The sequence below is a fragment of the uncultured Sphingomonas sp. genome, from assembly GCF_902806265.1.
Lineage (GTDB): Bacteria > Pseudomonadota > Alphaproteobacteria > Sphingomonadales > Sphingomonadaceae > Sphingomicrobium.
In genome coordinates, this window is the sequence record NZ_CADCVZ010000036.1 from 54,165 (window position 1) to 97,426 (window position 43,262).

Genomic DNA, 43,262 nt, shown 5'->3' on the forward strand with positions numbered 1-43,262 from the left:
CCCGCTGCCGTTCGAACGCGCCCTCGGCGACCGTGCAGATCCCCGCGGAGTCATAGCCCCGATACTCCAGCCGCTTCAGCCCGTCGAACAAGCGCTGCGCCACCGCTTGCCTGCCGACGATCGCCACAATCCCGCACATGCTACTTCGCCTTTGCCCCCTGCCGCTCGCGAAACCGCGCGGCCCATCCGCCCAAGCTCTTCTGTTCGGCCCTGGTCACGCCCAGCGCATCGGCCGCGACATCTCGGGTGACCACCGATCCCGCCCCGACGATCGCCCCGTCGCCGATGTTGACCGGGGCCACCAGCGCGCTGTTCGAGCCGATGAATGCCCGCTCGCCTATCCGCGTCCGGTACTTGAAGAAGCCATCATAGTTGCAGGTGATGGTGCCCGCCCCGATGTTGGCCCCTGCTCCGATTTCCGCGTCGCCCAGGTAGCTAAGGTGATTGGCCTTGGCGCCGTCCCCGAGCCGCGCCTTCTTGACCTCCACGAAGTTGCCGACCCGTGTGCCCCGGCCGAGCTCGGCGCCGGGTCGGAGCCGGGCGAACGGCCCGACCTCCGCTTGCGCGCCGACCTTTGCGCCCTCCATGTGGCTGAAGGCGCGGATGGTCGCCCGATAGGCGATCGCCACCCCGGGGCCGAACACCACATGTGGCTCGATCGTCACGTCGCGACCCAGCTCAGTGTCGAACGAGAACCAGACGCTGTCCGGGTCGATCAGGGTCGCGCCCTCTTCCAAAGCGCGCTGGCGGCGGCGCTGCTGCCAGTCATGTTCCAGCGCGGCCAACTCGGCGCGGCTGTTGACGCCGGCGGTCTGCCAGGCGTCGGTCTCGATGGCGACCGCCCCGCGCCCTTCTTCGGTCGCGATCATCACGATGTCCGGGAGGTAATATTCGCCCGCGGCATTGGTGTTGCCGACCTGGCCGAGCCAGCGGAACAGGTCGCCGGCGCGCACCGCCATCATGCCGCTGTTGCACAGCCGTACCGCCCTCTCCGCCGGGTTGGCGTCGCGATACTCCACCATGCGTGCGATGCTGTCCTTTTCGCCGAGGATCACCCGACCGTAAGCGCCGGGATCGGCGGGGCAGCTTGCCAGCACCACCACGCCCGGCTGATCAGGCGCCTCCAACCGCTCGCGCATAGCGTCGAGCGTCTCGGCCGCAACGAACGGCGTGTCGCCGTAAAGGATGATCACCGTTCCGTCGAAGCCGCCGAGCGCGCCTTGCGCCTGCTGCACGGCGTGCCCGGTGCCCTTCTGCTCCTCCTGCACCGCGATCATGGCGTCATGCCCGGTGAGCGCGGCCTCGACCTGCTCCCGGCCCTTGCCGACAACCACGACCCGGCGCTCGGCGCCGAGCCGGTCAACGGTGTCCAGCAGATGTTCCAGCATCGGGCGCCCAGCGATTGGGTGGAGCACCTTGTGCGTGTCCGAGCGCATGCGGGTACCCTGGCCGGCCGCCAAAATGATAACGGAGAACGGATTCATGGCGCGCCCATTGGCATGGCCAACAGGCGGGCGCTAGATGGGACATGCGAGCGCCGGGTGGGCGCCCGCGCCAGCGCTCAACTGCCGGCGCCGCCCGAGTTGTCGCCGCCGGAGTTGTCGCCGCCGCCGCCCGCGTCGTCGCCCTTCTTGGGCGTGCGGCGGGTACGGGTTCCCGCCGCGGATCCCCGGCGGTCGGCAGTGCTTCCGGTCCGCGACTTGCGCGTTGAGGCACGCGACGAGGCCGTGCGCGGCCGCCCGCGGCTGGTAGTGGTGTCGGTGCCCTCGCCGCCGCTAGCTTCCTCGGACGAGCCGGACCCCTTGCGCGAACTGCCGCGGGCCTTGCTTTCGCCCGATGCCGCGCGCTTAGTGGCGGTGCGGCGGGCTGGAGACTTGCCTGCCTCCGCGGCCTCCGTGGTCTTGCGTTTCCGGCCGTTGCCGCTGCCCGAGGTGGCCCGGCTCTGGCCCCCGGCTGCACGGCGCCCGCTTGCCGCACCGCTAGCCGGGCTGCTCTCCTTCGTCTTGTTGTCCTCGCTGCCGGCATCGCCCGACAGCACGCGGTTAGCCGCGTCCGCCACCGCATCCGCGATCAGCGATCCGAGCCGCGCAACGCTGCTGGCGACGGAAGTGGCGGCGTTGCTGGCGGTGTCGGCCGCCTCCATGCCAGCGTCGCGGATCTTGCGGCGGGCGGTTGGGCTGGCGCTGATCGCCGCGGCGGCCGCGGCCAGACCTGCCGCGATCATCTCCTTGCTCATCGCCGCCTTGGCCAGCTTGTCGAGATTTTCCTTGCTGGTCAGCGCGGCAAAGGACGAGCCCTGGCCGGCAGCTCTTTGGTCCTGCTTGCGTTCGGTGCCGCTCTGTGCACCGCCATCCCGCTGGTCGCTGCCGCCGTGAACGGGAAAGTCGCTCAGGGCATCGTTGTTCTGGCTGGTGAAAGAAGCGTTGCCGCCCTGGTTGTTCGACTTGCCCGTCCTGTCCTTCGCCACCTCGGCTTCTCCCTTTGTCCGCGGGAAAGACGGTCCACGAGCGCAACGGTTCCGAGCTCCAAAAGCCGGCAAGTTTAAGGGGACCACCGCCGCGGCGATGATCCCCTCGAACATGGTCAGCGGCCGGAGTGTTCCAGCCCGGGAGACCACGGCAGGCTTTCACTGACACCTCGATTCACCCTCCGGCCACGCCGGAACGATCAAGGTGTTAAGCCCGCATCCCCCGAACGAACCTCACCGACCCCTCTGCTGAACCATGAGACATCGGATCACCTCCTTTCGCTGCGTTGAAGCTTCGGCAAGAATGCGCAGCAAACGCCGCACGTTCAAGTCTTGTAATGCACTCTACTTTCGGCAATCCTCGACAGCTCGCGCCGCTTCCGGCCAGGCCGGAACCACCAGCCGCGGAGCGCCCGCGACCTCCACCGCGAACTTGCCCCGGCTGAAGGCGATGGCATCCAGCAAGGGATCGGTCGCCGGCAGGTTGGCGATCCAAGGCAGCGTGCGATCTCCGCTGCTTGTCCGCACGACTAGGGGAGCGCCGCTGATGGCTCCTGTCCGGGTCAGGCTCACGCGCCGGCTCGCTACCGTGCAGCGGAGTGCGAACTGTGCTCCGCGGACGTCTGTGAACACCGCCTCGCTCCCGCCTGGAACCGCCCGCCAGATCCAGCTACCGCCTGCGACCGGCACTGCCCGCCAGTCCGCGACAGGCGCAACGGCGGGGGTTGCGGCCTGCAGCGCCGCGGCAATCACAATAGTTCCGATCATCACCGCCCCAGCTTGTCGACCTTGGCCCTTAGTGCATCGAGTTCGGCCCGCAGCGCCTCCACTTCGCCGCTGTCCGCCTTGCCCGCGGCCGGCTCCTGCCGCTTGCCGGCTGACGCCTTGGTGAACTCCTCGAACAAGGCCATGTTGCGCTGGGCGATGTCGGCGAACATGTTGGTGCCGAACGCTTCGCGGAATACCGTCTGGTTCTTGGCGAAGCTCGCCATCGCCCCTTCCAGATATTGCGGCACCATGCCCTGCATCGAGTTGCCGTACAGGCCGATCAGCTGCCGGAGGAAGTTCACCGGCAGCATGGTCGTGCCGCGAGCCTCCTCCTCCACGATGATCTGCGTCAGCACCTGGTGGGTGATGTCCTCGCCCGTCTTGGCGTCCACCACCTGGAAGTCGCGGCCGTCGCGGATCATCTGCGCCAGCCGGTCCAGCGTGACGTAGGCCGAACTTTCCGTGTCGTAGAGCCGCCGGTTGGCGTATTTCTTGATCGTCACCTTGGCGGTGCCCTCGGCCATGCTACGCTCCTCTTGCCGTGAGCAGACTAGCACCCCCGCTTGACGCACCGCAACATGAGCCGGCGCCCCGGCCGCTGCCGCTGTTTATGGGGCTGGTGCGGGAAGTCGCGACGCGCGATCCGCAGCTGGCAGCCAAGGCGTTACGCGGCCTGCGGGCCTACCAAGCGGCCCCGCGGTCTCCTCCCGTCGCGGACAGCGCGCAGGCTGCGCGGGGCGAGGCTCATCTGCGCCATTGCGCGGGCACCGGCCGGCCGATCGTCCTTGTCCCTTCCATCATCAATCCGCCGCACGTGCTCGACCTCGACCCTGGCACCTCGCTGGCTGCGGCATTGGGCCAAGCCGGGCGGGTAGCGCTGGTGGACTGGGGGTCGCTGGCCGGGCGAAGGCATCTCGATCTATCGGGACACGTCCGCGATCTGCTGGTCCCGCTGTTGTCGCGGAGCCTTTCCGAACCGCCACTGCTGGTCGGCTACTGCCTTGGCGGAACGCTGGCGCTTGCGGCGGCGGCCCTGACCGAGGTCGCGGGAGTTGCCACCCTTGCCGCCCCCTGGCACTTCTCCGCCTACCCCGCGGACGCACGGTCGGGCCTCGCCAGATTGTGGCAGCAGGCCCGCCCGGTTGCCGAGCAGCTCGGCGCACTGCCGATGGAGGTGCTGCAAGCCGCCTTCTGGTCGCTCGATCCCGAACGGGTGGTAGCCAAATATGCGAGTTTCGCGGACCTGGCGCCGGATAGCGCCGGGGCGCGGCGCTTCGTCCTGCTGGAAGATTGGGCCAACAGCGGCCAGCCGCTGCCGTTGCCTGCCGCACATGAGCTGATCGAGGGATTGTTTGGGCTCGACCTTCCGGGGACCGGCAAGTGGCTGGACGGCCTGCCGAGCTGCAACACCATTCACTTCACCGCTGGCAGCGACCGTATCGTGCCGCCCGCGACCGCCGCGCCGGGCGCCACGATCGCCTGTCCGGCGGGCCATGTCGGCATGGTGGCCGGCCGCAGCGCGCCACTCCATCTGCACCGTCCCTTGCGGCAGTGGCTTGCCGCACAGCCGCGCGGCGGCTAAGCGCGTGCCAACGCACCCATAGCTCAGCTGGATAGAGCGTTGCCCTCCGAAGGCAAAGGCCAGAGGTTCGAATCCTCTTGGGTGCGCCACTGCTGTCGATCCCGAAGGACGGTTGCCGCCCGCGCCAGCTGCGCTACCTGCGTGAGGTCTGCTGCGCCCTTGGGCACGATCCAGGTCCCGCCGACGCAGCGCACGGCCGGGTGAGCCAGCCAGTCGGGCGCGTTTTCCGGGGTGATCCCGCCGGTGGGGCAGAAGCGGACGGATGCGAACGGCTCCGACAGCGACTTGAGGGCCGGCAAGCCGCCCGAAGCGACCGCCGGGAAGAACTTGAAGCGGTCGAGCCCGAGGTCCAGCCCGCGCATGACGTCACCAGCGCTGGATACTCCGGGAAGGTAGGCCAGCCCGGACTCCAGCACCGCCCGGCTGAGCCCTTCAGTCAGCCCCGGAGCGACGATGAAGGTGGCGCCGGCGTCCTGCGCTTGGGCCAGCTGCTCGCGGTTGACCACCGTGCCGGCCCCGACGATTGCGCCCGGCACCCTCGCCATGGCGTGGATTGCGTCCAGTGCATGGGACGTACGGAGGGTCACCTCGATAACCGGCAAGCCATTGCTCACCAGCGTTTCGGCGAGGGCCGCGGGGTCGATGCTGCCGTCGAGGATCAGTACGGGGATTACCGGCGCCGCGCCCATGATCTCGTCAATGGTCGTCATGGATGGGCCCTCGCGAAGGCAGCCGCGGCGCCGAAAAGCCCGGGCTGCGGATGGGTGATGAGCTTGACCGGCATCTCGTCCATGCGCCGCTCGAACCGGCCCTTGGCGATGAACCGGTCGCGAAAGCCCGAGCGCGGCAGGTGGGCGGCCAGGCGCAAGCCGAGGCCGCCGCCGATCACTACCGCCCGTGCCCCCTGCGCGAGTGCAAGATCGCCTGCCACCGCGCCGAGCGTCAGGCACAGCCGGTCGAGGGCGGCCGCGGCCAGGCTGTCGCTGCCGTCCATCGCCGCGGCCCACAGCTGCTTGTCGTCGCGGATGGTCAGCGGCCGGTTCTCGATCGCGCCCAGTGCCTCGTAGATATTGAACAGCCCGCGGCCGGAAATCAGCCGCTCGACCGAAACGCGGCGGAAGCTGCGGCGCAGTTCTTGAAGAATGCGGTCCTCCAGGCTGTCCAGCGGCGCGAAGTCGACGTGGCCGCCCTCGGTCTCGATCACCTGATAGGTCGAGGGATGGCGGACCAGGCTTGCGACCCCCAGGCCGGTACCGGGGCCGACGATGCTGACGATGCCTTCTTCCGGCAACGGCACCTCAGGTCCGCACAGGTGGGTGTAGGCCGAACCGTCGAGCGCGGCCACGGCATGGGCCACCGCGCCAAAGTCGTTGACGATGGCGTATCGCTCCACGCCGAGCTTCTCGCCGATCAGCGCCGGGCGGATCACCCAGGGGTTGTTTGTGAGCTTCAGCAGCTCGCCGCCGACCGGACCGGCGAACGAGATGGCAAGCTCGTGCGGCAAGATGTTGCCCGAACGGCGTCCGAACTCCTCCCAGGCGGTCTGGAAACTGGCATGTTCGGCGGTCTTGAGCGTGACCGGCTCGGACAGGTCGGTCACGCGGCCGCGCTCCACCGTCGCGAGCGCGAAGCGCGCGTGGGTGCCCCCGATGTCCGTAGTGACAATCCGCCGTGTCACGCTTGCTCCTGCTCCATCATCGCCAGCATCGCCGACGCGCCCCGCTCGGCATCGTCGGCTCCAAACCGCATCAACGCGAACAGCTCGCGGCCGGTGCCGGCAGGGGGCGGGGGCGACGGTGCGGGATCGCGCGCGGCCAGGTCCACCCCGACCGCCGCCAAGGTGCCATCCTCGGCCGAAAGCCGCACCACGTCGCCGTCCCGGAGGCGGCTGAGCGGCCCGCCGCCCAGCGCTTCGGGCGACACGTGAATGGCCGCGGGCACCTTGCCGCTCGCCCCCGACATGCGCCCGTCGGTGACCAGCGCCACGCGCTGTCCTCGGTCCTGCAGCACGCCCAAGGTCGGCACCAGCTTGTGCAGTTCGGGCATACCGTTGGCACGCGGACCCTGAAAGCGAACGACCACCACCACATCCCCGTTGAGCTCGCCCGCCGAGAAGGCACGCAGCACGTCGTTCTGGTCGGAGAAGACGCGCGCAGGCGCCTCCACCGTCCAGCGGGTAGGATCGACCGCGCTGGTCTTGAAGGTCGCACGACCGAGATTGCCTTGCACCAGCCGCATGCCCCCGTCGGGCAGGAACGGCTGCTGCACGGGCCGCAGCATGGTGTCGTTCCGGCTCTCGGTCACCTCGGTCCAAACGAGTTCGTCCCCGGCCAGCTCCGGGTTGGCGGTCCACGCCTGGAGGCTGTCCGCCCCGGCAGTTACGACATCCCCGTGGATCAGCCCGGCGCCGAGCAGCTCGCGCGTCACAAAGCCGATCCCGCCGGCATAATGGAAGTCGTTCACGTCGCCCGAACCATTCGGGTAGACCCGCGCGATCATCGGCACCGCGGCGGACAGCGCATCGAAATCCTCCCAGTCGATCAGGATGCCCGCGGCCCGCGCAATCGCGGGCAGGTGGATCGCGTGGTTGGTCGACCCGCCGGTCGCGAGCAGGCCGACGGTCGCGTTGACGATGCTGCGCTCGTCGACGCACTGGCTGAGCGGCCGCTGCTTGGTGGCGGCCAGCTCCGCCAGCCGGTGCACCGCCGCCTGGGTCAGCGCCTGGCGCAGCGGCGTGTTCGGCTGGATGAAGGCCGCATTAGGGATGTGCAGCCCCATCAGCTCCATCATCATCTGGTTGCTGTTGGCGGTGCCGTAGAAGGTGCAGGTGCCCGGCGCATGGTAGCTCGCCGCTTCCGAGGCGAGCAGTTCCTCGCGGCCGACCTTGCCCTCGGCGTAGAGCTGCCGCACCCGAACCTTTTCCTTGTTGCCGATCCCGGTCGGCATCGGCCCGCCCGGCACCAGCAGCACCGGCAGGTGACCGAAGCGCAGGGCCCCGATCAGCAGCCCGGGCACGATCTTGTCGCAGATGCCGAGCAGCGCCGCGCCCTCGAACATGCCGTGGCTCAGCGCCACCGCGGTCGACAGAGCGATGGTGTCGCGGCTGAACAGCGACAGGTCCATCCCGTCCTGCCCCTGGGTTACCCCATCGCACATCGCCGGCACCCCGCCGGCGACCTGCGCGGTCGCCCCGACCTCGCGCGCGAAGATCTTCATCTGCTCGGGGAAGCGCGCATAGGGCTGATGCGCGGACAGCATGTCGTTGTAGGCGGTGACGATGCCGATGTTCGGCCCCGCGATGTTACGGATGCGGTCCTTGTCCCCTTCCGCCGCCGCGAAGCCGTGGGCGAAATTGCCGCAACTCATCCGCGGCCGGCTGATGCCGCGCTCGGCCTGCGCAGCCATGAGGTCGAGGTAGCGCCGCCGGCTCGGCCGGGAACGCTCGACGATGCGCTCGGTGACGGCGGCGATGCGCGGGTCCAGGTTCATGCGGAGCACCAGTGAATGGTCGGAGGCTGCCGCAGGTCGGCCAGGACGCGCCCGATCGGCAGGTCGGAGTCGCTCCCCTCAGTGAGCGCTTGTTCGAGCAACGCGCGCTTCTTCTCGCCGGTTATACTTACGAGCACCGCATCGGCCGAGGCGATCGCGGACCTGGTCAGCGTCACCCGGGCGACCGGCGCTTCGGGCGGGAGCGGATCGGGCCGGACGCCGACCGCCCGACGCACCGCGGGAGCATCGAGCGCCGCCTGAAGGTCGGGACCCGCGAAGATGGAGGCGGTATGGCCGTCCTCGCCCATTCCGAGCCAGACCAGCGCGGGTGGCCAGGGCAGTTCCTGCAAGCGCGCGTCCGCAACATCGCCAGCACGCCCAGGCTCAGGCTCGCCATCCGCGATCGGAACGACCTTCGCGTCCGTGCCCGCGAAGCTCTCCTTAAGTAGCCGCGCGTTGCTCAGTTCCAAGCCGAGTTCGACCAGCCGCTCGTCCGTCGGGATCAGCGTCACTGCTTCCCACGGCAGCGCCGCCGCAGCGAGGTGGCGAAAGATCGGCCGCGGCGTGCTTCCGCCCGGCAGCGCCAGCAAGCTCCTTCCCCGCTCGCCAACCGAACGTCGCACGATCACACTCACGTCCCCGGCGACCGCCTCGGCGAAAGCGCCCGGATCGTCGTGACAGCGCCACTCGGCCCTAGTCATTCCAGCTCACCCCGTCGCGCTCGGCCAGCGCGATCGCCGCGGACGGACCCCAATTGCCCGCCGCGTAAGGCCGCGGCGCCATGCCGGCGGCGGTCCAGGCCGCGCGCACCCCGTCGATCCATTGCCATTGCGCTTCAACCTCGTCGCGACGCACGAACAAGGTGGGGTCCCCCTCCAGCAAGTCCAGCAGCAAGCGCTCATAGGCGATGCGCCGGCGCACGTCGCTGAAGGCATGCGGTTGGTCGATGTCGAGCGCAACCTCGCGCAGCCGGATGCCGCCTCGGTCGAGCCCAGGCAACTTGGCCATCAGCTCCAACGCGATGTTCTCTTCGGGCTGGATCGAGATGATCAGCCGGTTGGGAACGGTCCGCGCGCCGCGGCTGGCGAACATGGAGTGCGGCACCTGCCGGAACTGGATGACGATCTCCGTCCGCCGTTCAGGCATCCGCTTGCCTGTGCGCAGGTAGAAGGGCACGCCCGCCCAGCGCCAGTTGTCGACATGCGCCCGGAGCGCGACAAAGGTTTCCGTGGCCGACTGGCGGCTCAGCTCGTCCGAGTAGCCGGGCACCGGCTGGCTCGCCACCGCGCCCGGAGCATATTGCCCCGTGACCACTTCCCGCTCGATCCGCTCGGGCGTGAGCGGGCGCAGCGAGCGGAGCACCTTGACCTTCTCGTCCCGGATCGCGGTCGCATCGAAGCTCGCGGGCGGCTCCATCGCCACCAGCGCGAGCAGCTGCAGCATGTGGTTCTGGACCATGTCGCGCAGCGCACCCGTGCCATCGTAATAATCGCCGCGTTTCTCCAGGCCGACCGTCTCGGCGATGGTGATCTGCACATGCTCGATGTGCTGCGCGCTCCACAGCGGCTCGAACAGGATGTTGGCGAAGCGCAGCGCCAGCAGGTTCTGGACGGTCTCCTTGCCCAGGTAATGGTCGATGCGGAAGGTCTGCTCCTCGGTGTAGGCTGCCGCGACCGCGTCGTTGATCTCGCGGCTGGAAGCGAGATCGGTGCCGAGCGGTTTTTCCAGGGCCAGCCGCACGTTCGGGCCCGCCAGGCCGGCAGCCTCCAGATTGTCGATGGTCGGCTTGAACAAGCTCGGCGCAGTGGACAGGAAGATCGCAACTTCCCCCGCCTCGTCGCCCAGCGCCTCCGCTAGCCGCTGGAAGCCGTCGCCGTCCTGCGCGTCCAGCGGCACGTAGCGGAACCGCTCGGCGAACCGCTCGGCCGTACGCTCGTCGAACAGGCCGCCCGGCGCATGGTCGCGCAGCGCCGCCACCACATGCTCGCGATAGCCCGCATCATTCTGCTGGGTCCGCGCGGTCGCGACCACCGCCAGCTCCTTGGGCAGCAGCCCGTCTGCGTCCAATCCGTAGAGCGACGGCAGCAGCATGCGCGCGGCCAGATCGCCGGTGGCGCCGAACAGGATCAGCGTGGAAGCGACGGCGCGGCTCATGCGGCCACCCGCTGCTGGAGCGCGGCAAGGGCTGCGCGGTGGGTCGGGAAATTGCGTGCGCAGCCGGCGATGAAGCGTTCCACCTCGGCCATGTCGATGGGCGCGATGTCCGGGCCGGGTGCGCGCAGCCGGCTCTCGTCGGGGAAGTTGCCGTACCCCGCCAGCATGCAGTGCCAGCTGAGCGGCGGGTATATGTCGGCGATGCCCTGGCGATGAATCTCGTCCGTCAAATCCGCACCCGTGAACCAGGCGGTGATGATGCCCTTGAGGCTGTCCGACAGCCGGTCGTGCCCCGTCGCATCGCGCCAATAGTAGGTGTCGCGCCGCTGGGCCGTGCGATAGTGGCCGACGATGTAGTCGCGGATGCCTTCGTAGCGGCGGGCAATGGCGGCGTTGAACTGGTCGCGCTCGGCTTTCTCGTAAGCGTCCAGGAAGCTTTCCACCGTCTCCAGTACGACGTGGAGCGCGGTCGCTTCCAATGGCTCCAGAAAGCCCTGCGCGAGGCCGATCGCCAGGCAGTTCCTCACCCAGCTCCGCTGGACGCGGCCGCAGCGCATGTTGAGGTGCCGCACTTCGGCATCGGCCGGCAGACCGAGGTGGGCGCGCAGCTCGGCCGCGGCGTCTTCCGGGTCGAGGTAGCGCGATGAATAGACGTAGCCGTTGCCCGCCCGCGCGGTCAGTGGAATGTGCCAGATCCATCCGGCCGATGCGGCGGTCGCCGTTGTGCAGGCGAGCGGCCCGCTTGTCGGCAGCGGCGTCGGGGCGACCACCGCCCGGTCGTTGAACAGATTGTCGGCGAAGCTCAGGTGCTTCTCGCCCAGCGCACCCTCGATGATGGCCGCACGAAAGCCGCTGGCGTCCAGGAACAGCTCGGCCTCAAACCGCCGCCCGTCGTCGGCGATCAGCGCGGCGACGTCGTCGGCTTCGTTCAGCTGTACCTCGGCGATCGTGGCGGTCTCATGCCTGACACCGCGCCCTACAGCGAAGTCCCGCAGCGTGGCGCCGACCAGATGGGCGTCGAAGTGGTAGCCGTAGCCGATACGGAACGGGAAGTTGTCGGGAGCAAGCGGCGCCAGCCCGCCGCGGGCGATGCGCGTGCTGAGATAGAATGGGTCTGGATGCACGCGTACGTCACGGCCCGCTCGTCGCGCGCGGGTCGCATAGAAGAACTTGCCTTCGGTGAACCTGTCGACCTCGGTCGGGAACGGATGGAAGTAGCGCTCGAACCCGGGCCGGTCGGACCAGCCCGCAAACTCGATCCCTGCCTTGTAGGTGGCATTGCAGCGCGGCATCCACTCAGCCTCGCCGATCCCGAGCTGGTCGAAGAAGGCCTTGAGCTGGGGGGTCGAGCCCTCGCCCACGCCGATAATGCCGATGTCCTTGGACTCGATCAGGGTGACGTCGCAGCCTGCCCCGCCCCAGCGCTGCTGCAGCAGGTTGGCGGCCATCCATCCGGCGGTTCCGCCACCGAGGATGATCACGCTGCGGGGCGGCGGGCGGGCGGTCACTTCCAATCGCTCAGCAGCCAGCCGAAGATCTCGTCGAGCCGCGCGGCCCAGGCATTCTCGTCATGCTCCGCCCCTTGGTATACGCGGCTCTCGAAATCCCTGCCCTGCCGCCAGCCGAGGCGCTTCGCCTCTGCGTCGATTACCTGCTGATAGGGAGCATAGTGCGCGTCAAGTGTCGCGGTGCCGTGATCCATCCAAAGCTTGCGGCCCCTGGGTGCGCGCAGCTGATTGTACAGGTAGACCCGCCACGCACCCTTGATCGTCTCGCCAAGCCCCGGCGCTTTGGCGAGGTCGTCCGGACCGATCAGCGCGAAGTGGGTGGAGACCGCTGCCGCCTTGCCGAACACGTCCGGGCGCTCGGTCAGCGCGTAGAGGCTGATCAGCCCGCCCATGCTTGAGCCCGCGACCGCCGTGTGTCTTGCCTGCGGACGGGTTCGGTAAATGCGGTCCATCAGCGGCTTCAGCTCGTCGGCCAGGAAGCGGAGGTAGGCGTCGCCTTTCAGCGGCCCCGCGGAGCTCTCGATGCCTGCCCGAAGCAACGGCTCCGCCACCTTGACCGGGAAATATCGCTGGTACCGCTCCTTCCCGGGATGATCGACGCCCACGATAATGAACGGCCGCGTCTTGCGGTCGGCGATCAGCCGGAGTGCGGACCGGTCCGCCGCCCAGATCTTGTTGTAGCCGGACCGCTCCTTGAAGAATAGGTTCTGCCCATCGTGCATGTAGACGACCGGGTACCGCCGCCTGGTCTCGCGGGCGTAGCCGGGCGGCAGCCAGACGGTGACCGTCGCCTGGGGAACGAAGGCGGAGGGCACCTCATGGCTGATGAAGTGGCCTTCGTCCCGCGCGTGCGCCGGAGCCGCCAGCGCCAGCCACAGCAATAGGGCGAGAAGCCAGCCCCTCACCGGCCGAGCGGCACGAACCGCACCGCGATGCCGCCGCCCGCCGCCAGCCGCACGGGCAGGCTGTCGGTACTGCGGACCACGCGCCGCTCGATCACGATGCTGCGCGGATTGGTGCGGAAGTCGGCGTCGTCGCCGTCGCGGTAGATCTCCGCGCGGTAGCGGCGGCCCGTTTGAAGGAAGGACAGCGGCACCGTCATCGTCCGCGCTTCCTCATCGGTGATGCCGCCCAGGAACCAGTTCGCCTTGCCCCGCTCCTTACGCGCGATCACCGCATAGTCGCCGACCGACCCGGCCAGCATGCGCGTGTCGTCCCAATCCACCGCGACGTCCTTGATGAACTGGAAGGGCGCCATGTTCGCTCCGTAGTTCTCGGGCAGGTCGGCGGCCATCTGGATGGGCGAGTAGATCGTCACATAATAGGCCAGCTGCCGCGCCAACGTCGAAGGGATCGGCGTATTGCCGCGCCCGGTGAGGCTGAGGATGCCGGGCGTGAAGTCCATCGGGCCCGACAGCATGCGGGTGAACAGCAGTTCCGTGTCGTACCGCGGCGGGTTCTTGGGCTCGGCCCAGGCGTTGTACTCCATGCCGCGCTGGCCTTCGCGGCTGATCCAATTGGGGTAGGTTCGGCGCAGGCCCGTGTCCTTGATCGGCTCGTGCGGGTTGACCGCGATGCGGCGCTTGGCGGCTTCGGTTACGACCTTGAGGTGGTGGCGGCTCATGGCCTGGCCTTCATGCCACTCGAACACGCGGCGCCCGTCCGGCCCCAACGCCTGCACCCCGCCCGCGTCGGCGACATAGCCGGTCTTGACGCTGTCGACGCCCAGTCGCCGGTAAAGGTCCAGTGCGGCGGGCAGCTGCCGCTCGTAGTTGACGATGTTGGCGCTGGTCTCGTGATGCCCGATCAGGCGAACGCCCTTGCCCCGACCGTAGCGCGTCACCTCCGCGATGTCGAAATCGGGATAGGCTTCGGTGAAGCTGAAGTCGTCCCCGGTGGCGAACCAGTCGCCGTCCCAGCCCTTGTTCCAGCCTTCCACCAGCAGGCCGCTGAAGCCGTGCCGGGCCGCGAAGTCGATCATGCGCTTGGCGTAGGCGGTGGTGGCGCCATGCTTCGGGCCGGAGTTCCAGGTCTGGGTATCGAGGTGCATGCCCCACCAGATGCCCATGTACTTGCGTGGTTTCACCCAGCTGACGTCGCCCAGCTTGTTGGGCTCGTTCAAGTTCAGGAACACGGTGTTGGCATGGTAGAGCGCGGGCGCGTCCGGCGCGATCAGGATGACCCGCCATGGCGTCTCGAACGGCGTGTCGCGCACCACCTTGGGACCGCTCGACGAGGGCGTCAGCGCCGCCTTCAGCAGCCCGCCGCCCCCACTCGCCACGTTCATGCCGGAATAGTCGATCAGCGCGGCCTCATGGATCGACAAGTGCAGCCCGCTGCGGGTGCGCATGGTGAGCGGCGTCTGGCCGATGCCGATCCCGGCGACTGGGGAATGGTTGTAGAGATATTCCTCGCGGTTGCTTTCGAACGCCGGCGCCCACCAGGCCTCCCCCTGCTCGACGATGCGGAACTGCGTCAGCTCCTCGACGATGTTGGCGGTCTTGAGGTTCGGCTGCTCGGGCAGCTCGTAGCGGAAGGCCACCGCGTTATCGAAAATGCGAAAGCGCACCCGCATGGTGCGGCGTAGCTTGTCCTTCTCCGCGAAGGTCGCGACCAGCTCGTTATGGTTGTCGCGAACAGTGCGCCACTCGCCCCAGGGCTGCGTCCAGCTCTCGTCCTTGCTGCTCTTGGTGGCGCTCTGCAGCGCCATGTTGCGCAGCAGCTGGCGGCTGTCGCTGAACAGGAAGCCGAGATGGCTTTCCCCGATCACCGGCTGCCCGGCGCGCGACACGGCATAGCCGACGCGCCCTTCGCCATTGACCGTCAGGTTGAGCGCCAGCTGGCCATCGGGTGATGTGGCCGAGGCGACCGCGTTGATTCCGGCCGCCTGCGCGACGTCGCTCTGCTGCGTAGCGTCGGTGGTCTGCGCCAAGACGGGGCCAGCCGCCAACATGAGCCAAGCCGCGGCAGCCAAGCGAACTAAACGCATCAATGGATCTCCTCGATGAGGGCAGCATAGGGTTCAAGCGCGTCGGCGAGAACCCGGCCTGTTTCGATCAGCGCGCCGTTGTGGCGGCGGAGTGGCGCCTCGACATCGCTGAGGTTGAAGGTGCAGCGGACCGTCCGGCCGGCGTAGCTCCGCTCGAAGACGAGCAGCTGCGCGCTTGCCTCGCGGACCTCCAGCCGGCCCCAGCGCAGCGCGGGCGTGCGTCGGCGAAGCGCCAGCACCTCGCGGGTGAAGCTTAGTTGCGACCGCGGGTCGGCGCTCTGGCGGTCCACCGCAAGGACCGCGTGGTCAAGGCCGAACGGCAGCCACGGCTCACCGCTGGTGAAGCCGTGCCCCGGTGCGTTCCCCAGCCACGGCATCGGCGTGCGCACGCCGTCCCGGCTGAGCGTCTGCGGCCAATTGGCGATCGCTTCGGGATCCTTCAGCTGGTGGAACGGCACGTCCACCTGGGTCAGCCCCAGCTCCTCGCCCTGGAACAGGATGATCGACCCCCGCAGCGAGGCCAGCAACAGCATCTTGGTCCGGGCGAACTGCTCCCGGTGCTCCGGCGCGACCCAGCGCGAGACGGCGCGCGGTGCGTCATGGTTCTCGAACGCCCAGCTCGGCCAGCCAACGTCCGGCGCGTCCGGCCAATGCTCGACCGTGCGCGCGACCAGCTCGGGAGTCAGGGCCTCCGCGTAGAGGTAATCGAAGCCGTAAGCGCTGTGCAGCCGGCTGGGCCCGGCCGTATACTCATGCATCTCGGTCAGCGCCTGCTCGCCGCCGACTTCGGCCAGGGCGAAGCGGTCGCCGTAGCTGTCGATCACTTCGCGCAGCCGCTCCAGGAACAGCGCGATCTCAGGCTGCGACTGGTTGTGGATGTGGTGCTGGAAGTCGAACGGCCGCGTGCGCTTGATGGGGTTCGCGACCGGCGGATTATCCCGCAGCGCCGGGTCGCACATCATGAAATTGATCGCGTCGAAGCGGAAGCCGTCGACCCCACGGTCGAGCCAGAAGCGGGTGATGTCGAGCAGCGCTTCCTGCACTTGGAGGTGGCGGCAATCGAGCTGGGGCTGCTCGCGGAGGAAGTTGTGGTGAAAATATTGCTCGCGCCGCGCATCCCAGGTCCACGACGGACCGCCGAACACCGACTGCCAGTTGTTGGGCGGCGACCCGTCGGCCTTCGGGTCGGCCCAGACGTACCAGTCCGCCTTGCCGTTGCGCTGGTCGGAGCGGCTCTCGACGAACCAGGGATGCTGGTCGCTGGTATGCGAATAAACCTGGTCGATCAGGACCTTGAGGCCGAGCGCGTGGGCCCGCGCGACCACCGCATCGAAGTCGGCCAGGCTGCCGAAGATCGGATCGACCCCGCGGTAGTCGGCCACGTCGTAGCCGAAGTCCTTCATCGGCGATGTATAGAAAGGCGAGATCCAGATGCAGTCGACGCCCAAGCTCGCCACATGGTCGAGGTGCGTGGCGATGCCCCGCAGGTCGCCGACCCCGTCACCGTCCGAGTCCGCGAAGCTGCGCGGGTAGATCTGGTAGATCGCCGCGCCCTTCCACCACGGCTCGACCGCCGCAGCTTGCACGCGCTGCAGCGGCTCGGCGTTAGCGTGCGGCATGGCAGATGGCGTAGCCAAGCGGGGGCAGGCTGATGCGGAGGCTGCCCGGCGCCTGCGCGGCCGTCGGGCACGGACCTGCGAGCGCGCGGAAGGCTGTCGAACCGACATCGACCTGCACATTGCGCGCAATCGGCTGGGTACTGGTATTGACCATCATCACCACCTCCTCGTTGCCGAGCAGGCGCGAAAAGGCGAGCAGCCCGGGCGCGTCCTCCGTCGCCCGGACGAGGGTCGCTCCGCGGCGCAGGGCGGGCTGCGCCTTGCGGACGGCCGCAAGCTCCGCGATCAACCGGTACAGCGGGTGATTGGGGTCGAAGTTCTCCCCGGCCGTCGTGCGCTCGGACCCGAGCAGGTCGTTGTCGTTGTAGCTTGCGACCCGTGACGAGAACAGCGTCTCGCGCGAGTCCTGGTCACCACCGTCGCCAACGAACCCCTGCTCGTCCCCCGAGTAGATGGTGGGAACGCCGCGCGCCGTCATCATCAGCACATGGCCAAGCATCACCCGCTTGAGCAGCTCATCCGCGCTCGCGTTGGGATTGGCCTGCCGGACGTAAAAGGCGAAGCGACCCTGGTCGTGGTTGCCGAGGAAGGTCGGCAGCTGCTTGGCCCGCTCCTCGCCGCCGGCGTACAGCACGTCCTGGCTGAAGAACTCGCGCCAGATCTCGGTCGGCTGGTTGCTGGCGACGCTGCGCAGCACCGCCTGCTTGAAGGCGAAGTCGAGCACGCTCGGCAGCCGGTCGCGGATCGTGTGCTTGGCTAGGACGCCAGGCTGGAAGTCGTCGCTCGCGACCTCGCCGAAGATGTGGAAGTTGGGGATGCCGCGCGCCTTCGCCCGCTCCAGCATCGCCGGCGCGAACGCTTGCCAGAACTCCGGATTGACGTGCCGCGCGGTATCGATGCGGAAGCCGTCGATCCCGAAGCGGTCGATCCACGAGCCGAAGACGTCGATCATGCCGGCGACCACCCGCGGGTTCTCCGTCATCAGGTCATCGAGGCCGACGAAGTCGCCCAGGTCGTTCGACTCCCCGCGGAACACGGTGTCGCCGCGGTTGTGGTAGTAGATCGGGTCATTGAGCCAGGCGGGCACCTTCACGCTGCGCTCAGCCGGCGCGACCTTGACCGTGTAGGCGTAGTTGGGATCGGTCAGCCGCGCGAAGTTCTCCGCGGTGCCGACCTGGTGGCCGAGGAAGCCTCCATTGATCCGGGCGCCCGTCACCCCGCCGCGGGTCTGGTAGGGATAGTCCGCGATGCTGCGGTAAGTGCACTCACCCCGGCCCTCGCATTCGGCAAAGTAGAGGACATCCGCCGTGTGGTTGGCGATGATGTCCATGTAGACCTTCATGCCCCGCGCGTGAGCCGCGTCGACCAGCGCCTTGAAGTCGGCGTTGGTGCCGAGGTGCGGGTCGACCTGGGTGAAGTCGGTTACCCAATAGCCGTGGTAGCCTGAGCTCTCGCGGCCCGGCGGCCCCTGCACCGGCTTGTTCTTGAAGATGGGTGCCACCCACAGGGCGGTCACGCCCATGCCTTGCAGGTAATCGAGCCGCTTCAGCAGCCCGCGGAGATCACCGCCATGATAGAAGCCCTTGTGCGTCGGGTCGAAGCCATGGGCCAACCGCCCACCGCGGATGCCGCCCGTGTCGTTGCGCTTGTCGCCGTTCTCGAAGCGGTCGGGCAGCAGGAAGTAGATGATCTCGTCCTCCGGCAAGCGGGCGCGCACGGCGCCAATGTCCTGCGCCGGGGCGGGAGCCGCCGCGGTGGCTGCGATGCTTGCTGCGAGTGAAAGCAATAAGCGCTTCATTCCTGATCCTTCTTCAACTCGCCACCACCTGTCGTACCGCCTCCGCATGGGTCGGCATCGCCGCGGCCCTGCGCAGGTAAGCGTCGCGCAGCGACTTGAGGTAGCCGGCAAGCTCCTCACCCTCGACCTGGTCGGCCAGCGGATGCCAGTCGGCCGGCAGCACGTCCTGCCCGATCAGCACCTGCGCCCAGCCCTCCTCGGTGAATAGTTCCTCGTGCTCGCGGTGCAGTCGGCCCGACGCGCGCCAAGGCTCCAGCTTCTCCGTCAGGCTGTCGGGCACCGCCATGTTGCGGCACGCATCCCAGAATGGCTCGCCCACCCGGCCGTTGGCCTTGTAGTGGAGCACGATGAAGTCGCGGATGCGCTCCCATTCGAGCGCGGTCAGCCGATTGAACTCGGCTCGGTCGGTGGGCTCAACCCAGCTGCGGGGGAAGTATGTCAGCAGCCGCGCGATGCCCGATTGCACCAGGTGGAGGCTGGTCGACTCGAGCGGCTCCATGAACCCTGCCGCAAGCCCCAGCGCAACGCAGTTCCCCGACCAGAACTCCGCTCGCCGGCCGGTGGTGAAGCGCAGCGGACGCGGCTGGTCGAGCGGCTCCCCGTCGAGATTGGCGAGCAGCACCGCCGCTGCCTCGTCGTCGCTGGTGTAGGCATCGCAGTAGACGTGCCCGTTGCCCGTGCGATGCTGCAGCGGGATGCGCCACTGCCACCCCGCGGGCCGCGCAAGCGACTGGGTATATGGGCGGAACGCCTCGCTGCGGGCGCAGGGCACGGCCAGTGCGCGGTTGCACGGCAGGCTGCTGGACCAGTCGAGGTACTTGCTGCCCAGCGCCTCACCGATCAGCATTCCGCGGAAGCCCGTGCAGTCGATGAACAGGTCGCCCTCGATGCGCCGCTCGCCATCGAACAGCAGCGCCGCGATGTCCCCGGTCTCGCGATCGCGCTCGACCCGTTCGATCGTGCCCTCGACCCGGGTGACGCCGTTGGCCTCGGCGAAGCGTCGCAGAAAGGCGGCGTAGAGCAAGGCGTCGAAGTGAAAGGCATAAACGAGGTCGGGCAACGCTCCAGCACGTCCTCCGCCTGCTGCTCGTCCCAGCCGCCCGGCGCGCGCCGCCGTTTCGTTGAGCGAGTAGGCGCCATAGTCCTCGCCCAGCCCACTCGCCCGCGCCTTGCGCCACAGGTGATGGAACGGCACGAGGCCCAGACCGCGGCCGACCGGCCCGAAGGCGTGCATGTAGCGGTGGCTGCGGCGGGTCCAGCCGTCGAACTCGATCCCCAGCTTGTAGGTCGCCTCCGTGGCCGCGACGAACTGGCGCTCGTCGATCCCGAGGCTGCGGTTGAACAGGTGGATCTGCGGGATCGTCGCTTCGCCGACGCCTACCGTGCCGATGGCTTCCGACTCCACCAGCGTGACCTGGTAGCGGCTGTCGAGGAACCGGCCGAGCGCGGCCGCGGCCATCCACCCGGCGCTGCCGCCGCCCGCGATCACGATCCTGCTGACCGGCCCTGAGCTCATCGCCTCCGCCGCTTACTGGCCCGGGGATCCGCCGGCGTCGCGCGGCGGACCCTCATTTGGCTGACAGATCAGAACTTGTAGGTGAAGCCCGCGAGGAAGCGCCGCCCGTAGCTCTGATAGTCGATGACGGTCAGCGGCCGATCGGGTTCGGCCAAGGAGCCGAAGCGCTCATCCGTCAGGTTCTGCCCCTGAAGGTACAGCGACAGCCCCTGGAACGACGAGCCCTCCCCGAAGTCATAGCCGACCTGCGCATCGACGATCGTCTCCTTGAGCGCGTTGCGGCGCTGCGTCGAGCCGCCGAACGCGACGAAGTCCCCAAGGAAGCCGGTCCGGTGCCGCACGCTGCCGCGGGCATTGAAGCCGTACCGTTCGAAGAACAGCGTGCCGTTGGCCACCCACTTGGAATAGCCGGGGATCTGTTGGACGTCTCCGTCCGGATTGCGCACCCTGGTCTTGGTGTAGCCCACGCCGCCGGTGAAGCCGAAGCCCTCCAGGATCGGCGTGACGAGCCCAAAGGGCAAGGTCCCGGCGAGCTCGGCACCGTACAGCTTGCCTCCGCCCACGTTGGTCGGCGCCGTGAGGAAACCTACGGTATCCGGCGGGATCGGCCCGCTGGACGGCGGCGGGTAGGCCGCATAGTCGAACTCGAACTGACGAGTAAGAATGAAGTCCTTCAGCTTTTTGTGGAACAGCTGCAAGGCGATGTAGCCGGACCCGCCGAAGTATTTTTCGATGTTGAAGTCGACAGCGCGGGCGCGATACGGCTGCAGCGTCGGATTGCCGCCGCTGCCGTCGTAGGTCGGCACACCGTTGATGAAGATGGCGCCATAGCTGATCGCCGAGCGCAGGTCGTCCAACCGCGGCCGCTGCATCTGCTTGGACGCCGCGAACCGGACGACAAAGTCGTTCGGGAAGCGCGCGGACAGGTTCAGCGCGGGCAGCACATCGGTGTACTTGTCGCCGGCACTGACATCGACCTGCGTGCCGCTGAGGAAGGCGATGCCGCTTGACGACTGATCGGTCCGCACGACCTGCACACCAATGTTGCCAGTCAACTGCGCAGCGCCAAGCTCCGCATCGATGTTGGCCTGGACATAGCCGGTGAGCAGCTTCTCCTTGATGTTGTAAGCCTTGGCCGGGATGTCATTGGAAACGTTGGGATCAAGCACCAACACGCCATCGTCGAGCAGCTCCCGCGGGTCGTAGCTGACGATCGGGCCGAGCCCGAGGTACCCGAGGTTGGTCGGTCGCAGCAGATACTGCTCCGGTATGTCCGCGATCGTGGCCCCACCCGGCAGTCCGACAAAGAACTCGTCGGGGGTGAGCCGCTTGTTGCGATCGGTGAGGTTCACACCGATCTTGACGCCGCTCAGGAAACCGATCTCGGGCAGTTCCCGCTCCAGTTCGGCGCGGTACTGCTTGAGGTCGTCCTTGATGATCCGGTTGTTGTAATAGCCTGCCTGCACGCGGCTACCGCCCCAGCCCAGCGGGTCAGTCAGCCGGATGAGGTTAGGGTCGCTATAGTCCAGTGTCGGGTCGAACTCGCAACCTGTCCGCCCGCACTCGAAGCCGAGGGTATCGGTCGGATCGATCTGCGGAGTGCCGGCCGGACCCGATACCCAATTGTAGCCGGTACCCGAATAGCTTTCGATGCTCAGCTCCTCGCGGTCGGTGCGCGACCAGCCGAAGTCGACGAAGCCTTTCCATGCTCCGCCATTGTCGAACGCGGCGTTCAGGCCGAAGGAATAGAGATCGGCCTTGCGGTTGAAGATGTCGTTGCGAACCACGCCTTGAACGTTCTCCAGCGTTCCGCGGACATATTGATCGTCCTCGACCTCGAAGGTCGTGGGATCCCCCGTGGTGCCGAAGAAGCTGACCGGCAGCTCGATGCCACGCTTGAACTGGTCGTCATCGAAGTGGCTGTAGAAGCCGTCGGCCGTCAGCTTGATCGCGTCGGTGGGACGCGCCTGCACCGTCGCATTGACGCCGAAGCGCTTGAGGTCGGTCGAGGTGACGAACGACTTGAAGCCGGACGGCAGCAGGTTGCCCGTGTCATCCGGCGTGAAGAAGCCCCACGCGTTATATTCCTGCGTCTGGTAGGGCTCGTCCAGGTAGGACGCCGCGACCGCCACGCCCAGCCGGTCGTCGGCGAACTGATCGACGTAGGTCGCGTTGACCCGGTAGCCCTTGTCCCTTGAGCCGGCGTTCAGCTTGCCGAGGTCGGTGTAGCTGCCACGCGCGCCGATCGCGACGACGCGCTTGCCGAAGTCGATCGGCCGGATCGTGCGAAGGTCGACCGTGCCGACCAGCCCCTGCCCGACCAGGCTTGCCGCGGGGGTCTTGTAGACCACGACCTGGTTGATGATCTCCGACGGGTATTGGTCGAATTCGACGCCGCGATTGTCGTTGGTCGAAGTCTGCTCACGGCCGTTAAGCAGTGTCTGCGAGAAGTCCGGGCCGAACCCGCGGATGGAGATTACGTTCGCGCGACCCTGGGTACGCTGCGACGCAATGCCGGGCAGGCGTGCGATCGACTCACCGATAGATGCGTCCGGCAGCTTGCCGATGTCTTCAGCGGTCACCGATTCGACGATCTGCTCCTGGCGCTTCTTGGTATTCACCGCGCTCTGCAGAGCGGCGCGGAAGCCGGTAACCACGATCTCCTGGTTCGCTGCTTCTTCCTCACCGGTCGGCGGAGCCGGCGAAGCGGCGTCGTCCCGCGCCTGGTCTTCGGCAACCGTGTCGGCACCCGTGACCGGCGAGGTCTGCGTCTCCTGCGTGGTGGTGACGGAGGTGCCCGCATCCTGCGCCGCCGCGGGGCTTGCGCCAAGCATCAGCGCGCACCCGAGAGCCAAGCTGCTCGCCCCGGCCAGGCGCGCCCGCATAAACGTCGCAGTCATTGTTTGTTCTCCTGTACCTGCGGCGCCGAACGGACCGCAGCCCTCCATCCCGTGGTTGCAACCACGTTACAGCCCAAGACTACCAGCCAATTACGGGAGCGAAATGGGGGGCTTGGCTATACATACGTATTCACCTCTCCTAGGCTTCGCTTGTGCCGAACCGGCGTCCCACTTCCTTCGACATCGCGGCCCTGGCTGGCGTGTCGCAGCCCACTGTGTCGCGGGCATTGTGCGGCAATCCCGCGGTCAGTGCGGAAACGCGGGCGCGTGTTTTCGCCGCCGCCGAGCAGCTTAACTACAAGGTCGACAAGAACGCTTCGGGCCTCCGCCGCCGGCAGGCGCTGACGCTGGCGGCCCTGTTCTTTGAGGATCCCACGCCCGACGATACGCTGATCAACCCCTTCTACCTGTCGATGCTGGGCGCCATGGTCCGCGCCTGCGCGGCGCGGGGCTACGACCTCCTGATCAGCTTCCAGCAGCTCAGCGACGATTGGCACGTCGACTATGAGGACAGCCGCAAGGCCGACGGGATCATTCTGCTCGGCTACGGCGACTATCTGCTGCACCGGCCGCGGCTGGAACAGCTGGTCGCGCATGGCACGCACTTCATCTGCTGGGGCAATCCGCGGGCGGCGGAGTTTGGCGCGGTGGTCGGGTCGGACAACGAAGGGGGTGGTTACGCCGCGACCCGCCACCTGCTTGGGCTCGGGCGGCGGCGGATCGCCTTTCTCGGCACGGCCACCGAAGCATACCCGGAGTTCCTCCATCGCCGGCAGGGCTATTGCCGCGCGCTGGAGGAAGCTGGCTTGCCGGTCGAGGAGAGTCTATCGGTGCCCGCGGGCCCAAGCGAAGCCGAAGGACGTGCGGCCGTTGCGGAGCTGGCCCGCCGCGGCCCGCTGCCCGAGGCCGTTTTCGCCTCATCCGACCTCGCGGCGATCGGGGCAATGCACGCGTTGGCGGAACTTGGGCTTCAGGTTCCCCAAGACGTGTCGGTGATCGGCTTCGACGACCTTGCCGCGGCCGGCTACGCCAACCCCCCGCTGACCACGGTGGCGCAGGACGCCAAGGCGGCGGGCGCCGCGCTGGTCGACGCGCTGATTGAGCGGATCGAGAACGGGCAGACCGCCTGCCGGCTGCTGCCCGTCCAGCTTAAGGTACGCGGCTCGGCCTAGGGTCCAGACCCTAGCTCTGGGCCGGGCGCCGCGCGAAGATGCCGAACCCCGCGATTACCGCATAGCACAGCGCCGGCAGCAGCAAGGCGAAGCCGAGGCTGCCGCTGGCGTCGGCCAGCATGCCCGTCAGCAAGGGCACCACTGCACCACCGAAGATCGCGATGTTGATGATTCCCGACCCGTCCGCCGCGCGCGACCCGAGCCTCTCGCAGGCCAGGCTGAAGATCGTCGGGAACATGATCGAGTTCATCAGCCCGATCGCCAACAGGCTATAGCCGGACAGCGCACCCGTGCTGTTGGTGGAGATCAGGATCAGCGTGATCGCGCCGACCGCGACGCCGGCCAGGATCAGGCCGGGGCTGAGGATGCGCAGGAAGTAGGAGCCGATGAACCGGCCGACCATCGCGCCGCCCCAATAGTAGGCGATCATGTCGCCCGCGTCGCCTTCGCTGAGGCCGAGTACGTTTTGCTGCATCAGGTAGTTCACGATCAGCGAGCCGATCGCGACCTCGGCGCCCACGTAAAGGAAGATGCACAGCGCGCCGAACCCGAAGCGGGGCCGCTTGAGCAGCGGCAGGCCCGCCAGCGCGGAGCCCTTGTCATGCTGCTCCGCAGGAAGCCGGTTGCGGAACAACCAGACGGCCGCTGCGATCACCGCCAGCGCTGCCGCAAGCCCCAGGTATGTATTGACGATCGCCCGGGTCTCAGCCGAGCGATAGGCGTCCAGCGCTGAGCCCGATAGCTGGCTCGCCGAGAGCCCCGCCAAGCCGCCGAGGATCAACGCCGAACCGACGATCGGAAAGACGGTCGTGCCCAGGCTGTTGAACGCCTGCGCGAAGGTCAGGCGGCTGTGGACCGTGCGGGCCGGCCCAAGCAGGCTGATGAGCGGATTCGCGACCACCTGCACGACGACGATCCCGCTGCCGAGCACGAACAAGGCCAGCAGGAACAGGCCGTAGGTCGCGGTGCTTGATGCCGGAATGAATAGCAGGCAGCCGACCATCATGGTCAGCAGGCCGACCACCGCGCCGCGCATGTAGCCGACCTTCTTGACCAGCTGCGCGCCCGGGATGCCGATCACCAGATAGGCGGTAAAGAAGCAGAACTGCACCAGCATCGCCTGGGTGTAGTTGAGCGTGAACAGCTCCTTGAGCTTGGGCAGGATCACATCGTTGAGGCTGGTGATGCCGCCGAAGATGAAGAACAGCGCCATGACGAAGTAGCGCAGTTCCGGCGCATCGACATGGCCGCCCTCCTCGACCTCGGCCGTGGTCACCGTTGCCTCGTCCCGAACCCCGGGTGTCACTGCCACCATGCCCGTTCCCTCCCTGTTGGCCGTCACGCTAGACGCGCGGTAACGGGCCGTCACCCAGTGAATACCTATGCTGCTGCATTGCACAATAGCCGGGGCCGTTGGCAACGTTCGCTGAACCTGCCAGCGTTCGCTCGGCGCTGAGGCGCGATCGGAGGGTGGATGGATCAGGTGACGGGCGTGCGGGACAAGCCTCGCCAAGGCTGGGCGGGACTGTGGAACATCTCCTTCGGCTTTTTCGGCATCCAGATCGGCTTTGCGCTGCAAAACGCCAACATGAGCCGCGTCTTTCAATCGCTCGGTGCCAGCCTCGACGACCTGCCGGCCCTGTGGATCGCGGCGCCGCTCACGGGACTGCTGGTCCAGCCAATCGTCGGCTTCCTCAGCGACCGGACGTGGCTCGTTCGGCTGGGGCGGCGCAGGCCCTACTTCCTGGCCGGCGCGATCCTGGCGGCCTTGTCGCTGTTCATCATGCCGCTGTCCGAAGCGCTGCTGATGGCGGCCGTGCTGCTGTGGCTGCTCGATGCGAGCCTCAACATCTCCATGGAGCCGTTCCGGGCCTTCGTCGGCGACATGCTGCGCAAGGACCAGCACACCGCGGGCTATGCGGTTCAGACCGCCTTTATCGGCGCGGGGGCGGTGGTCGGGTCGATCTTCCCCTGGCTGCTCGAGCAGCTGGGCGTCGCCAACGAGGCCGCTGGCGGCGGCGTTCCGGACACGGTGCGCTGGAGCTTCTGGTTCGGCGGAGCCGCCTTGTTCCTGGCGGTGCTGTGGACGGTGCTGACGACGGAGGAATACGCGCCGGACCAGCTCGCGGCCTATGGCGAGGACGCGAGCCACGCGGGCAGCGAGGACATGGTCCGGGCGCTGGCCTCACGCACCTTCGGCAGCAGCCTCGGGTGGTTTGCCGCAGGCGCGGCCGTGCTGGCCGCGGTCGCCGCACTCGACCTCGAAAAGGAGGTCTACCTGCTCGGCGCGCTGCTGGTCGCCTATGGAGCGCTGAGCGCTCTCGCGATCGCCTCAGCGCGGCGCGGCCACGGCAGCAACATGCTGTCCAGCATCGTCGGCGACTTTGCCGGCATGCCGACCGTCATGAAGCGGCTCGCGCTGGCGCAGTTCTTCAGCTGGTCGGCGCTGTTCATCATGTGGATCAACACCACCCCCGTCGTGGCACAGCGCTTCTTCAACTCGCCTGACCCGGCAAGCGCGGGCTACCAGGACGCAGGCAATTGGGTGGGCGTGCTATTCGCCGTCTATAATGGAGTGGCCGCGGTGGCGGCGCTGGCGCTCCTGCCGGCACTGGCGAGCCGCATCGGCAAGGTCCGGACGCATGTCGTCTGCCTGCTGTGCGGCGCTGCCGGCTATGCCAGCTTCTTCCTGTTCACCGACCCGCAGCAGCTGCTGATCGCGGAGATCGGCGTTGGGATCGCCTGGGCGTCGATCCTGGCGATGCCCTATGCGATCCTCGCCTCCGCCCTGCCCCAGCGCAAGCTCGGCATCTACATGGGGCTGTTCAACATCTTCATTGTCGTGCCGCAGTTGCTGGTCGCGACGGTGATGGGCTCGATCACCAAGGCCTTCTTCCCCGATCAGCCGATCTACACCATGGCGTTCGCCGCGGGCACCATGGTGCTGGCGGCGCTGGCGACCTTGCGGGTGCGCGAACAAACTGACGGCGGGCGGGCGGAGCGGCTATAAGGCAGCTCAGTCCAGCAGCTTGCCCGGGTTGAGGATGCCGGCCGGATCGAGCGCTGCCTTGATCGCCTTCATGGCGGCCAGCCGTGCGGGCGGGAGCAGCCGGGCTAGTTCGTCGCGCTTCATCTGGCCGATGCCATGTTCGGCCGAAATCGAGCCGCCCGCCGCGGTCACCAGGTCGTGCACCATGCGCGTGGCAGCAGGCGCCTCATGCTCGAGCCACTCGCTTGCCGCACCGGCCGGCGCGCGGACATGGAAGTGGACGTTGCCGTCACCCAGGTGCCCGAAGCCCGACGCCTGCGTTCCGGGGAAGGCCCGCTCGACCTCCGCGGCGGCCTCCACCATGAAGCGCGGCATGGCGTCGACCGGAACCGAGATGTCGTGCTGCGCCGCCGGCCCGCTGCCCCGCTCCGCCTCCGAGATGCTTTCGCGAATGCGCCAGAAGGCCTCGGCCTGCGCATCGCTGCCGGAGATGGTGGCGTCCTCGATCAGCCCGGCCGCGAGCGCCTCACCGAGCAGCCGTTCGAGCTGCGCGGCTGGCGGCTCCGCGCGCGCGTCGCTGGCGGTCAGCTCGACCAGCGCATGCCAGCGATGGCTGCCGGCGAGCGGTCGGCGCGTGCCAGGGATGTGCTCCAGCACCCGACCGAGACTGTCCTCAGGCAGCACTTCAAAGGCTTCAACCCGGTCGGTCGCGGACTGCAGCGAGCGCAGCAGGTCTAGGCCCGCCTGCGGATCGGCTAGCCCAGCCCATGCCACGGCTCGCGCAGCGACCGCAGGGACCAGCTGCAGGTTCAGCGCGGTGATGATCCCCAACGTACCTTCCGATCCGATCAGCAGTTGGCCAAGGTCGTAGCCGCGATTGTCCTTGCGCAACCCCGACAAGCCGTCGACCACCGACCCATTGGCAAGCACCGCTTCCACCCCCAGAATCAGCCGGCGCATGGTCCCGAACCGCAGCACCTGCGTGCCGCCAGCGTTGGTCGCCGCCAGTCCGCCGAGGGTGGCACTGCCTCGCGAGCCCAGCGTCAGCGGGAAGCGCGCCCCTCGTTCAGCAGCCGCAGCATGCAGCGTTTGCAGGATCACGCCCGCTTCCGCCACGGCATGATCGGCGGCCAGCGCGCGGATACGATTGAGCCGCCGCAGCGAGAACAGCATGGCATTGCCATCATCGTGCGGTGTCGCTCCCCCAACCATCGAAGTGTTGCCGCCTTGCGGGACCAGCGGCACTGCGTACCGGCCCGCGAGCCGGACGACCGTCGCCACCTCCTCCGCCGAGGCGGGCTGCAGCAGGGCAGGCGACCGCCCCTGCCAGCGGCCGCGCCAATCCGTCAGCCAGGGCTCGATGTCGCGCGGGTCGGTCACCACCGCCCGCTCGCCGAGCTCCGCCCGCACCGCCGCGATCATTTCCGCCTGTCCGCCCATGCCCCGTCACATAGGGTCTTGTCCGCATCCGCGCGACCCGCGACAGGGACGGCATGACCGAGCAACCATCCCAGCGGCGAGCGCTCGTGACCCTGGTCGTGGCGCGCGCCCGCAACGGGGTGATCGGGCGCAATGGCACGCTCCCCTGGCACCTGCCGGCCGACCTCAAGCGCTTCAAGGCGCTGACCATGGGCACGGTCATGATCATGGGCCGCAGGACGTTCGACAGTCTTCCAGGGCTGCTACCCGGACGGCGTCACCTGGTGCTGACCCGCGATCCTACCTGGACCGCGCCGGGGGCGGAAGTCGTGCACACGCCTGAGCAGGCGCTTGCTGCCGCGGGGAACAGCGCCGTGAGCGTAATCGGCGGCGCCGAGATCCTCGACCTGTTCCTGCCGCTTGCCGACCGGATCGAGCTAACCGAGATCGAAGCCGACGTGCCCGGCGACACGTTAATGCCGGACCCCCGCGCATCGGGCGAATGGATCGAGGAGGCACGCGAGTCCCATGACGCGGAGTCCGGTCGGCCGCCGTTCGCCTTCGTTACCCTGCAGCGAACGGATCGGGGCTGACGTCGGCCAACCTCAGCGGCTCAGGCTGCCCGGGTCATCGAGGATCCCGTCGATCGTCGCCGCGACTTCCTCCACGCTGGCCATGCCGTCCACCCGTCGGACCAGCCCCCGCTCCTCATAATAGGGCAGGATAGGCGCGGTCTTGGCGCGATACTCGGCCATGCGGGTGCGCACCGTCTGCTCGTTGTCGTCGGGCCGCCGCTTGAACTCGTGCGCGCCGCATACGTCGCAGGTCCCTTCCTGCTGCGGCAGCTTAAAGCGGTCATGGTAGCTGGCACCGCAGTTCGCACAGGCGAACCGCCCGGTGATCCGCTCGACCAGCGCCTCCTCGTCGACCTCCAGCTCGATCACCCGATCGAGCTTGCGACCACGCTCGCCCAGCAGGATTTCCAACGCTTGTGCCTGGTGACCGGTGCGCGGGAAGCCGTCGAAGATCGCGCCGGTGCCATCGGCCTGGTCCAGCCGCTCGCCGATCAACGCCGAGACGATCGAGTCGCTGACCAGCTCGCCCGCTTCCATCACCGCCTTGGCCTTGAGGCCCACCGGGGTGCCCACCTTGACAGCCTGGCGCAGCATGTCGCCGGTGGACATCTGGACCATGCCGCGGGTTCGCTCCAGGCGCTGCGCCTGGGTGCCCTTGCCCGCGCCCGGCGGCCCTAGAAGGATGATGTCCACGCGATTTCCTGTTCAACCCAAAGCCACGACGCTTAACGCCGCCGCGCGCCCTTCAGCTTCGCCTTCTTGATGAGGTCGCCATATTGGTGCGCGATCAGGTGGCTCTGAATCTGGCTGACCGTGTCCATGGTCACGTTGACGACGATGAGCAGGCTGGTTCCGCCCAGGTAGAAGGGGATGCCCGCCTGGCTGAACAGGATCTCCGGCGCCAGGCAGATCAGCGTGAGATAGGCCGCGCCCAGCACGGTGATCCGGTTCAGCAGATAGTCGAAGTAGGTCTCGGTCGCCTTGCCTGGCCGGACCCCGGGAATGAAGCCCCCGTGCCGCTTCAGGTTCTCGGCGGTCTCCTCCGAATTGAACTGCACGGCCGTATAGAAGAAGCAGAAGAAGATGATGCCCAGGCCGTAGAGCGTCATGAACACGGGCGATCCGTGCTGCAGATAGGTGCTGAGCGTGATCAGCCAGTCGCTGCCCCCTTCGGATTGCGGCTGCGCGCCAGCCATCTGGATCACCGTCAACGGCATCAGCAGCAGGGACGAGGCGAAGATCGGCGGGATCACGCCCGCGGTGTTGATCTTGATCGGCAGGTGGCTGCGCTCTTGCTGCATCATTCCGCGCGCGGTCTGGCGCTTAGGATACTGGATCAGCACTCGCCGCTGTGCCCGCTCCATGAAGCAGATGAACAGGATCAGGCCGACCACCAGCGCGATGATGAAGACGATCAGTAGCGGGTTCATGGTGCCGCTGCGGCTACCCTCGAACAGCTGCGCCAGCCCTTGCGGCAGGCTGGCGACGATGCCCGCCATGATGATCAGCGACACGCCGTTGCCGATCCCGCGGCTGGTGATCTGCTCGCCGATCCACATCAGGAACAGGGTGCCGCCGACCAGGCTGACCGTTGCCGCAACGCGGAACGGAAGCCCGGGCTCGACGACCGCGCTGATGCCCTGGGTCGCGCCGAGCCCCTCCAGGCCGACCGCAATGAAATAGCCCTGCACCGCGGTCAGCAGCACAGTGAGATAGCGGGTGTACTGGTTGAGCTTCTTGCGCCCCGCCTCACCCTCTTTCTTGAGCGCCTGCCACGGCCCATACATGGTCGCGCCGAGCTGCACCACGATGGACGCGGTGATGTAGGGCATTACGCCCAATGCGATGATGCTCATCCGCTCCAGGCTGCCGCCCGAGAAGGTATTGAAGAAGTCGAGCACGCCGCCGCGCTGCGTGTCGAACAGCGCCGCCATAGCCCGCGGGTCGATGCCAGGCATCGGCACATGGCTGAGCAGCCGGAAGACGATCAGCGCACCCAAGGTGAACCAGATGCGCTTCTTGAGCTCCGTCGCCTTGCCGAAATTGGCAAGGCTGATGTTGGCGGCCATCTGTTCGGCTGCGGATGCCATGGAACGTCCTTAAAGAAACAAAGGCGGCGAAAGGCATGTTGCCCCCGCCGCCCCATATAATCGGCCGCATCCGCTTTGAAAGCGAAGGCGGCGCCGCGGCGCTTACTTGCCCTGCTTGGCGGCCTTGTCGGCCAGCCGGGCCCCACGCGCCTTGCCCTTCTTGGCAGCGGCGAGTTCGGCCGGATCCTTGCGCTCGATGATCTCGATCGAGCCGCCGGCCCGCTCCACCGCCTCGCGCGCGCCCTTGGAGGCACCGGCGACGCGGAAGCTGACCTTGGCCGTCAGCTCGCCCTTGCCGAGCAGGCGCACTCCGTCCTTGCCGCCGCGGGCCAGACCGGCCGCCTTGAGCGCGTCATGGTCGATGGTACCCTCGGCCGACAGCTTGCCCGCGTCGATCACCTTCTGGATCGCGCCCAGGTTCACCTCGGCGTGATCGCGGGCGAAGATGTTGTTGAAGCCGCGCTTCGGCAGCCGCATGTGGAGCGGCATCTGGCCGCCCTCGAAGCCGAAGATCGACACGCCCGAGCGCGCCTTCTGGCCCTTCTGCCCGCGCCCGGCGGTCTTGCCCAGCCCCGAGCCGATCCCGCGGCCGACGCGAACGCGGCTCTTGCGGGCACCGGGATTGTCCTTGATCTCGTTGAGTTTCATGTCTTTGCACTCGCTTCAAGGAGTAAAGGACTTCTGGCCTTCACTCCGCAGCCCCAGCGCAGGCCGGGGTCTCGTTCCGCTGGAGCCCACGTTTGCGTCGCGCTTGGCAAACGGGATCCCGGCTTTCGCCGGGATGACGGTCAAACGACTAGCGCTCGACTGACACCAAGTGCTGCACTTTGCGGACTTGGCCGAGGACCTCGGGGGTTTCCTCCACTTCGACCGTGCGGTGCAGCTTGTTGAGCCCCAGCCCGACCAGGGTCGCGCGCTGGGTCTTGTGACGGCGGATCGGCGATCCGGTCTGGGTGATCTTGATGGTCGCCATGACGCTTACTCCGCGATCGCTTCGGCGGCAGCTTCAGCCTCCGCGCCGCCCATGCCGCCACGGCCGAGCAGGTCCGCGACCTTCTTGCCGCGACGCTGCGCCACCGAACGGGGGCTGGTCTGCTCCTTGAGCGCCTCGAAGGTCGCCCGGATCATGTTGTACGGGTTGGAGGTCCCGACCGACTTGGTGACCACGTCGGCGACGCCCAGGCTCTCGAAGATGGCGCGCATCGGGCCGCCCGCGATGATGCCGGTCCCCGCCGGAGCCGTCCGCACGGTCACGCGGCCGGCACCGAAGTGACCGAGGCCGTCGTGGTGCAGGGTGCGGCCGTCGCGCAGCGGAACGCGGATCATCGCCTTCTTGGCGGCCGCGGTCGCCTTGCTGATCGCTTCCGGCACTTCGCGCGCCTTGCCGTGGCCGAAGCCTGCGCGACCCTTGCCGTCGCCGACCACCACCAGCGCCGCGAAACCGAAGCGCTTGCCGCCCTTCACCGTCTTGGACACGCGGTTAATGTGGACGAGCTTCTCGATCAGCTCCTCGCCATCGTCGTCGCGGTTCTGACCGCCCCGACGATCGTCGCGGCGCCCCCGGTTGCCGCCACCGCGGTTGTCCCGGCCGCGACCGCCACCGCCACCGCGTCCGCCACGCGGACCACGGCCCTCGGGAGCGGGAGCCCCGGCGTCCGCGGCGACCGCAGCAGCGCCCGCGTCCGGATTGCCGCCCTGGGTCTGGGTTTCGACTTCGTCTGCCATCACTTAGAACTCCAGCCCGCCCTCACGGGCGGCATCGGCCAGGGCCTTGACCCGGCCATGGAAAAGAAAACCGCCACGGTCGAACACGACGCGGTCCACGCCCGCGGCCTTGGCGCGCTCGGCCAGCGTCTGACCGACCTTGGTCGCCGCGTCGGTGTTGGCACCGCCACTGCCGCGCAGGTCCTTGTCGAGGGTCGAGGCAGCCGCAAGAGTCTTGCCCGCCGCATCGTCAATGACTTGGGCATAGATGTGCTTGCCCGAGCGGTGAACGCTGAGCCGCGGCTTGCCGGAAGCGCGCGCCCGAAGCGCGGTGCGAACCCGCCGGCGGCGGCGATCGAAAAGGGAGAGCTTCGCCATGGCCTACTTCTTCTTGCCTTCTTTGCGGAAGATGAACTCGCCGCGATATTTGATGCCCTTGCCCTTGTAGGGCTCCGGCTTGCGCCAGCGGCGAATCTCGGCCGCGACCTGCCCCACCTTCTGCTTGTCAATGCCGCTGATCTCGACCGTGTTGGGGTCGGGCGTCTTGACGTCGATGCCTTCCGGCACGGGGTAGTTCACGTCGTGGCTGTAGCCGAGCTGCAGGCGCAGGTTCTTGCCCTGGGCCGCGGCGCGATAGCCGACGCCGGTGATCTCCAGCACCTTGGTGAAGCCTTCGGTGACGCCGGTGACGAGGTTCAGCACGTTGGTCCGCTGCATGCCCCAGGCCGCCCGCGACCGCTGGCTGTCGTTCACCGGCTGCACGGTGATCTGGCCGTCCTCCACCGCGGTCCGAACAAGCTCGTCGAGCATCGACATGGACAGGGTGCCCTTGGGTCCCTTCACCGACAGGGTCGAGCCCTCCAGGTTGGCGGTAACACCAGCGGGGACCGGAACGGGTCGTTTGCCAATACGGGACATCTTAGAACACCTCCGCCAGCACCTCGCCGCCGACGTTCTGGTCGCGCGCTTCCGCGTCGGACAGAACGCCGCGTGGCGTCGAGACGATGGTCATGCCCAGGCCGTTGCGGATCCGCGGCAGCTCGCTTGCGCCCGAATAAACCCGACGGCCGGGCTTCGAGACGCGCGCAACATGCTGGATCGCCGGCTGGCCTTCGAAATATTTCAGCTCGATCCGCAGGCCGTTCTGGCCCGCGACCTGCTCTTCGGAATAGCCGCGGATATAGCCCTCGCGCTGCAGCACGTCGAGGACGTGGGCACGCAGCTTGGACGCGGGCGTCAGGATCGAGTCCTTGCGCGCCTGCTGGCCGTTGCGGATGCGGGTGAGCATATCACCCAGGGGATCAGTCATCGGCATGAGCGTACCCTTACCAGCTCGACTTGGTGAGGCCCGGGATCAGGCCCTTGTTGCCCAGTTCCCGAAGCATGATCCGCGACAGGCGGAACTTGCGATAATAGGCGCGCGGACGGCCTGTCAGCTCGCACCGGTTGCGGATGCGGGTCTTGTTGCCGTTGCGCGGCAGCTCCGCCATCTTCAGCCGCGCGATCAGCCGCTCGGTCTCATCGAGCGACTTGTCGTTGGCCTGCGCCTTGAGCTTCTCGATCTTGGGCTGGGTCTTCAGGGCCAGCTTCCTGCGACGCTCGTTCTTGTTGATCGAACTCAGTTTCGCCATGACTTAAGTTCTTCTCCTTGGGGCGGAACCGCTTACGCGGCCTGCCGGGTCTCGGTTTCGGCGGCAGGCGCCGGGAACGGGAAGTTGAAGAGGCGCAGCAGCTCGCGCGCTTCCTCGTCGGTCTTCGCCGTGGTGGTAACGATGATGTCCATGCCCCGGACCTTGTCGATCTGGTCGTAATTGATCTCCGGGAACACGATCTGCTCCTTGAGACCCATGGCATAATTGCCGCGACCATCGAACGACTTGGGGTTGAGCCCGCGGAAGTCGCGGACCCGCGGCAGGGCCACCGTCACCAGCCGGTCCAGGAACTCGTACATGCGCTCGCGCCGCAAGGTTACCTTGCAGCCGATCGGCATGCCTTCGCGCAGCTTGAATTGGGCGATCGACTTCTTGGCCTTGGTGATCACCGGCTTCTGCCCGGCGATCGCCTGCATCTCGGCGGCGGCGGCCTCGACCTTCTTCTTGTCCTGGGTCGCCTCGCCAACGCCCATGTTGACGACGATCTTCTCGAGCCTCGGCACCTCAAGCTTGTTCTTGTAGCCGAACTTCTCGGTCATCGCCTGGGCGATGCGCTCGTCATAATCCTTGCGGAGACGCGGAGTGTACGCCGTCTGGTCATTCTGGGCATCAGCCATTGATCAGCTCCCCGGACTTGGCCGCAACGCGGACCTTCTTGCCGTCGCGCTCCTCGAAGCGGACGCGGGTCGGCTTGCCGGTCGACGGATCGGCGATCGCGACCTTTGACACGTGCAGCGGCGCTTCCCTGCGCTCCAGCCCACCCTGGGGGTTGGCCTGGTCCGCTTTGCGGTGACGTACGGCGACGTTGACGCCGCTCACCACGACCTTTTGCTCCTTCGGCATGGACTGGGTGACCTCACCGGTCTTGCCCTTGTCCTTGCCGGACAGGACGACCACCCGGTCGCCCTTCTTGATACGCATCTTCGGCCTGGAGGCCGTGTTCTGGGCGGTGGCCATCACAGCACCTCCGGCGCAAGGCTGATGATCTTCATGTGCTTCTTGGCGCGCAGCTCACGCACCACCGGCCCGAAGATGCGGGTGCCGATCGGCTCCTCGTTCTTGTTGACCAGCACCGCGGCGTTACCGTCGAAGCGGATCACCGAACCGTCGGGACGGCGGATGTCCTTGGCGGTGCGCACGATCACCGCACGGTGAACGTCGCCCTTCTTCACGCGGCCGCGCGGCGCGGCTTCCTTGACGGACACAACGATGATGTCGCCGACGCCGGCAACGCGGCGCTTGGACCCGCCCAGCACCTTGATGCACTGGACGCGCTTGGCCCCGCTGTTGTCCGCGACGTCCAGGTTGGACTGCATCTGGATCATGGGTCTACCCTATCCCTCGCGGTTCAAGCGTTCGCCGCTTCGGCGAGATCAGCAGCCTTGGCCGCATTCACCCGCTCGACCACGGCCCAGCTCTTGAGTTTCGACACCGGCGCGCACTCCTCGATGCGCACCTGCTCGCCCACCGAATAGGCGTTCGCCTCATCATGAGCATGATACTTCTTCGACAGCTTGATGATCTTGCCGTACAGCGGGTGTTTGACCCGCCGCTCGACGCGGACCACCACGGTCTTGTCACCCTTGTCGGACACCACGGTGCCGGTGAGGACGCGCTTGGGCATCTCGTTAACTCCTTACGCCTGAACCGACGCGTCGGCGCCGGTCTTGGCGGTGCGCTGGTTCTGCAGCGTCTTAATGCGGGCGATGGTGCGGCGCACCTCACGCACCCGCGACGGCTTCTCCAGCTGGTTGGTTGCCGCCTGGAAACGCAGGTTGAATTGCTCGCGCTTCAGCTCGGACAGCTTGGTCGCCAGCTGATCGTCGGTCTGCACCGACAGGTCTTCTCGCTTGGCCATGATCATTCAGCCTCAACCAGGGTTTCGCCAAGGCGCGCCACCACCTTGACCTTGATGGGGAGCTTCTCCGCCGCACGCTCGAACGCGGTCTTGGCGATCGGGCCGGGAACACCGTCCAGTTCGAACAGGATGCGACCGGGCTTCACCCGCGCTACCCAGAACTCAGGGCTGCCCTTGCCCGATCCCATGCGGACCTCGGCCGGCTTGCTCGACACGGGCACGTCCGGAAAGATGCGGATCCAGAGACGGCCCTGCCGCTTGATGTGGCGGGTGATCGCACGGCGCGCAGCCTCGATCTGACGCGCGGTGATCCGCTCCGGCTCCATCGCCTTGAGGCCGAAGGCGCCGAAGTTAAGTTCCGTTCCGCCCTTAGCGTCGCCATGGATACGGCCCTTGAAGGCCTTGCGGAATTTAGTGCGCTTGGGTTGCAGCATGTCCTGTGTTCCTTAGCGCCGGTCTTCGCGCGCCGGGCGAACGCCCGAAGTCTGCGCTTCCATCATCAGCCGGTCTTGGGCGAGCGGGTCGTGACCCAAGATCTCACCCTTGAACACCCAGCACTTGACCCCGCACACGCCATAGGCGGTGTGGGCCTGGGCCTCGGCATAGTCGACGTTGCCGCGCAGCGTGTGCAGCGGCACCCGGCCCTCGCGATACCATTCGGTCCGGGCGATCTCCGCCCCGCCGAGCCGGCCCGAGCAGGTGATCCGGATGCCCTCCGCGCCGAGGCGCAGCGCCGACTGCACGGCGCGCTTCATGGCGCGGCGAAAGGCGATGCGGCGCTCGAGCTGATCGGCGACGCCCTGCGCGACCAGACGGGCGTCGACCTCCGGCTTGCGGATCTCGACGATGTTGAGGCTGACTTCCGAACCCGTCATCTTGGACAGGGTACGCTTCAGCTTCTCGATGTCCGCGCCCTTCTTGCCGATGATCACGCCCGGGCGTGCGGCATAGACGGAGATGCGGCACAGCTTCGCCGGACGCTCGATGACCACCTTGGAGATGGCGGCCTGAGGCAGCGTCTTGACGATATACTGGCGGATCTTGAGGTCCTCCAGCAGCAGCCGGCCGTAGTCCTGGCCTTCCGCATACCACCGGCTGTCCCAGGTCCGGTTGATCTGCAGCCGCAGACCGACGGGGTTCGACTTTTGACCCATTAGGCTTCTTCCTGCTCGCGCACGACGACGCGGATGCGGCTGAACGGCTTGACGATGCGGCTCGATCGGCCCCGCGCACGAGTGGCGAAGCGCTTCATCGAAATCGACTTGCCGACGCTCGCCTCGGCGACAACCAGCGCGTCCACGTCGAGGTTGTGGTTGTTCTCGGCGTTCGCGACAGCCGACGCGAGCACCTTGTAGACGTCATCCGCCATTCCCTTGGGGGAGAACTTGAGGATGTTCAGCGCCTGCTCGACCTTGCGGCCGCGGATGAGCTGAGCCACCAGGTTCAGCTTGCGCGCCGAACCACGGATGGTGTTGCCGACCGCGAGCGCCTCTTTGTCGCCCACACGGCGGGGTGCAGCTACCTTGCCCATCAGCGCTTGCCCTTCTTGTCGGCGGCGTGACCCGGGAAGAAGCGCGTCGGCGCGAACTCACCAAGCTTCATGCCGACCATGTCCTCGTTCACGCTGACCGGTACGAACTTGCGGCCATTGTAGACGTTGAAAGTCAGGCCCACGAAATCGGGCAAGATGGTCGAGCGGCGCGACCAAGTCTTGATTGGCGCACGAGCTCCGGCGTCCTTGGCAGCCTGCGCCTTCTTCAGGAGCGACAGCTCGACGAACGGACCTTTCCAGATGGAGCGAGCCATGGTCGCTTAGCCCTTCTTCTTCGCGTGGCGCGACCGGATGATGAACTTGTCGGTCGCCTTGTTGTGACGGGTGCGAGCACCCTTGGTCGGCTTGCCCCACGGCGTAACCGGATGGCGGCCGCCTGAGGTCCGGCCTTCGCCGCCGCCGTGCGGGTGGTCGACCGGGTTCTTGGCGACACCGCGGGTCAGCGGGCGGCGGCCGAGCCAGCGGGTGCGGCCCGCCTTGGCCAGCGTCTGGTTGCCATTGTCCGGGTTGGACACCGCGCCGACAGTCGCCATGCAATCCGAACGGACATAGCGCTGCTCGCCCGAGTTCAGGCGAACGATGACCATGCCGCGGTCGCGGCCTACGACCTGGACGTAGGTGCCAGCGGCGCGAGCGATCTGGCCGCCCTTGCCGGGCTTCAGCTCGACGTTGTGCACGATCGTGCCGACCGGCATCTGGCCCACTTCCATCGCGTTGCCAGGCTTCACGTCGACCTTACGCCCGGCGATCACCTGGTCGCCCGGAGCGAGCCGCTGCGGCGCCAGGATGTACGCCTGCTCCCCACCCTCGTAGGTCACGAGCGCGATGAAGGCCGACCGGTTCGGGTCATACTCGAGCCGCTCGACCGTCGCCGGCACGTCCCAGGTGCGCCGCTTGAAGTCGACGATCCGGTACTTCTGCTTGTGGCCGCCCGCGATGCCGCGGCTGGTCACATGACCCTTGTTGTTGCGGCCGCCCGTCTTGCGCTTGCCTTCGGTCAGCGTCTTGACCGGCTTGCCCTTCCAGAGCGCCGACTTGTCGACGAGGATCAGGCCGCGGCGGGCCGGACTCGTAGGCTTGTATTGCTTGAGTGCCATCGAACTAGATCCCGCTCGTGATGTCGATCGACTGGCCCTCGGCCAGCGTCACGATCGCCTTCTTGGCGTCCGACCGCTGATAGGGCTTGCCCTTCCAGCGCTTGGACTTGCCTTTTTGAACGATCGTGTTGACGCCGGTGACCGTCACGCCGAACAGCGCTTCGACAGCCGCCTTAATCTCGGGCTTAGACGCGCCAGAAGCGACCTTAAACACCACCGCATTGTGGTCGGACAGCATGGTCGACTTCTCTGTGATGTGCGGCGCTAGGACGACGTCGTAGTGGCGGTTGTCCACCGCCCCTTGCGGCTGCTTAGCCATTGAACCGGGCCTCCAGCTTTTCGACCGCGGCGCGGGTCAGAACCAGCGTCTCGTGGCGCATGATGTCGTACACATTGGCGCCGACCGCCGGCAGCAGGTTGATGCTGCCGAGGTTCGACGAGGCGCGTGCGAAGGAGACGTTCAGCGCGTCGCCGTCGATCACCAGCGCCGTCTTGCCGAAGCCGAGCTGACCCAGCTTCTCTCGCAGCACCTTGGTCTTGCCCTCGGCCACATCGAGATTGTCGAGGATCACGAGGTTGCCCGATTGGACCTTCGACGACAGCGCCATCTTCAAGCCGAGCGCGCGCACCTTCTTGTTCAGCGACGCGCTGAACTCGCGGGCGCGGGCGCCGTGGGCCTTGCCGCCGCCGATGAAAATTGGGGCGCGGCGATCGCCGTGACGAGCGGTGCCGCCACCCTTCTGCCGGCCAAACTTCTTGCCGGTACGGTTGACGTCCGAGCGCTCGCGGGTGGCGCGCGCCGAGGCGCGGCGGTTCACCAGCTGCCAAGTGACGACGCGGTGCAGGATGTCGGCGCGGGGCTCGACGCCGAACACGGCATCGTTGAGCTCTAAGTCGCCACCCGCTTGCGCGTCGAGGGTCTGAACGGAGACCTTCATCGCTTAACCTTCCGTGCTCTCGGTGGCCGGCGCGTTGTCCGCAACCTGAGGCTCACCGGAAGTCCCATTGTTCTGCGCCGCCGCCTGGCGGATGCCCGCCGGATACGGCGCAGTGTCGTTGCGCGCGACCTTGACCGCGTCCTGAACGGTCAGCCAGCTGCCCTTGTGCCCGGGCACCGAACCCTTGACGAACAGGAGCCCGCGGTCGGCATCGGTGCGGACAATCTCGAGGTTCTGCTGGGTGCGGTTGCGGGCGCCCATATGGCCGGCCATCTTCTTGTTCTTGAAGACCTTGCCCGGATCCTGGCGCTGCCCGGTCGAACCGTGCGAGCGGTGGGATACGGAAACGCCGTGGGTCGCGCGCAGACCGCCGAAGCCCCAGCGCTTCATGGCTCCGGCGAAGCCCTTGCCCTGCGTCACGCCCGCAATGTCGACCAGCTGGCCGGCGACAAAGTGGTCCGCCGAGATCTCCGCGCCGACGTCGAGGAGCGCGTCCTCGGCGACCCGGAACTCGACCAGCTTGGCCTTGGGCTCGACCTCGGCCTTGCCAAAGGCGCCGCGCTGCGGCTTGGCGATGTTCTTGGCCTTGGCCGTGCCAGCACCAAGCTGAACGGCGGTGTACCCGTCCCGGTCAGCCTCGCGGCGGCTGACGACCTGCACGCCGTCCAGCTGCAGCACCGTCACCGGCACGTGGCGGCCGTCCGGCTGGAACAGGCGGGTCATTCCCACTTTCTTCGCGATCACGCCACTGCGCATGATCCATACTCCTTACAGAGGCCCGCCATCTTTCTGACGACGGGCGTGCAGCCCATGAATGATGCGAGCCCCCGCTGGGCTATTCCTGCCCGTAAGCAGGAAGCGGGGGACGCAGACCGGGTGCTCCGAAGAGCGCCCGCGGTATCCCTTGTTCGTTGCTCAGCAGGACCGCTCGGGAGCCGTTCAACCGCTGTGCGCAGGCCCTTAGGCCAGTTTGATCTCCACGTCTACACCCGCGGCCAAGTCGAGCTTCATCAGCGCGTCGACCGTCTGCGGCGTGGGCTGAACGATGTCCAGCAGCCGCTTGTAGGTGCGGACCTCGAACTGCTCGCGCGACTTCTTGTCAACGTGCGGCGAGCGGTTCACCGTGAACTTCTCGATCCGCGTCGGCAGCGGAATGGGACCGCGGATCAGGGCGCCGGTACGGCGAGCCGTGTCGGCGATGTCGCCAGTGGCCTGATCGAGCACGCGGTGATCGAAGGCTTTCAGGCGAATCCGGATGTTCTGCGTTTCCATGTCCAACTACCGATGCGAAAGAGCCTGACCCCACACCCTCAAGGGGCAGGAGCCCTCCACTAAATGCCAAGCGCGACGGCGGCCGTTCGGCCGATCACGCCGCGCTTGGACGAAACTGAAGCGAGCCGCGAATCCCCGAAGCGATCCGCGGCCCGCCCTATATTACTTCGTGATGGTGCCGACAACCCCCGCGCCGACCGTCCGGCCGCCTTCGCGGATCGCGAAGCGCAGGCCCTGGTCCATGGCGATCGGAGCGATCAGCTTGACACCCAGCGACACGTTGTCGCCCGGCATCACCATCTCGGTGCCCTCCGGCAGCTGCACCTCGCCCGTCACGTCGGTCGTGCGGAAATAGAACTGCGGACGGTAGTTGGCGAAGAACGGCGTGTGACGGCCGCCCTCGTCCTTCGACAGGACGTACACCTCGGCCGAGAAGTCGGTGTGCGGGGTAATCGATCCCGGCTTGCAGAGCACCTGGCCACGCTCGACTTCCTCACGGCCGACGCCGCGGATCAGCGCGCCGATGTTGTCGCCGGCCTGGCCCTGATCGAGCAGCTTGCGGAACATCTCAACACCGGTGACCACCGTCTTCTTGGTATCCTTGATACCGACGATCTCGACTTCCTCGCCGACCTTGATGATGCCCGTTTCAACGCGGCCGGTAACGACAGTTCCGCGGCCCGAGATCGAGAACACGTCCTCGATCGGCATCAGGAACGGCTTGTCCAGCGGACGCTCCGGCTGCGGGATCCACTCGTCGACCGCTTCCATCAGCTTCAGGATCGCCTGCTCGCCGATGTTCTCGTCACGGTCTTCCAGAACGGCCAGCGCCGAACCGGCAACGATCGGGATGTTGTCGCCGTCGAACCCGCGCTTGCCGAGCTCCTCGCGGATCTCCAGCTCGACCAGCTCGAGCAGTTCGGGATCGTCGACCTGATCAACTTTGTTCAAAAACACGACCATGGTTGGCACACCCACCTGGGCCGCCAGCAGAATGTGCTCCTTGGTCTGCGGCATGGGGCCGTCCGCCGCGGAAACCACCAGGATCGCGCCGTCCATCTGAGCGGCGCCGGTGATCATGTTCTTCACATAATCGGCGTGGCCCGGGCAGTCGACGTGCGCATAGTGGCGGGCGGCAGTCTCATACTCGACGTGCGCGGTCGAAATAGTGATGCCGCGCTCACGCTCCTCGGGCGCCTTGTCGATGTTCGCGAAGTCAACGGCGACGCCGCCGCCAGTCTTCGCCAGCACCTTGGTGATCGCCGCGGTCAGCGACGTCTTGCCATGGTCGACGTGACCGATGGTGCCGATGTTGCAGTGCGGCTTGTTCCGCTCGAATTTCGCCTTCGCCATTGTACGCCTCTTCTAGGTGTTTGGATGTGGGCGGCCCGCCCGATGCGAGCGCGCCCTTAGCGTCAAAAAACCGATTACGCCAGCTTCGCCTTGACCTCGTCCGCGACGTTCTGCGGAACCTCGTCATAGTGCGAGAACTGCATGGTGTACTGCGCGCGTCCTTGGGTGAACGAACGCAGCTGGTTCACATAGCCGAACATGTTCGCCAGCGGGACCATAGCCTCTACCGCCTGGGCATTGCCGCGCGTGTCGGTGCCCTGGATCTGGCCGCGGCGGCTGTTCAGGTCGCCGATCACGTCGCCGAGGTAATCCTCCGGAGTCACGACCTCGACCCGCATGATCGGCTCCAAGAGCTTGATCCCGGCCTTCTGCGCCGCTTCGCGCATCGCACCGCGGGCGCAAATCTCAAAGGCCAGCGCCGAGGAGTCCACGTCGTGGTACTTGCCGTCGGTCAGTTCCACCGAGAAGTCGATGATCGGAAAGCCGATCAGCGAACCCGTCTCGGCGGTTTCCCGCATGCCCTTCTCGACCGAGGGGATATACTCCTTGGGGACGTTGCCGCCCTTGATCTGGTCGTTGAAGACAAAGCCTGATCCACGCTCGCCAGGCGTCACGCCGATGCGAATCTCGGCGAACTGGCCGGAGCCGCCCGACTGCTTCTTGTGGGTGTAGGTGAGCTCCACCGGCTTCGCGAGATACTCGCGATACGCGACCTGCGGTGCGCCGACGTTGGCCTCCACCTTGAACTCGCGCTTCATGCGGTCGACGAGGATCTCGAGGTGGAGCTCGCCCATCCCCTTG

The 43,262-nt window shown here is 67.2% G+C and carries 46 protein-coding genes, 1 tRNA gene and 2 pseudogenes (1 of these 49 only partly in view); 5 read left to right on the forward strand and 44 right to left on the reverse strand.

The features are described 5' to 3' along the window. The 5 genes from glmS to phaR form a co-directional block, all read right to left on the reverse strand. A protein-coding gene (gene glmS, locus QZX62_RS08220) for a glutamine--fructose-6-phosphate transaminase (isomerizing) (protein WP_294173575.1) crosses the window boundary here: on the reverse strand, window positions 1-139 show its 5' end (the start). It extends 1,685 nt beyond the left edge of the window; 139 of the gene's 1,824 nt are visible here — the first part of the coding sequence; the start codon lies at window positions 137-139; the stop codon falls past the left edge of the window. 1 nt (window position 140) lies between these two features. Beyond that, window positions 141-1,484 carry a bifunctional UDP-N-acetylglucosamine diphosphorylase/glucosamine-1-phosphate N-acetyltransferase GlmU gene (gene glmU / locus QZX62_RS08225; protein ID WP_294173577.1) on the reverse strand — a complete coding sequence of 448 codons (1,344 nt, stop codon included), beginning with the start codon at window positions 1,482-1,484 and terminating at the stop codon, window positions 141-143. Window positions 1,485-1,561: 77 nt separating this feature from the next. Next, entirely contained in the window at window positions 1,562-2,467 is a 906-nt protein-coding gene (locus QZX62_RS08230) for a hypothetical protein (protein WP_294173580.1), read from the reverse strand. 345 nt (window positions 2,468-2,812) lie between these two features. Next, window positions 2,813-3,235 carry a hypothetical protein gene (locus QZX62_RS08235; RefSeq protein WP_294173582.1) on the reverse strand — a complete coding sequence of 141 codons (423 nt, stop codon included), beginning with the start codon at window positions 3,233-3,235 and terminating at the stop codon, window positions 2,813-2,815. Continuing rightward, window positions 3,235-3,759: a polyhydroxyalkanoate synthesis repressor PhaR gene (phaR, locus tag QZX62_RS08240; protein WP_294173583.1), complete on the reverse strand. Its 525-nt coding sequence runs from the start codon at window positions 3,757-3,759 to the stop codon at window positions 3,235-3,237. The genes QZX62_RS08235 and phaR overlap by 1 nt, the downstream gene beginning before the upstream one ends. A gap of 17 nt (window positions 3,760-3,776) precedes the next feature. On the opposite strand from phaR, the gene QZX62_RS08245 reads away from it, so the two are divergent. Together QZX62_RS08245 and QZX62_RS08250 are read left to right on the forward strand one after the other, a co-directional pair. Next, the gene (locus tag QZX62_RS08245) at window positions 3,777-4,817 is read left to right on the forward strand and encodes an alpha/beta fold hydrolase (RefSeq protein WP_294173584.1); all 1,041 of its coding nucleotides are present in this window, start codon (window positions 3,777-3,779) and stop codon (window positions 4,815-4,817) included. A gap of 12 nt (window positions 4,818-4,829) precedes the next feature. After that, a tRNA-Arg gene (locus tag QZX62_RS08250) sits at window positions 4,830-4,906 on the forward strand. Window positions 4,907-4,942: 36 nt separating this feature from the next. Here the strand turns inward: QZX62_RS08250 and eda are convergent. The 12 genes and pseudogenes from eda to QZX62_RS08310 all read right to left on the reverse strand — a co-directional run. Beyond that, window positions 4,943-5,527, reverse strand: a pseudogene (gene eda / locus QZX62_RS08255) (bifunctional 4-hydroxy-2-oxoglutarate aldolase/2-dehydro-3-deoxy-phosphogluconate aldolase); the annotation flags it as partial. Then, window positions 5,524-6,495: a glucokinase gene (locus QZX62_RS08260; protein WP_294173585.1), complete on the reverse strand. Its 972-nt coding sequence runs from the start codon at window positions 6,493-6,495 to the stop codon at window positions 5,524-5,526. The pseudogene eda and the gene QZX62_RS08260, both read right to left, overlap by 4 nt. After that, complete coding sequence (edd, locus tag QZX62_RS08265) at window positions 6,492-8,306, reverse strand: phosphogluconate dehydratase (RefSeq protein WP_294173587.1); 1,815 nt, start codon at window positions 8,304-8,306, stop codon at window positions 6,492-6,494. Before edd ends, QZX62_RS08260 begins: the two co-directional genes overlap by 4 nt. After that, window positions 8,303-9,007: a 6-phosphogluconolactonase gene (locus QZX62_RS08270; RefSeq protein ID WP_294173588.1), complete on the reverse strand. Its 705-nt coding sequence runs from the start codon at window positions 9,005-9,007 to the stop codon at window positions 8,303-8,305. Before QZX62_RS08270 ends, edd begins: the two co-directional genes overlap by 4 nt. Then, window positions 9,000-10,460, reverse strand: a complete 1,461-nt coding sequence (gene zwf, locus QZX62_RS08275) for a glucose-6-phosphate dehydrogenase (RefSeq protein WP_294173589.1) — start codon at window positions 10,458-10,460, stop codon at window positions 9,000-9,002. Before zwf ends, QZX62_RS08270 begins: the two co-directional genes overlap by 8 nt. Continuing rightward, window positions 10,457-11,968, reverse strand: a complete 1,512-nt coding sequence (locus tag QZX62_RS08280) for a tryptophan halogenase family protein (RefSeq protein ID WP_294173590.1) — start codon at window positions 11,966-11,968, stop codon at window positions 10,457-10,459. Before QZX62_RS08280 ends, zwf begins: the two co-directional genes overlap by 4 nt. Then, on the reverse strand, window positions 11,965-12,873 hold the full coding sequence (locus tag QZX62_RS08285; protein WP_294173591.1) for an alpha/beta hydrolase-fold protein: 909 nt from the start codon (window positions 12,871-12,873) through the stop codon (window positions 11,965-11,967). Before QZX62_RS08285 ends, QZX62_RS08280 begins: the two co-directional genes overlap by 4 nt. Beyond that, window positions 12,870-14,957: a glycoside hydrolase family 97 protein gene (locus QZX62_RS08290; RefSeq protein ID WP_294173592.1), complete on the reverse strand. Its 2,088-nt coding sequence runs from the start codon at window positions 14,955-14,957 to the stop codon at window positions 12,870-12,872. The genes QZX62_RS08285 and QZX62_RS08290 overlap by 4 nt, the downstream gene beginning before the upstream one ends. Further along, on the reverse strand, window positions 14,957-16,576 hold the full coding sequence (locus tag QZX62_RS08295) for an alpha-amylase family glycosyl hydrolase (RefSeq protein ID WP_294173593.1): 1,620 nt from the start codon (window positions 16,574-16,576) through the stop codon (window positions 14,957-14,959). Before QZX62_RS08295 ends, QZX62_RS08290 begins: the two co-directional genes overlap by 1 nt. Then, the gene (locus tag QZX62_RS08300; RefSeq protein ID WP_294173595.1) at window positions 16,563-18,374 is read right to left on the reverse strand and encodes an alpha-amylase family glycosyl hydrolase; all 1,812 of its coding nucleotides are present in this window, start codon (window positions 18,372-18,374) and stop codon (window positions 16,563-16,565) included. Before QZX62_RS08300 ends, QZX62_RS08295 begins: the two co-directional genes overlap by 14 nt. Before the next feature lie 13 nt (window positions 18,375-18,387). After that, a complete protein-coding gene (locus QZX62_RS08305) occupies window positions 18,388-19,890 on the reverse strand; it encodes a tryptophan halogenase family protein (protein ID WP_294173597.1) in 1,503 nt (500 codons plus the stop codon). 68 nt (window positions 19,891-19,958) lie between these two features. Next, entirely contained in the window at window positions 19,959-22,790 is a 2,832-nt protein-coding gene (locus QZX62_RS08310) for a TonB-dependent receptor (protein WP_294173599.1), read from the reverse strand. Between the two features lie 152 nt (window positions 22,791-22,942). Here QZX62_RS08310 and QZX62_RS08315 point away from each other — a divergent pair, with 152 nt between their 5' ends. After that, window positions 22,943-23,962, forward strand: a complete 1,020-nt coding sequence (locus tag QZX62_RS08315) for a LacI family DNA-binding transcriptional regulator (RefSeq protein ID WP_294173600.1) — start codon at window positions 22,943-22,945, stop codon at window positions 23,960-23,962. Window positions 23,963-23,972: 10 nt separating this feature from the next. On the opposite strand, the gene QZX62_RS08320 is transcribed toward QZX62_RS08315, so the two are convergent. Beyond that, window positions 23,973-25,277 carry a sugar MFS transporter gene (locus tag QZX62_RS08320; protein ID WP_294173601.1) on the reverse strand — a complete coding sequence of 435 codons (1,305 nt, stop codon included), beginning with the start codon at window positions 25,275-25,277 and terminating at the stop codon, window positions 23,973-23,975. A gap of 159 nt (window positions 25,278-25,436) precedes the next feature. Here QZX62_RS08320 and QZX62_RS08325 point away from each other — a divergent pair, with 159 nt between their 5' ends. Further along, the gene (locus QZX62_RS08325) at window positions 25,437-26,972 is read left to right on the forward strand and encodes an MFS transporter (RefSeq protein ID WP_294173602.1); all 1,536 of its coding nucleotides are present in this window, start codon (window positions 25,437-25,439) and stop codon (window positions 26,970-26,972) included. A gap of 6 nt (window positions 26,973-26,978) precedes the next feature. Here QZX62_RS08325 and QZX62_RS08330 read toward each other — a convergent pair whose 3' ends face one another. Next, on the reverse strand, window positions 26,979-28,391 hold the full coding sequence (locus QZX62_RS08330) for an FAD-binding oxidoreductase (protein ID WP_294173603.1): 1,413 nt from the start codon (window positions 28,389-28,391) through the stop codon (window positions 26,979-26,981). A gap of 53 nt (window positions 28,392-28,444) precedes the next feature. Between QZX62_RS08330 and QZX62_RS08335 the strand changes: the two genes are divergently transcribed. Continuing rightward, entirely contained in the window at window positions 28,445-28,963 is a 519-nt protein-coding gene (locus QZX62_RS08335; RefSeq protein WP_294173604.1) for a dihydrofolate reductase, read from the forward strand. A 12-nt stretch (window positions 28,964-28,975) separates the two neighbouring features. Here QZX62_RS08335 and QZX62_RS08340 read toward each other — a convergent pair whose 3' ends face one another. From QZX62_RS08340 to fusA, 25 genes and pseudogenes are all read right to left on the reverse strand, one after another. After that, the gene (locus tag QZX62_RS08340) at window positions 28,976-29,638 is read right to left on the reverse strand and encodes an adenylate kinase (RefSeq protein WP_294173606.1); all 663 of its coding nucleotides are present in this window, start codon (window positions 29,636-29,638) and stop codon (window positions 28,976-28,978) included. Between the two features lie 32 nt (window positions 29,639-29,670). Then, entirely contained in the window at window positions 29,671-31,035 is a 1,365-nt protein-coding gene (gene secY, locus QZX62_RS08345; RefSeq protein WP_294173607.1) for a preprotein translocase subunit SecY, read from the reverse strand. Window positions 31,036-31,137: 102 nt separating this feature from the next. Next, window positions 31,138-31,683, reverse strand: coding sequence for a 50S ribosomal protein L15 (gene rplO / locus QZX62_RS08350; protein WP_294173609.1), 546 nt, complete (start codon window positions 31,681-31,683; stop codon window positions 31,138-31,140). Window positions 31,684-31,831: 148 nt separating this feature from the next. After that, window positions 31,832-32,008 (reverse strand): 50S ribosomal protein L30, encoded by a 177-nt coding sequence (rpmD, locus tag QZX62_RS08355; RefSeq protein WP_294173610.1) that lies wholly within the window; start codon window positions 32,006-32,008, stop codon window positions 31,832-31,834. A gap of 5 nt (window positions 32,009-32,013) precedes the next feature. Further along, entirely contained in the window at window positions 32,014-32,760 is a 747-nt protein-coding gene (gene rpsE, locus QZX62_RS08360; RefSeq protein ID WP_294173611.1) for a 30S ribosomal protein S5, read from the reverse strand. A gap of 3 nt (window positions 32,761-32,763) precedes the next feature. Further along, window positions 32,764-33,117, reverse strand: coding sequence for a 50S ribosomal protein L18 (gene rplR, locus QZX62_RS08365; RefSeq protein WP_294173612.1), 354 nt, complete (start codon window positions 33,115-33,117; stop codon window positions 32,764-32,766). 3 nt (window positions 33,118-33,120) lie between these two features. Next, window positions 33,121-33,657 (reverse strand): 50S ribosomal protein L6, encoded by a 537-nt coding sequence (gene rplF / locus QZX62_RS08370; protein WP_294173613.1) that lies wholly within the window; start codon window positions 33,655-33,657, stop codon window positions 33,121-33,123. Window position 33,658: 1 nt separating this feature from the next. Then, entirely contained in the window at window positions 33,659-34,054 is a 396-nt protein-coding gene (rpsH, locus tag QZX62_RS08375) for a 30S ribosomal protein S8 (RefSeq protein ID WP_294173614.1), read from the reverse strand. A gap of 10 nt (window positions 34,055-34,064) precedes the next feature. Then, a complete protein-coding gene (gene rpsN / locus QZX62_RS08380; protein ID WP_294173615.1) occupies window positions 34,065-34,370 on the reverse strand; it encodes a 30S ribosomal protein S14 in 306 nt (101 codons plus the stop codon). Window positions 34,371-34,402: 32 nt separating this feature from the next. After that, window positions 34,403-35,008 (reverse strand): 50S ribosomal protein L5, encoded by a 606-nt coding sequence (gene rplE / locus QZX62_RS08385; RefSeq protein ID WP_294173616.1) that lies wholly within the window; start codon window positions 35,006-35,008, stop codon window positions 34,403-34,405. Beyond that, window positions 35,001-35,312, reverse strand: coding sequence for a 50S ribosomal protein L24 (gene rplX, locus QZX62_RS08390; RefSeq protein WP_294173633.1), 312 nt, complete (start codon window positions 35,310-35,312; stop codon window positions 35,001-35,003). The genes rplE and rplX overlap by 8 nt, the downstream gene beginning before the upstream one ends. A gap of 35 nt (window positions 35,313-35,347) precedes the next feature. Beyond that, the gene (rplN, locus tag QZX62_RS08395) at window positions 35,348-35,716 is read right to left on the reverse strand and encodes a 50S ribosomal protein L14 (RefSeq protein ID WP_294173617.1); all 369 of its coding nucleotides are present in this window, start codon (window positions 35,714-35,716) and stop codon (window positions 35,348-35,350) included. 23 nt (window positions 35,717-35,739) lie between these two features. Then, complete coding sequence (rpsQ, locus tag QZX62_RS08400; protein WP_294173618.1) at window positions 35,740-36,015, reverse strand: 30S ribosomal protein S17; 276 nt, start codon at window positions 36,013-36,015, stop codon at window positions 35,740-35,742. Window positions 36,016-36,027: 12 nt separating this feature from the next. Further along, window positions 36,028-36,249: a 50S ribosomal protein L29 gene (gene rpmC, locus QZX62_RS08405; RefSeq protein ID WP_294173620.1), complete on the reverse strand. Its 222-nt coding sequence runs from the start codon at window positions 36,247-36,249 to the stop codon at window positions 36,028-36,030. Between the two features lie 2 nt (window positions 36,250-36,251). Next, on the reverse strand, window positions 36,252-36,683 hold the full coding sequence (gene rplP, locus QZX62_RS08410; RefSeq protein ID WP_294173621.1) for a 50S ribosomal protein L16: 432 nt from the start codon (window positions 36,681-36,683) through the stop codon (window positions 36,252-36,254). Between the two features lie 12 nt (window positions 36,684-36,695). After that, the gene (gene rpsC / locus QZX62_RS08415; protein ID WP_294173622.1) at window positions 36,696-37,403 is read right to left on the reverse strand and encodes a 30S ribosomal protein S3; all 708 of its coding nucleotides are present in this window, start codon (window positions 37,401-37,403) and stop codon (window positions 36,696-36,698) included. Then, a complete protein-coding gene (gene rplV, locus QZX62_RS08420) occupies window positions 37,403-37,780 on the reverse strand; it encodes a 50S ribosomal protein L22 (protein WP_294173623.1) in 378 nt (125 codons plus the stop codon). The genes rpsC and rplV overlap by 1 nt, the downstream gene beginning before the upstream one ends. Continuing rightward, the gene (gene rpsS / locus QZX62_RS08425; protein ID WP_294167269.1) at window positions 37,780-38,055 is read right to left on the reverse strand and encodes a 30S ribosomal protein S19; all 276 of its coding nucleotides are present in this window, start codon (window positions 38,053-38,055) and stop codon (window positions 37,780-37,782) included. Before rpsS ends, rplV begins: the two co-directional genes overlap by 1 nt. Window positions 38,056-38,061: 6 nt before the next feature. Beyond that, window positions 38,062-38,898 carry a 50S ribosomal protein L2 gene (rplB, locus tag QZX62_RS08430; RefSeq protein ID WP_294173624.1) on the reverse strand — a complete coding sequence of 279 codons (837 nt, stop codon included), beginning with the start codon at window positions 38,896-38,898 and terminating at the stop codon, window positions 38,062-38,064. A gap of 4 nt (window positions 38,899-38,902) precedes the next feature. Next, on the reverse strand, window positions 38,903-39,217 hold the full coding sequence (locus QZX62_RS08435; RefSeq protein ID WP_294173625.1) for a 50S ribosomal protein L23: 315 nt from the start codon (window positions 39,215-39,217) through the stop codon (window positions 38,903-38,905). Further along, window positions 39,210-39,836, reverse strand: a complete 627-nt coding sequence (gene rplD / locus QZX62_RS08440) for a 50S ribosomal protein L4 (RefSeq protein ID WP_294173626.1) — start codon at window positions 39,834-39,836, stop codon at window positions 39,210-39,212. Before rplD ends, QZX62_RS08435 begins: the two co-directional genes overlap by 8 nt. Before the next feature lie 3 nt (window positions 39,837-39,839). Next, entirely contained in the window at window positions 39,840-40,592 is a 753-nt protein-coding gene (gene rplC, locus QZX62_RS08445; protein WP_294173627.1) for a 50S ribosomal protein L3, read from the reverse strand. Between the two features lie 204 nt (window positions 40,593-40,796). Beyond that, entirely contained in the window at window positions 40,797-41,108 is a 312-nt protein-coding gene (gene rpsJ, locus QZX62_RS08450) for a 30S ribosomal protein S10 (protein WP_028969184.1), read from the reverse strand. A 162-nt stretch (window positions 41,109-41,270) separates the two neighbouring features. After that, the gene (gene tuf / locus QZX62_RS08455; RefSeq protein ID WP_294173629.1) at window positions 41,271-42,461 is read right to left on the reverse strand and encodes an elongation factor Tu; all 1,191 of its coding nucleotides are present in this window, start codon (window positions 42,459-42,461) and stop codon (window positions 41,271-41,273) included. A 74-nt stretch (window positions 42,462-42,535) separates the two neighbouring features. Then, window positions 42,536-43,262, reverse strand: a pseudogene (fusA, locus tag QZX62_RS08460) (elongation factor G); the annotation flags it as partial.

What these genes read in the sequence shown, in the direction of transcription:
- rplX (WP_294173633.1), bottom strand. Translation starts at nt 35,312, where the DNA reads ATGCGTATCAAGAAGGGCGACCGGGTGGTCGTCCTGTCCGGCAAGGAC.
- rplC (WP_294173627.1), bottom strand. Translation starts at nt 40,592, where the DNA reads ATGCGCAGTGGCGTGATCGCGAAGAAAGTGGGAATGACCCGCCTGTTC.
- rplB (WP_294173624.1), bottom strand. Translation starts at nt 38,898, where the DNA reads ATGGCACTCAAGCAATACAAGCCTACGAGTCCGGCCCGCCGCGGCCTG.
- rpsQ (WP_294173618.1), bottom strand. Translation starts at nt 36,015, where the DNA reads ATGCCCAAGCGCGTCCTCACCGGCACCGTGGTGTCCGACAAGGGTGAC.
- QZX62_RS08300 (WP_294173595.1), bottom strand. Translation starts at nt 18,374, where the DNA reads ATGAAGCGCTTATTGCTTTCACTCGCAGCAAGCATCGCAGCCACCGCG.
- rplO (WP_294173609.1), bottom strand. Translation starts at nt 31,683, where the DNA reads ATGAAACTCAACGAGATCAAGGACAATCCCGGTGCCCGCAAGAGCCGC.
- QZX62_RS08325 (WP_294173602.1), top strand. Translation starts at nt 25,437, where the DNA reads ATGGATCAGGTGACGGGCGTGCGGGACAAGCCTCGCCAAGGCTGGGCG.
- tuf (WP_294173629.1), bottom strand. Translation starts at nt 42,461, where the DNA reads ATGGCGAAGGCGAAATTCGAGCGGAACAAGCCGCACTGCAACATCGGC.
- rpsH (WP_294173614.1), bottom strand. Translation starts at nt 34,054, where the DNA reads ATGCCGATGACTGATCCCCTGGGTGATATGCTCACCCGCATCCGCAAC.
- rplN (WP_294173617.1), bottom strand. Translation starts at nt 35,716, where the DNA reads ATGATCCAGATGCAGTCCAACCTGGACGTCGCGGACAACAGCGGGGCC.
- rpsC (WP_294173622.1), bottom strand. Translation starts at nt 37,403, where the DNA reads ATGGGTCAAAAGTCGAACCCCGTCGGTCTGCGGCTGCAGATCAACCGG.
- rpsJ (WP_028969184.1), bottom strand. Translation starts at nt 41,108, where the DNA reads ATGGAAACGCAGAACATCCGGATTCGCCTGAAAGCCTTCGATCACCGC.
- QZX62_RS08330 (WP_294173603.1), bottom strand. Translation starts at nt 28,391, where the DNA reads ATGGGCGGACAGGCGGAAATGATCGCGGCGGTGCGGGCGGAGCTCGGC.
- zwf (WP_294173589.1), bottom strand. Translation starts at nt 10,460, where the DNA reads ATGAGCCGCGCCGTCGCTTCCACGCTGATCCTGTTCGGCGCCACCGGC.
- glmU (WP_294173577.1), bottom strand. Translation starts at nt 1,484, where the DNA reads ATGAATCCGTTCTCCGTTATCATTTTGGCGGCCGGCCAGGGTACCCGC.
- phaR (WP_294173583.1), bottom strand. Translation starts at nt 3,759, where the DNA reads ATGGCCGAGGGCACCGCCAAGGTGACGATCAAGAAATACGCCAACCGG.
- QZX62_RS08305 (WP_294173597.1), bottom strand. Translation starts at nt 19,890, where the DNA reads ATGAGCTCAGGGCCGGTCAGCAGGATCGTGATCGCGGGCGGCGGCAGC.
- rpmC (WP_294173620.1), bottom strand. Translation starts at nt 36,249, where the DNA reads ATGGCCAAGCGAGAAGACCTGTCGGTGCAGACCGACGATCAGCTGGCG.
- rplD (WP_294173626.1), bottom strand. Translation starts at nt 39,836, where the DNA reads ATGAAGGTCTCCGTTCAGACCCTCGACGCGCAAGCGGGTGGCGACTTA.
- rplE (WP_294173616.1), bottom strand. Translation starts at nt 35,008, where the DNA reads ATGGCTGATGCCCAGAATGACCAGACGGCGTACACTCCGCGTCTCCGC.
- rplV (WP_294173623.1), bottom strand. Translation starts at nt 37,780, where the DNA reads ATGGGCAAGGTAGCTGCACCCCGCCGTGTGGGCGACAAAGAGGCGCTC.
- rplP (WP_294173621.1), bottom strand. Translation starts at nt 36,683, where the DNA reads ATGCTGCAACCCAAGCGCACTAAATTCCGCAAGGCCTTCAAGGGCCGT.
- QZX62_RS08270 (WP_294173588.1), bottom strand. Translation starts at nt 9,007, where the DNA reads ATGACTAGGGCCGAGTGGCGCTGTCACGACGATCCGGGCGCTTTCGCC.
- QZX62_RS08290 (WP_294173592.1), bottom strand. Translation starts at nt 14,957, where the DNA reads ATGCGTTTAGTTCGCTTGGCTGCCGCGGCTTGGCTCATGTTGGCGGCT.
- rplF (WP_294173613.1), bottom strand. Translation starts at nt 33,657, where the DNA reads ATGTCCCGTATTGGCAAACGACCCGTTCCGGTCCCCGCTGGTGTTACC.
- QZX62_RS08295 (WP_294173593.1), bottom strand. Translation starts at nt 16,576, where the DNA reads ATGCCGCACGCTAACGCCGAGCCGCTGCAGCGCGTGCAAGCTGCGGCG.
- QZX62_RS08235 (WP_294173582.1), bottom strand. Translation starts at nt 3,235, where the DNA reads ATGATCGGAACTATTGTGATTGCCGCGGCGCTGCAGGCCGCAACCCCC.
- QZX62_RS08320 (WP_294173601.1), bottom strand. Translation starts at nt 25,277, where the DNA reads ATGGTGGCAGTGACACCCGGGGTTCGGGACGAGGCAACGGTGACCACG.
- QZX62_RS08310 (WP_294173599.1), bottom strand. Translation starts at nt 22,790, where the DNA reads ATGACTGCGACGTTTATGCGGGCGCGCCTGGCCGGGGCGAGCAGCTTG.
- rpsN (WP_294173615.1), bottom strand. Translation starts at nt 34,370, where the DNA reads ATGGCGAAACTGAGTTCGATCAACAAGAACGAGCGTCGCAGGAAGCTG.
- QZX62_RS08335 (WP_294173604.1), top strand. Translation starts at nt 28,445, where the DNA reads ATGACCGAGCAACCATCCCAGCGGCGAGCGCTCGTGACCCTGGTCGTG.
- rpsE (WP_294173611.1), bottom strand. Translation starts at nt 32,760, where the DNA reads ATGGCAGACGAAGTCGAAACCCAGACCCAGGGCGGCAATCCGGACGCG.
- rpsS (WP_294167269.1), bottom strand. Translation starts at nt 38,055, where the DNA reads ATGGCTCGCTCCATCTGGAAAGGTCCGTTCGTCGAGCTGTCGCTCCTG.
- QZX62_RS08435 (WP_294173625.1), bottom strand. Translation starts at nt 39,217, where the DNA reads ATGGCTAAGCAGCCGCAAGGGGCGGTGGACAACCGCCACTACGACGTC.
- rplR (WP_294173612.1), bottom strand. Translation starts at nt 33,117, where the DNA reads ATGGCGAAGCTCTCCCTTTTCGATCGCCGCCGCCGGCGGGTTCGCACC.
- rpmD (WP_294173610.1), bottom strand. Translation starts at nt 32,008, where the DNA reads ATGGCGACCATCAAGATCACCCAGACCGGATCGCCGATCCGCCGTCAC.
- secY (WP_294173607.1), bottom strand. Translation starts at nt 31,035, where the DNA reads ATGGCATCCGCAGCCGAACAGATGGCCGCCAACATCAGCCTTGCCAAT.
- edd (WP_294173587.1), bottom strand. Translation starts at nt 8,306, where the DNA reads ATGAACCTGGACCCGCGCATCGCCGCCGTCACCGAGCGCATCGTCGAG.